Here is a 57671-nt window from a genome sequence, read left to right as displayed (position 1 = left end):
CCAACCGGTTTCCCCGGTGCCTCCGGAGTCCAGCAGCGGTTTCTCCGCGCCCTCTCTTCCCCAGACGGTATCCACCGCTCCCTCCGGCAACTCTGCCGGACCGGGTGATCTGTCGGGGGATGGGCCGGGCAGTTTGGATTGGATTTTGACCCTGTGGGGACAGGTGCTCCACCACTCCACGGTGGACCCAGAACGTTCCTTCTTTGAACAGGGCGGAACCTCCCTGGCCGCTTTGAGTGTCCTCAGCCACTACAATAACAGCGGCTTGGTGCTCTCTCTGGCCCAGTTCTACGACGCCCCCACCGCCCGGGAGCAGGCCGCCCTTTTATCTCCCCAGGAGACGCCCCCTGCCCCTTCCGTCTCCTCTCAGCCCGCTCCAACTCCGGAACACTCCATTTCTCCCTCTGCTTCTTCCGGTCTGGCCCACACCATTTTGTCTGTTTCCGGCCAGGCCGCCTATCCCCGTCAGGTGCCCCCTCTGCCTCAGGCGCCCCTCCGGGATTCCCTGGGCACCCTTCTGCTCACCGGGGCTACCGGCTACTTCGGTGCCCATTTACTCCGTGCCCTCCTGGATGCCGGGGCACGGAAGGTCATCTGCACCATGCGGGATGGCGACCCCAACCGTCTAGCCGGGGTGCTCTCCTGGTACTTCGGCAGCGGATGGACCGCCTGTCTGGGCGGACGGGTAGAGGTGATCCGTGGAGATCTGAGTACAGATCAGCTTGGGATGGCCTCTGGGGATTACCAGGTGCTGTGCGACCGGATTGACGGGATCTGGCACTGCGCCGCCGATGTACGGCACTATGCGGCGGACAGCGAGGCGCTGCTGCGCACCAATTTGGACGGCACAAAGGCCATGATCCGCCTGGCTCAGCAGGCCAAGGTCCCCCTCTACCATGCCTCCACCACCAGCGTGGCAGGAGAGCATTTGGCCGGCGGCCAACGGATTGCCCAATTTACTGAGTTGGATTTTGACATTGGACAGGACTGGCGGCGCAACCTCTACGTGCGCAGCAAGTTCCTGGCAGAGCACGCCATCTACCAGGCTGTGGAAGCAGGTCTCACCGCCCGGGTATTCCGGCTGGGCCGTCTGGTGGGCCGGGCTCAGGACGGCGCCTTCCAGCGCAATCCCAACACCAACGCCTTTTGGCTCACCCTGCGGGGGATTCACGCCGTAGGGGCCATTCCGGCCTCCATGGCCCGCATTCCCATGGAGCTGACTCCGGTGGACTGGTGCGCCCAGGCTGCCGTAGCTCTGCGGCAGTCCCCCATGACCGCCTACCACCTGCAAAGCCCCACTCCCCCCACCATTGAACAGGTGGCCCGGGCTGTGACCCCCCAGCTTCAAATTCTCCCGGACGCCCAGTTCCAAAGCCTGCTGGCCAGGGCTCCGGTTGACCTGCGGGGCGATCTGCTATCCCCCCTTCTGGACCTGTGGAACCACCTGCGTGAGGGGGCTCAGACCGTCACCACCGACTGCCGCAGAACCACCCAGGCACTGGAGCAGGCGGGTTTCCGCCTCCCCATCCCCGGACCAGAACAGCTGCTGCGGGGCTTTCAATTTGACCCAGCGGAGCATATCTAATGAACCATTTTCTGTAAGGTGGGACCCCCTATGATTTCCGATTCCGCTGCCACTATTTTCATTCTCTCCCTAGCCATGATTGCCATGTTTATCCACTGGAGCTTTCACAGTCCCAAGCAGCGCTACCTGCTCAACCGGCTATATGTCTGGATGCTGCTGGCCTATTCCGTGTGGGCACTATGTATGCTTGGCATGTGGATCACCCCCAGTGAAAGGGTAGACATCCTTCAGTTCTTAGACGCCTTGACCTACATTGGCATTACCATCCCCGGATTTTATCTGATGATCGCCCTGGTGTTTGTTAGGGGTCTGGAACGGCTGCCCAAGTGGTACCTTCTATTCCTTACTGTACCCCTATTCTCCGTTTTAGTGTGCCTGACCAATGATTGGCACCGCCTGCAATATCAGCACTTCTCTGTGCTTCGCAAGGACATTGTGTTTGGCCCCTATGTATTTGTCACCGGTCTACACAGCTACATCTGCCTTTGCGTGGCCTGTGTGTTGTTGTTCCGATTTATGCGGGAAAATCCCCACCGTTTGTATATCAAGCAATGCCTGATGCTGATTGCCGGAGGGGTCGTCCCTCTGGCAGTCAGCCTGGCGGCCACCTTTTCCAGTTGGAATGCCCCCATCACCGCCACTCCCCTTGGCTTTTTGGTGTCCATTATCTGTAACGGCATTGCCATTTATCGCTTTAACCTTTTGGACATTACCCCTGTCGCCACTCAACACGTGTTGGACTGGATCTCTGACTGCTACCTGATTCTCAACGAAAAGGGTCTGGTGATTAGCTACAACAAGCCCTTTTCTGCCGTCTTCGCCTCCCGCTACGGAATCACGGAAAACCGCTACCTGCGGGACTGCGTCAAAGAGGAGGATGTCTCCAAAAAAACCGCCATCTACAACATCATCACCGCCGTGGATGCCTGCCGGGATGCCCAGACTACTATCTCCTATGAACAGGCCGCCACCATCAATCGAAATGGAATTATCCAAAAGAATTACTATGTCACCGACGTCTCTCAGCTGGTGGTCAACAAACGCCCGGTTGGCTTTGTGGTCATTTTCAAGGACATTACCCAGCTGAAAAAAAGCATGAAACAGCTTCAGGACAGCCAAACCCGTATGATGGAACAGGAGCGCTTCGCCTTTTTAGGCCAGATGATCAGCGGGCTGGCCCACAACCTGAAAACCCCCATTATGAGCATCTCCGGCTGCGTCTCTGCGGCAGACAATTTGGTGGACGAGTGTCTGGAGAGCTTGGACACCCCTTCCGTTACCCCAGACGACTACCGGGAAATTTTTGGAGAGATGCGGGACTGGTTCCAAAAAATCCAGGAGTCCTCCGCCTACATGTCCGACATCATTACCGCCATCAAGGGCCAGGCCACCAGCGTTGGTACCTTCAATGAGTCCTTTTTCACTTTGGATGAGCTCATTAAACGCACCACCTTGCTTATGCGCCACGAATTGGTGATCGGCGGCTGTACTCTGGTGGCGGAATACAAAAATTCCCAGGCCATTACTCTCCACGGGGACATCAACAACCTGGTTCAAGTGCTGGGCAACCTGGTTTCCAATGCCATTTATGCCCAAAAACAGGTGGGCGGTGGATGCATTACCGTAGGGCTGGAGCAGGAAGAGGAACAGGTAAAGATTTATGTGAAGGATACCGGCCCCGGTATTCCCTCCTCTGTACGCCACCGGCTGTTCCGGGAGATGACCACCAGTAAGGGAGCCCAGGGCAGCGGACTGGGCCTATATATTTCCAATGCCGTTGTCCACGGCAAATTTGGCGGAACCATGTGGTGTGAGGACAACCCCGGGGGCGGCGCTATCTTCGGTATGACCATTCCCCTACATCCCCCCGATCCCGAACTGACTACTCCCACCCGTGTGCAAAAGGAAGGCGGCGCTTTATGAGACTTCACAAACAAACAACCGAAGGGAACGCCTTTTCCATCCTCACCCTGGATGATGACCCCATTATGACCTCCACCATTCAGTCCTATTTCCAGCGCTCCGGCTATCTGGTGGATGTGGAAAATGACCCAAGTCGGGCCATTGATCGGATTCGGCAGGGGAACTACGATATTCTCCTACTGGACTTCCTCATGACCCCCATGTGCGGCGACCAAGTGGTTGAACAGGTCCGGCAATTTAATCAGGACATCTTTATAATCCTCCTCACCGGCCACAAAAGCATGGTTCCCCCCATTAAAACCATTCGGGCTCTGGATATTCAGGGCTACTACGAAAAGAGCGACCGTTTTGATCAGCTGGAGCTGCTGGTGGAATCTTGCGTAAAATCCATTCGTCAGATGCGAACGGTCAAGAGATATAAGGACGGTCTGTCCGCCATTATGGACTCCCTGCCCCAAATTTACGACCTGGAATCTATGGACCATGTTACCGACAGCATTCTGCGCACAGCCTCTTCTCTGCTTCCCTGCACTTCTGTGGTTTTGACCTTGGATGATACCTCTTCTGACGCTCCACAGCGCCATTTTTACTCCCGGGCCACCGGAGAGGGCTTCTCTACCATGGACGCGCAGCAGGTTCAGCTCCTTCTGGACTCCTTGGTTGGTCGCAGTTCCTTGGTTCAGGATAAAGATGTTATCCTGCCGGTTCTGGATAACGACCAATGTCCCACCGGTTTTTTATCCATCCGTTTGCAGGAAGCTCCCAAATACGATCAGATTCAGCTTATGGAGGTCTTTGCCCGCCAAATTTCCTCCGCTCTTAATAACACCCACCTTCACACCCTTCTACAGGAGAAAAACCACCAGCTGGACCAGGCCTACAGTCAGCTAAAAAACAGCTACCTGGAGATGATCAGCACCATGCGCCGAGTAGTAGATGCTAAGGACACTTATACCCGTGGTCACTCTGACCGGGTTTCCTACTACGCTGAGCACATTGCCCTCTCTCTGGGGCACGATCCCCAATTCTGTGAGCGGGTACGTCTGGCCGGGCTGTTCCACGATGTGGGAAAGCTGTCCATCCCCGATGAGGTCCTCCTCAAGCCCGGCAAGCTCACCGAGGAGGAATATGAGCTGATCCGCCGCCATCCCGCCAATGGGGCGGAGCTTCTGTCGGTCATCAGCCAGTTCCGGCCCATCCTTCCCGCCGTGCGCAGCCACCACGAGCGGATAGACGGCCGGGGTTATCCCGATGGGCTGGCCGGAGACAACATCCCCGAGGAAGCCCGCATCATCGCTGTGGCCGACACCTTCGACGCCATGACCTCGGAGCGGCAATACCGGAAAAGCCTGGAGTTTCAGGCAGCCATGGCAGAGCTGGAGCGCTGCAAAGGCACCCAGCTGGACCCCCGCATCGTGGAAGCCTTCCAGGCTATGGTACGGCAGCCCCAGTTCTGGGCCAAGCTGAAGGAGGACCTTCCGGGCTGCACCACTTCTCAACTCAATCCCACACTGGGATAGTTCCAAATAAATTATGCTAGGAGGAACGCTATGAAACAGCTCCCATACCGCAAGGAGGATTATTCCTCCCCCCACTATGAAACCTTTGATGAGATGGTGGCTGGAATCCGAACCACTTACGGCGACCGCCCCGCTCTATCCTGGTTTACCCGGCAGCAGGAGGAAAAGACCCTCACCTACCGCCAGCTGACCCAGCAGGTCCTGGCTTTGCGCCGCAGTCTGCTGCGCAAACAGCTGCCCCACGGCGCCCACATTGCCATCCTCAGCGAAAACAGCGCCAATTGGGTCATTGCTTTCCTGGCCATCGTCTCCTGCGGCTACACCGCCGTGTGCGCCGACACCGAGCAGTCTGACGAGATCATCCGGGACATGCTCCGCCGTTCGGATACCCAAATGCTCTTCCTCTCCCCCACCTATCTGCCCATCTGCATGCCCCTGCTGGAAGAAAACGGCCTGCTACAGCACATGGTTTTGATGGGCGGACTGTCCAGTGACGAGCGGGTGGAGCTATTTGATGTCCTGTGTGAACAGGGTGAGGCCCTCACAGACGGTGACGTTCCTTCCTTCCAAGTCCATCCCAACGACACAGCTGAAATTGTCTTCACTTCTGGAACCACCAGCCAGTCCAAAATGGTCATGCTCAGCCAGCGGGCGGTGATGCACAACATCCGGGAGGAGTGCGAATATATCTGCTTCTACGACCGGCTGTTCTCCTCCCTCCCCTTCTACCACGCCTACGGTCTGAACTGCGCCGTCCTCAACGCCCTGCTCCGAGGCATCCACCTATACATCAACGGAGATTTGAAGACCGCCATGCGCGACCTGCTTCTATCCAAGCCCGACTCCATGCTCACCGTACCCCTGATGCTGGAGGCCATCCACAATCAGCTCTGGCTCAACCTGGAAAAGGGCGGCAAAGCCGACGCCTTCCGCAAGGCCCTGCACATAGCGGGCATATACAAAAAACTCCACCTCCCCTTCCAGTCCAAACTGCTGGACCAGGTGCGCAGCCAGGTGCTGGGCACCCTGCGTATGATTGCCTGCGGCGGCGCTCAGCTCAGCCGTGAGATTGCCGATGAGTTTGAACTGTTGGGCGTACAGATTCTTCAGGGCTATGGGATCACTGAGTGTTCCCCCCTCATTTCCGTCACCCCCAACTACGCCAACAAAATCGGCTCTGTGGGCCCTGTGCTGTCCAGCCTGGAGCTGCGGTTGGAGGATGGAGAGGTGTGCGTCAAGGGCCCCTCGGTCATGCAGGGGTACTACAAGGACCCGGAGCAGACCGCTCAGGCCATTCAGGACGGCTGGTTCCGCACCGGCGACCTGGGCTATACCGACAAGGACGGATACCTCTATCTCAATGGGCGAAAGAAAAACCTGATTGTTTTTAAAAATGGGAAAAAGGTCTCCCCAGAAAAGCTGGAAAACATGATCTCCGCCATTCCCATGGTCAAAGAGGTCATGGTCTATGGCACCGCCAACGGAACCTTTGCCGACGACGTGAAGCTCACCGCCAGCATCTACCCCGATCCCCAGCGCACGGAGGGCCTGTCCTCCTATGAGATCCTGGAGCACCTGCAGCGGGAAATTGACGCCATCAACAACACTCTTCCCACCTATCAGCAGATTCAGCTGGTCAACATCCGGGAGAAGGAATTTAACAAAACTGCCACCAAGAAGATCAAACGCCACGAAAATATAACCTGACGGAAAAAGGGAGCGAACACCATGCTGCAACTGATCCAGGACATTATTTACAACGTTACGGGCAAACGGGGGATCACCTATGAAACCGACTTTGTCCAGGACCTGGCTCTCAACTCCTTTGATGTGATGAACATCATTAGCGCCTTTGAGGACCACTTCGACACCACCATTCCCACCCGGGAGGTATGGGGCCTGCACCAGGTTAAGGACGTCATTGACTACCTGGCCCGCAAGGGCTTCACCCAGCCTTGACCGGGACGGAGCTCTCATCGGGGGACGGCATCACCTTATACCGCCGCCCCTTCACCGAGGGTGCCTCCGGCTCCCGGGCTCTTCTGGTCCGCACCGCCCAGCTCCACACGGGCTGGAAGGAGGAGTTCTTTTCCCATGTGGAGACCAATCCCTGGGGCAAGCCCTTCTTCCCCGACGCTCCTCAGCTCCACTTCTCCATCTCCCACAGCGGAGATTGGTGGATCTGTGCCATGAGCCACCAGCCTGTGGGGCTCGACCTACAGCTCCATCAGACCTACGCCGACCCAGCCAAGCTCGCCCAGCGCTTTTTCCACCCCCGGGAAAACAGCTGGCTGGCTGAAATGGGGTATTCCCACTTCTTCGACCTGTGGAGCGCCAAGGAGAGCTGGGTGAAGTACATGGGAAGAGGGTTCTATCTGGACCCGGGTGACTTTTCCCTGGTCTCCCCGGAGGGCCAGTTTCCCCTCCCACCCCAGGGCCAGTGCAAGCTGCTCCCCTGTCTTCCTGGGTACAGTCTTTGCCTGTGCGCCCAGCAAATTGGCGCCATCCATATGGAACCGTGGATTGAATGACAACAAACGCCCGTGGGACAGTGGTCCCACGGGCGTTTTCTATCAAACCAGCCGCAGCCGGACTTGTCCGTCCTGGGCCGTGACCTGGACGGTATCCCCTTGCTTCATCTGCCCCGCCAGCAGCAGGTCCGCGGCCGGGTCCTCCACCAAAGTGGCAATGGCCCGGCGCAAAGGCCGCGCCCCATATTCCCGGTCTCCCCCCTTCCGGGCAATCAGCGCCACTGCCTCATCCTCCACCTGTACGGACACCCCCAGTTTTTCCAACCGCCCGGTGGTCTCAGTCAGCAGCTGGCGGGTAATGGCACCCAACGTCTCCTCCTCCAGGGGGTGGAACACCAGGGCGGCGTCCAGACGGTTCATAAACTCCGGGGCAAAGGTGGCCCGGGCGTCCGCCAGCACCTCCTGCTCCAGCTGTTCCCGCTGCTCCTCTTTCCCCGGAGCGAAGCCCAGCCGGCCACCCCGGGCAAACCGCTGAGCACCCAGGTTGGAGGTCATGACCAGCACCGTGTTGCGAAAATCCGTCTTTCTCCCCTGGGCATCGGTGAGCACGCCCTCCTCCATCACCTGCAGCAGAATGGACCACACATCCCGATGGGCCTTCTCCAGCTCGTCCAGCAGCACCACAGACCAGGGTGCGCGCCGCACCCGCTCGGTGAGCTGGCCGCCCTCCTCGTGGCCCACATAGCCTGGGGGAGAGCCGATGAGGCGGGAGACGGTATGGGCTTCCTGGTACTCCGACATATCAAAGCGAAGCAGCGCCTCTTGGCTGCCAAACAGGGCTGTAGCCAGGCTCCGGCACAGCTGGGTCTTTCCCACTCCGCTGGGCCCCAACAGCAAAAAGCAGCCCACCGGACGCCGGGGATCATGGAGCCCCAGCCGCCCCCTGCGGATGGCCCGCACCACGGTATCCACCGCCTGGTTCTGCCCCAACAGCCGCTTTCGCAGCGCTCCGTCCAATTCCGCCAGCGCCCTCCGGTCTGCCTCGTCGGGGGCGGTCACCGGCACGCCAGTCCATTGGGTCAGCACCGCCCGGATGTGCTCCTCCTCCACCCTCTTGGGCCCCTGGCCCGCCAGCCACTTTTGCTTGCCCTCCTCCAGCTGGCGCCGGAAATCCCACTCCGCATCCCGCAGCATGGCTGCCTGCTCAAAATTTTGTTCCCGGATGGCCTGGGTCATCTGCTTGCCCGCCTGGGCCGCCCTCCCCTCCAGGTTTTGCAGCTCCTCGGGCAGACTTCTCCGGTCCAGACGGGCTCGGGCCGCCGCCTCATCCACCAGATCAATGGCCTTGTCCGGCAAAAACCGCTGGGGCAGATACCGGATGGACAGGTCCACCGCCGCCTCCAGCGCCTGATCGGTGATGGTCAGATGGTGATGGGCCTCGTACCGGCCCCGCAGCCCCCGCAGGATGGCCAGCGCCTGCTCCCGGTCGGGTTCTCCCACTGTGATGGGCTGGAACCGCCGCTCCAGGGCCGGATCCTTCTCAATATGACGGCGGTACTCGTCAATGGTGGTGGCCCCAATCACCTGGATTTCTCCCCGGGCCAGGGCCGGTTTCAAAATATTGGCCGCGTCAATGGCACCCTCGGCGCTTCCCGCCCCTACTATGGTGTGCAGCTCGTCAATAAACAAAATCACATTTCCAGCCCGGCGCACTTCGGCCAGCACATGTTTGAGCTTTTCCTCAAATTCTCCCCGGTACTTGGTGCCCGCCACCATTGCCGTCAGATCCAGGGCGCACACCCGCCGCCCCAGCAGATGTGCCGGCGCCGTGCCGTCTGCAATGGACAGGGCCAACCCTTCCACCACAGCGGTCTTACCAACGCCAGGCTCTCCAATCAGGGCGGGGTTGTTCTTTGTACGCCGGGACAAAATCTGGATGACCCGCTCCAACTCTTTTTCCCGTCCAATTACGGGGTCCAGCCGCCCCTCGGAGGCCATGGCTGTCAGGTCTCTGGCACACTGGTCCAGCTGCCGGGTATCAGACATCATCCGCGCCTCCCCCTCCCGGGGGCGGCCTCTTTGGGAGGGAATCTGCTCCCCTCCCAAAGAGGCCGACACTCCCTGGTACAACTGTGCGGCATCCACGCCGCAGGCGATGAGCAGCTGATAGGCCGCGCTCTCCTCCTCCCCCAACAGCCCCAGCAACAGGTGCTCGGAGTTGACCGCACGCTGGCCCAGGCGCCGGCTCTCGCCCACCGCCCCGCGAATGGCCTGACAGCAATGGGGCGTCAGCCCCTGGTGGAGCGACCGGGCCGGAACCCCGATTCCTACCCTCTGGGCAATGGCCTTTTGCAGGGTCTGCCGGTCCGCTCCCGCCCGGCGCAGGGCGTTGGCGGCAGGGCTATATTCCTGGCTGGCCAGCCCCAGCAAAAGATGTTCGCTGCCCACATAGCTGTGGCCCAACCGGGCTGCATTTTCCTGAGCCAACCGTATGGCCCCCAACGCCGTCGATGTAAAACGGCTGTCCCCCATATCATCACCTCAATATAAAATCTTTTTTAAGGATGCCCCCTTTTCTAAAATTTAGCATTGCAATTTTAAAAAGTTGTGTTAGAATGAAGGTACATTCTAAGGGAGGTGTACTTATCATGGCTTATGTCATCAGTGATGCCTGCATCAGCTGTGGTTCCTGCGCGGATGCTTGCCCCGTGGGTGCCATTTCTCAGGGCGCTGACCACTACGAGATCAACGCCGGTTCCTGCCTGGACTGCGGTTCCTGCGCGGATACCTGCCCCATGAGCGCTATTTCTCAGGGTTAAGTGCAAAAAAAGCGGCGCCGGACAACCCGGCGCTGTTTTTTATATTCTATAATCTAGTTTTTAATATTATATTTGGTCATTTTTTATATTGATATTTTTTCTAGCTGCGCATATACTGTACACATGATCAATCATGTCGCTTCTTTCGAAAGGAGTGTGTATCATGCGTTCCGATTCTCTTTCCCTTTCAACCCCTATTCCAATTTCCAGACCCCGCCGCCAGCGGGAAACCAGGGACCCTTATGATGGCCTGCGCCCCTGGTCCGCCCTGACTCATGGTGCGGGCGCTGCATTGGCTCTGGTTGGCACGGCCGCCCTGCTTCTGCGCAGTACCGTGCAGGGCAACTGGCTCAACTTTGTTCTTTTTTTGATCTATGGGCTGTCGATGATCTGTCTTTATACGGCCAGCACCCTATACCACTGCCTCAATGTGTCTGTAGCTGGACGCATCGCTCTGCGGAAATATGACCACTGTTCCATCTATCTGCTGATTGCCGGCAGCTACACCCCCATCTGTTTTACCGCCCTGCGGGACTGTGGAGGACCGGCTCTGCTGTCCCTCGTCTGGGCCTTCGGTCTGCTGGGCATCCTTCTGACCCTGGTGAAGCTATCCATCCCCCGCTGGCTGATCAGCCTCATTTACCTGGTCATGGGCTGGCTGGCCCTGTTGGCCATCGAACCCATCCACCGCACGCTACCCAGCATCGGTTTTTTCTGGCTGCTGACCGGCGGCCTTCTGTACACGGTGGGAGGCGTCCTCTATGCAGTAAAATGGCCGGGCCGGAACAATCCCCGGTTTGGATGCCACGAAATTTTCCACGTGTTTATTCTCCTGGGAAGCATTGCCCACTTTATTATGATGTTCCAGGTAATCGCTGCACTGTAAAATAAAAAGACCCGCCGCCGTTTAAAAACGGTGGCGGGTCTTTTTTATTTCTTCATGGTCATGGGAGCAATTTCATGTCGGTAGACCCGGCGCAAAAACAGCGCGCACAGGCCGCCGGAAAACAGCTCCGCAAAGGGGAAGGCAAACCACACAGCCTCCAGGCCATACAGGCGGGAGAGCAGAAAAGCAACCGGCAGCAGCACCACCAGCTGACGAATCACTGAGACGATCAGGCTCAGCACCCCATGGCCCAGGGCCTGGAACACGGAGGAGCACACCACACTGAATCCCGCCAGCAAAAAGCTGACGGATATGATCCGCAGGGCAGGCACTCCAATGGTCAGCATGTCCTGGCTTCCTTCTCCCTCCGCCATGAACATTCCCAAAAAGACGTGCGGAATCAGTTGGAAGGCCAAAAATCCAATGGCCATAATACCCACCGCATAGGCAACGCTCAGCTTAATGGTCTTGCAAATCCGGTCCGGTTTACGGGCTCCGTAGTTGTAGGCCACAATGGGCACCATTCCGTTGTTCAGCCCAAACACAGGCATGAAGATAAAGGACTGCAGCTTAAAATACACACCAAACACCGCAGTAGCAGTGGCAGTAAAGGCAATCAGGATCTGATTCATGCCAAACACCATCACCGAACCAATGGACTGCATGGCGATGGAGGGGATACCAACGCTATAGATACCGGCAATGATCCCCCCATTGGGGCGGAAGCCCTTCAGCGAAAAGTTGACATCGGGATTGTGGGTCAGATTGAAGAACAGGGACAGACAGGCACCGCAGATCTGACCGATTACCGTGGCCAGCGCCGCTCCGGCTACCTCCATCCGGGGCATTCCAAACAGGCCAAAGATCAAAATGGGGTCCAGAATGATGTTGATGATCGCGCCCACCGCCTGGGTGATCATGGTATAGAAGGTACGTCCGGTGGCTTGCAAAATCCGGTCCAGGGTGACACTGGCAAACATGCCTACACTTACGCCGCAGCAGATGGTCAGGTAATCCGTGCCATAGTCTACAATGGGCGCAATGTCGGTCTGAATGGTATAAAATAAACGGGAGGCAGTAAAGCCCAGCACCGTAAATACCAAGCAGCTTACCAAGGCCAGAAACAGGCCGTTGAGCGCCGCTTGGTTGGCCCGCTGCTGCTCTTTTTGCCCCAAACTCCGGGACAGCAGGGCGTTGATACCTACGCCGGTACCCACCGCTACAGAAATCATCAGATTCTGCACCGGAAACGCCAGAGACACGGCGTTCAGAGCATCCTCACTCAGCTGGGCCACAAAGACGCTGTCCACCACATTGTACAGCGCCTGCACCAGCATGGAAATCACCATGGGTACCGCCATATTCAGCAGCAGCTTGTTCACAGGCATAACGCCCATTTTGTTCTCATTGACCGTTTGTTCCACGCAAGTTCCTCCTTTGTACACAACACATGCCCAGTACAATACAGTTGGACAAAGGGTAATTATAGTGGAAACAATTTTTAATGTCAATGTCCCTTTTTCCCTAAAAATAAGTAAAAGTAGTCCATTTTCGTCAGAAAAAAGACCATTCCTGGAGGGTACCTCTCGCCAGTGCCCTCTATTCTCCTTCCCCCACCGTTTCAGACACCAGGGACATCACCGACACCTCAAAGGCCAACCGTTCCTCCAGCTCCTCTCCCACCAGCTTGGTATACTCTCTGCTTTGAAGCCGCCCGTTTAAATGGACACGGTCGCCCACCTGCAGTCCACCGCAGCGGTGTGCCAGGCTCCCCCAGGCAATGCAGGGCAAATAATCCGCCCTTCCGTAGCGCCGGTTTACCGCCAAAATCATATCGCAGATGGTCCGTCCCAGAGGAGTAGCCCGCAGGCTGGGCGGCTTACACAGGGTCCCAGTCAGCTCCAGCCGGTTTCCGTCTAGCCCGGGCCCCAGCTCCAACTGACGGGCAAAGGTGCTAATTACCAGCCGGCTGCCAATTCCGCTGCGGTTATTGAAGGTACGTACCTCCCCCCACACGCTTGCCTCCTGTCCCTCCTCCAGCTCTCCTGCCTGTTCCAGCAGGGAATGGGGAAGAACCACGTTGATCCGGTCCTCTGTACCGGATAGACGCCGGACGTGGAGTGGAAAGCGGTAAAACTCCACCCCGTGGTTGAAATGAGAAAGGGTGGGCGGAGCACCCACCCGGCCGTGGAGTTGAATATGATTGAGGTCAGAGCCCTGTCTCATGGGTTATCACTCTCCCGAAATCGTTTGTTCCTCCCCACTATATGAGACGGGTCCCCCGGGTATTCCTCCTCCCAAGCCGATTGGACCACGAAAAAGGACGGCCGCAGTAGAGCAGCCGTCCTTTTCTCTATTTTAGTTTTAGTTACCGGAAGCCGCCGCCCCGGGAGCCGCCAAAGCCACCGCCCCGGCCGCCGCCGAAGCCGCCCCCACGGGAACCTCCGAATCCGCCGCCCCGGAACCCACCGGAGCCGCCTCGGGAACCACCAAAGCCACCGCTTCCAAACCCGCCGCCCCGGAATCCTCCGGAGCCACCAGGCCGGGAACCGGAACCAAAACCGCCAAACCCGCCCGGGCCGCCAAAGCCACCTGGGCCTCGTGGGCCGCCGGGAGGAGGGGGAGGCGGTCTGCGCCAATGGCGATGATACCAGCCGTAGGCAGGCCCATGCCAGAACAGGATGGGCCGGAACATCACAGGAGGATTGACCACCCCGTAGTAGCGCTGGCGGTAAGAGGCATAGCGCAGACGGTCAATGACGCTGACCATGACAAAGAGGATCACCAGCAGCATGATCATACCGACAATCTGGGACCCCTGGTCCACATAATAACCGTTCTCCTGGGCCGGAACCCCGTAGTTATCCACATAGTATTGATTCAGCCCCGCAAACAGAGCCAGCACACCCTGGCCGCACTGCCCGGCCTGGAGATCGTCGTAAAGATATTGGCTTAAATAGCTGCCAATCTGACTGTTGGAGAGGGGGTAATCCATCCCCACTGCCAGATAAGCCTCCCCAGTGCTGGGAACAATGGCAAGATACCCGTCGTAAGCGGTCAGCTCAAAGGCCTGGGCCTGGCTGATGGCATAGTCCTCCAAGGTAGTGCTGGGGGCGGAGGCCAGGGTCTCCACCACAATCAGGCTGCCATAGCGCTGGTCCCAGTTGGCGTTATAGAGACAGATCTGCTCCTCCTCTTCCTCAGAGAGCACCTGAGCAAAATCTCCCACCCACTGCTGGTAGGCCCCCGTGGACAAAGAGGTGTCTAGGCCGGAAGCAGCTGGGCTGTTGGGTACGGTATCCTCCCGGGTCAAGCCGATCCATACTGCCCCCGCAATCATCACCAGGGTCAGGGCCACCGCGACCCAGGTCTTTTGGAAAAATTTCATGGCCGGTTCCTTTCCTTCTCGTATATCCGGACTGCCGGACCGGTTAGCCCCGCAGCTCCAATAGCTTCTGCTTCAGCTCACCCTCAATCCGGCCCAGCTCCGCTTCCGCCTCCCGGCGCTTCTGGGCCCCTTCGGTCTGAATCTTCATCACCTCATCCAGGGTGGAAATCAGCTGTTGGTTGGTGTGCTGGAGGGTTTGGATATCCACCACGGACCGCTCCGCCTCCCGGGCCGTCTCAATGGTGCCCATCTTCAGCATGTCGGCATTCTTCTTCAGCAGGTCGTTGGTCATATTGGTGACAGCCGTCTGGGCCGCAGTGGCCTGCCGGCTATGCTCCAGCCCCAGGGCCAGCACCATCTGGCTCTTCCACAGGGGGATGGTATTGACCAGAGAGGACTGGATCTTCTCCAGCATCTGGGTGTCGTTGTTCTGCAGCAGACGGGTCTGGGGTCCCATCTGAATGGAGATCATCCGGGTCAGCTCCAGGTCATGGAGCTTCTTCTCAAACCGGGCACACAGGTTGGCAAAGTCGTTGTAAGCCTGGGCGTCCTCCTGCGCCCCCGTTTCCTGGGCCTTCTTGCGCAACTGCTCCAGGTCGTTGGCCCGCAGATATTCTAGGCGCTTCTTTCCGGCGATGATATACATGGTGAGCTCTTTATAATACTTGGTGTTCAGATCGTACATCTGGTCAAACATGGCGATGTCCTTCATCAGCACCACCTGATGGTTCTCCAGCACCTTGACGATCTTGTCCACATTGGCCTCCGCCTTGGAGTAGCTGGCCTTCATGGCTTCCAGCTCGTTGCGCTTTTTCTGGAAAAAGCCGAAGATCCCGCCCTTCTTCTCCTCGTCGTCCCCGAAGTGCTTCAGCTCCACCACCAGGGAGGACAGGGCTTCGCCCACCTCCCCCAGGTCCTTGGTCTTTACGTTGTTCAGCGCGCTCTCAGAAAAGGCCGCAATATTCTTCTGTGCCGCGGCCCCGTACTGGAGCACCAGGTTGGAATCGGTGACGTCGATCTTCTTGGAAAATTCCTCCACCATCTTCCGCTCCGCCTCGGTGAACATGGATTCATCCACCTTCACCGCATTGGCCTCCCGCTCCTTCTGCTCCTCCGCCTGGGCCTGCTGGGCACTGTCCAGGTTGGGCTCCAGGGTCAGGCTGGGGGCGGGAGCGGCTTGCACCGCGGCGGCATCTGGGGTCAGGGTCAGTTCCGGGGTCAGATTCTTTTCATCAGCCATTGTCGTTTCCTCCATTATCCCAGTTTGATGGTGGGATTCATTCTATTTTACCGCGGCTCTTCTGCCGGCTTCAGGATTTCTTGTCTCCCTGCCCCTTGTCCCTCTCCTTTCTTCTGGAGAGCGTATAGCGCAGGCTGAACGCCAGCAGGACCAACCACACCAGGGTCATCAGTATCGTGCCAGTGGGGGAGCCTCCATCGGGCTGCTTTAACTGTCCCGCCAGCTGCACGCCATTGATCACCAGCATGGCCAGGGACAACAGCGGCATCCACAAGTTTTTCCAGTTCATCGTCTCTCCCTCACAGTTCCAGGTGGACAGAACTGTCTCCGCCATCTGTCTTAGTTTCTCTGCCCAGATTCATCCCGCTTAACCCCTCCCGGGCCAGCAGGTTTTCCATCACTGTGATGTCGGTGGAGATGTCCAGCGCCTCTTCCCCAAACAGCGCGTCCAGTTGCCGGTCAAAGGCCTGGGAAATGGTGTCCATCATCTTCTCCACCTTCTGTTTGGTGGTATCGATGTTCTGCCCCGAAATACCCACCGCATCCATGCGGTCATAAGCGTTGAGGATTTTCAGGGTAGTGGGCAGGTAATAGTCCAAAAAGCGGCGGATCTGGGGCAGCTTCTTGGGCTGCTCCACCACCTGATCGATGATCTTCCGGGTGACCTCCTCCAGATGGTCGATCTGGTCGGAAATTTTTTCATCGGGAATATTGTCGTTGAGCCGGCGCATCTCGCTCACGGCCCGGTCCCGTTCCTGAATCAGCCGGTCGATCTCTGGATTTCCTGTGGATTTGGGCTTCTCCTTCTTGGGCTCTTCCTTCGTTTTCTCTTCCTTTGGCGCCTGTTTTTTCTCCGGTTCCCCGGGCATTTCAAACACCTTGTCCGGGAAAATGGCTTTCCCCACCACGAAGGCCAGCAGAGAGACTCCTCCACACAGAACATATTGACTCACTGTGCGCAGGGGAAACAGCAGGGCATAGCCCAGCCACACCACGCCAATGAGATAAATCGGGACAACCGACCGTTTGATATGCTTTGCCATAGGTACTCCTCCACGGCCTTTCAGGCCAGCCTGTGTTTTGATCTTATTCCTTATCATACCCTGCTGCCCATTTGGTGTCAAGGACCAGACTCGTAAGGGAAGCGGTTGCAATCTTTGTGCAAAGGTTGTAAAATTTAGGTAAAATTTGTCTTACTCTGACCCTAGCCCTCTTTTATATTCTCTGTGAAATGGAAAGGAGCCTTCCTCCATGCGCCCTTCTGCCCCCGCACCTGTACGCATCCTGGCCGGGCTGGTTGCACTGCTGTTCCCTCTGCCCTGTCTGCTCTTAATGGAATACATGAACTATGGCGGACAGTTGGAACAGCTACACTCCTTTTTCGAAAAGCATCCAGGCTCCGCTCTGTTTGCCTGCCTGACGATATACCTCTTATACAGTATTCTGGTTCTGCTGTTCGGCCGGGTATGGCCGTCCGCCCTTCTTTTGGGGCTTGGGAGTGTTATCTGTGCCTATGTCAACTACACCAAAGCAGCCCTCAACGGGGACAACTTCTATCCCCAGGATCTGGGGATGCTCTCCCAGACCGGAGACCTGACCTCCTTTCTCAGCGGAGGACAGCCCCTCTGGTTCTGGCCGGGAGCTGCTTTGCTCCTGATCCTGGTTTTACTTCTGTTTGCTGCCGGAACCCGGCTTTCCCTGTCTCCCTTTCCCCGCTGGTCCGCCGCTGCTTTGCTAGTGTTAGCCGTCAACCTGTCCGTCTCCACCCCCCAACGGGTCCAGGACCTGTTGGGGCGGTTCGGCATGTCCGCCTTCGATTCCGCCCTTCAAAGCTCCAATTACTCCGCCAACGGCTTTGTGGGCGCCTTTATGCTGAATCTGCTCAATATGGACGTCCATCCACCCGCTGGATACAGCGAGCAGGCTATCCAGGCACTGCTGGAGGAGTTTCCTGCCGTCCCTGCCGATCCGGACGTCCCCCTCTACGATGTGGTGGTGGTGCTCAGCGAGAGCTTCTTTGACCCCCGTAGTTTGCCCGGCGTGACCTTTTCTCAAAACCCACTCTCCAATTATGACCGGCTGTTGGAGGACTCCAACTGTCAAAGCGGCATGCTCTACACCACCGCTGTGGGCGGCGGCACGGTACGCCCGGAATTTGCCATTTTGACCGGCCTTACCACCGACTACCTGCCCAATGTGACCACTCCCTATTGGTACGTGCAGCAGGAGGTTTCTTCCTACGTCTCCCACTACAAGCAGGCCGGCTACACCACCCTGGCCCTGCACCCCTACGACAAGAAGTTCTACTCCCGGGAAGGAGCATATCCCCTGCTGGGCTTTGACGCCTTCTACGGACAGGAGGAGATCGGTTCCCTGGCAGAGATCACCTGGAAACGAAATTATATCTCCGACCACACCACCGCCCAGGCCATCCAGGCCCTAGCAGACAACGCCCAGCAGCCGGTCTTTCTCTTTGCCATCACCATGGAGAACCACCAGCCCTATGGGGCGCTGGACCCCAGCAACATTTCCATTCAGGTGGATGCCCCCGCCCTCTCTCAGGAGTCTCTCACCGCCCTGACCACCTACACCCAGGGGCTCTATGACGCCGACCAGATGCTGGGGGAGCTGGCAAGCTGGGTGGACAGCCGGGAACGGCCCACTGTCCTTGTGTTCTTTGGCGACCACCTGCCCACCTTAAGGGCTAACCACCTGGCCTACAACGAAAGTGGGTTTGTAAACACTTTGGACGGCTTCAGCCAGGAGGAGCTGGACAAGCTCTACTCCACCCCTTTCCTCATCTACTCCAACCGGGATCTGGCCCCCGGTCTACTCACCAGCCAGTCCGGCAATCAGATCTCCGACTACAATCTTTTAAATACCGTGGTCCGCTCCACCGGCATGGGACGCACCTGCTACATGGAGCTGCTATTCCAATTTTTCCAGACGGCCCCCTACTACAACATCCGGCTGCAGCTGCCGGAGACTCAGGAAATCGCCCGGTTTACCCAGGCCATGGGGCTGATCACCTACGACCGGCTTTTGGGTAAAAACTGGAGCGGAAACTACTGAGGTTTCCCGGCAGTCCCGCTGTTTTTTGGATTGACTTGGAGAAAAAGATTGAGTATGATGAAAAGTGATTCATTCTTACTTATGTGCAAAGGAGATGTTCCCCATGCTGACTCTTGAACAGTTTAAAAACGCCCGGAGCGTGCTCCAGGGCGTACTGCGGCCCACCCCTCTGATCCACTCCCCCTACCTGTCCAAAAGCTGCGGCAACAACGTCTATTTGAAGCCGGAAAATATGCAGGTCACCGGGGCGTACAAGATTCGTGGAGCCTATTTCAAGATCAGCACTCTGACACAGGAAGAAAAGGAGCGGGGACTGGTGACCGCTTCGGCAGGAAACCACGCCCAGGGCGTGGCCTATGCCGCCCAAGCTGCCGGGGTGCCCGCCACTATCGTCATGCCCACCACCACCCCCCTGGTGAAGGTGAACAACACCAAGGACTACGGAGCCAACGTCATCCTCCACGGCGAGGTCTTTGACGACGCCGCCGAGCTGGCCGCCAAGCTCTCGGAGGAGGAGGGCTTGACCTATGTCCACCCCTTCAACGACCTGACTCTGGCCACCGGACAGGGCACCATCGCCTATGAAATCTTCCAGGATCTTCCCGACGTGGATATCATCCTAGTCCCCATCGGCGGAGGCGGCCTGGCCGCGGGCGTAGCCACCCTGGCTAAGCTCCTCAACCCCAATGTGGAGGTCATCGGTGTGGAGCCCACCGGCGCCGCCTCCATGAAGGCCAGCCTGGAGGCCGGTCATGTGGTGACTCTGCCCACCGCCACCACCATTGCCGACGGTGTGGCAGTAAAAACCCCCGGCGATCTGGTCTTCCCCTATGTACAGCAGCATGTGGATCGTGTTCTGGCCCTGGAGGATGGAGAACTGGTGGAGGCTTTCTTAGACGTCATGGAACGGCACAAGATGGTGGTGGAAAACGCCGGCCTGCTCACAGTGGCCGCTCTGCGTCACCTGGACTGTAAGGGGAAGAACATCGTATCCGTGCTCTCCGGGGGCAACATGGACGTGATCACCATGGCCTCTCTGGTTCAGCACGGCCTCATCGGCCGGGGGCGGATCTTCACCTTCGCCGTTCAGCTCCCCGACCGCCCCGGCGAACTGATGCGGGTAGCCGGCGTCCTGGCCAAAAACAACGGCAACATCATCAAGCTGGAGCACAACCAGTTTATCAACATCAACCGCCAGTCCGGCGTGGAGCTGCGGGTCACTCTGGAGGCTTTTGGCCACGACCACAAGGAGCAGATCCTCTCTGCCCTGCGCCAGGAGGGCTATCAGGTCTCCCTGACGGACACCGGAGATTTTTATACCTGATCATCCTTTGTTCCCTGCCATCCACCGGCGGCTGCACCGCCGGTGGATGGCTATCTGAAAAGCGGCAGACCTGCCGAAGGGAAACAGGCGGGCTGGGGCCGTGGGCCCGGCCTGGAGCAGCCTGCTCCCCTCGGGGCGCACCGGAGGACGCCCCGCGTCCCCCTCTCCGCTGAAGCATCCTATGCGCCAAGGCCCGCCCCTGCCCCTGCCTGGAAAACCGCTATGAAAGTGAGGTAGCTACTATGGTCAAAATCGCCCCCTCCATCCTCTCCGCCGACTTTGCTAACCTGGAACGGGATATTCACAAGGTTTCCTCCGCCGACTACCTCCATGTGGACGTAATGGACGGCGCCTTCGTACCCAATATCACCATCGGCATCCCTGTGGTCAAATCCATCCGCAAGTGCACGGACATGTTTTTGGACGTCCACCTGATGGTAGACAAGCCCCTGCGGTACATTGAGGACTTCGCCAAGGCGGGGGCCGACCTCCTATCTGTCCATCTGGAGGCCGATCACCCCACCCGCATTGCCCAGGCCTTGAAGGTCATGGGTGAGTGCGGAGTGAAGAAGGCGGTTGCCCTGCGGCCCATTACCTCTGCTAACGCTATTCTCCCTTATCTGGAGGAGCTGGACCTGGTACTGGTCATGACGGTGGAGCCCGGCTTCGGCGGCCAGGCCTTTATGGAGTCCCAGCTGGACACCATCCGGCAGGTCCGCGCCCTCATTGAGAAGTATAACCCCTCCTGCGAACTGGAGGTGGACGGCGGCATCTCCCCCAAAACTGCCCCCCTGGTGGTGGAGGCTGGAGCCAACGTGCTGGTGGCCGGCTCCGCTGTCTACGGCAAGGAGGATATCCCCGCTGCCATCGCCGCTTTGCGGGTGTGACTATAAATAAAATTTGTCATCACCCTGGAGCGGGAGCTCTGAGCTCCCGCCTACAATTTTTCCTTTGTTCGGAGGTTCTTCCCCATGGAGTATTTTCCCCCCGCTCTGGAGCACCTGGTAGAACAGTTTGCCAAGCTGCCCGGCATCGGGATGAAGTCCGCCCAGCGCCTGGCTTTTTATGTGCTCTCCCTCTCCCCTGAGGAGGCTGGCACCTTTGCCCAGGCCATTGTGGACGCCAAATCTGCCATTCACTGCTGTCCCGTCTGCGAGAATCTCACTGACGGGGATGGCCCCTGTCCCATCTGCCGCAGTCCCAAACGGGACCGGTCCCTCATCTGCGTAGTGGCCGACCCCAAGGATGTGGTAGCCATGGAGCGCTCCCGGGAGTATCAGGGGCTGTACCATGTGCTCCACGGGGTCATTTCCCCTATGAATCACGTGGGCCCTGATGATCTGCACATCAAATCCCTGGTGGAGCGGGTATCCGCCGGAGGAGTGTCCGAGGTTATCATGGCAACCAACCCGGATACGGAGGGGGAGGCCACCGCCATGTATCTCTCCCGCCTGCTGAAGCCCTTCCAAGTGAAGGTTACCCGTCTGGCCTACGGCATCCCCGTGGGCAGCCATTTGGAATACGCTGACGACGCCACCCTCATGCGGGCCCTGGAGGGACGCAGAGAGATGTGAGCAGTTCGCACACAAAAAGGAAAGGAGGTCCCCTATGACAGCTTCCCTCACCCCTGTGACCCGGCGCTATCTGCGGGACTTTGCCTTCCGTCTGATGGTATTTTTGTGCATCGGAGCGCTCTATCTCACCGCCCCCTCCCTCCTGGACTTTACCCGCGCCGGCCGCCCCAGCCTCCCCTTACTGCTGCTCTGGGCTGTGGTCCTGCTGTCCATGGTGGCCCAGCTCAGCCCCAAAAGCGGCCTGACCACCGGCTGTCTGAAACAATACCCCACCCGGTACGCCCCCGCCCCCTCCTATTCTCCCCAACAGCTGCGCCAGGCAGTGCACCAGCAAAACCGGGGTGCCCGTAGGGTAGCGGCGGTGTGGCTGGTCATTAACCTTTGCTTTGGCGCTCTGTACCACCGGGGTATTCTCCGCATTCCTCACCTGGTGCTGCTGTGTGCCCTGTGCTATTTGTGCGATCTGGTGTGTGTACTCTTCTTTTGCCCCTTCCAGACTTTCCTGATGGGCAACCGCTGCTGTGTCAACTGCCGGATTTTTGCCTGGGGGTCCTGGATGATGGCCGCCCCCCTGATGTGTGTGCCCCACTGGTACGCCCAGAGCCTCTTTTGGACGGGAGTCGTGGTCCTCGTGTGCTGGGAGGTGCGTTACCGCCGTCATCCGGAGCGGTTCTGGTCCGGCTCCAACCGCAATCTCCAGTGTGCCCACTGCAAAGAACAGCTGTGCCGGTACAAATTCCCCCGCACCCACTAAAAAATATCCGCCGCCCGACCAAATGGCCGGGCGGCGCTCCCTGTTGCAATCCGATTCTTATAATTTCACGGGAATGGGACGGGCCACGGTCAGGCTGTCCGGTGTCACCCGGCACTCCATAGCCAGCACCTCCACTCCTGCCCGGGCGGCCCGGCGCACAGCCGCACCAAATTCCGGATGGGTGAGGTCATTGGGTTCCAGATACCGCATCCCTTCCATCTGGACGATGAAGCAGAGTGCCGTTTCATACCCCGCCTCGTGGGCGACCACCAATTCCTCCAGGTGTTTGACACCCCGCAGCGTGGGGGCATCCGGGAAGCGGACGATCCCCTTCTCCTCCAGGGTGACCCCCTTTACCTCTACAAACCCCCGTATGGGCTCCTTTTCCGATTGCTCCCAGTAATAATCAAAACGGGAGTTACCATATGTAGTCTCCGGCCGCAGCAGGGACAGCGCTCTGCGGAAGCCTCCGGCCGCCGCCCACTCCCCAAAGACCCGGTTGGGGGCCTGGGAGTCCATGTTGATGAGCAGAGGGCCCTCCTCCGTCTCCTTCTCCACCGCCACCAGATCGTACAGGGTCTTTCGGGCGGGGTTGTCGCTTTTGGTCAGATAGACCCGGCAGCCAGGCACCAACAGTTCCCGACACCGGCCGGTATTTTTCACATGGCAGACCTGGACCGCTCCCTCCACCTCCACGTGGGCAATGAAGCGGTTGGGCCGGGCCACAAAAACTCCGGGGGTAATATTTGGATAGCGCATGGAATCGTCTCTCCCCAGTTTCACTTCTGATTTCTTTGGCCCACACACTGTGGACCGGACTTTCAGTATAACCAACTTTTTGAATCGAGGCAAGGGCTATGGAACAAACCGCCTACCGTAACATCATTCTCGCCGCCTCCCTGTGGGGATGCATCGGCGTATTTCTCAAGCTGCTCACCGCTGCCGGCCTGTCCTCCATGGAGGGGGTGGCCGTCCGCGGGACGGTGGCCGCAGTGGTCTACGGCCTCTTCCTGGCCCGCACCGCCCCCTCCGCCCTGCGCATCCAGCCCCGGCACTGGTACTACTTTTTCGGCACCGGGGTGTGCTCCCTCCTCTTCTTCAACTGGTGCTACTTTAACGCCATCTCCTCCAGCTCCATGTCGGTGGCGGCGGTGCTCCTTTACACCTCCCCTATCTTTGTCACCTTCCTCTCTGCCTTCCTGTTCCGGGAGGCGGTTACCCCCATAAAGCTGGCCGCCCTGGCCCTCACCTTTGCCGGCTGTGCCCTGGTCACCGGACTGTTTCCCCTGGGGCAGCAGCATGTATCCTTTGTGACAATACTATTCGGATTGGGCTCCGGGTTCGGCTACGCTCTGTATTCAATTTTTGGCAAGTTTGCCCTGCGGAAGTACCCCTCCTCCACCGTCACCTTCTACACATTTCTGTTTTCCGCCGTGTTTGCCCTGCCCCTGTCCGGCCTCCACCGGGACCTGGCCCTCCTCACCGACTGGAGAGCCATTGTGGGCGCGCTGGGCATCGGGGTGCTGTGCTGCATCCTGCCCTATCTTCTCTACACTGAGGGACTCCGCTACGCCGAGGCGGGAAAGGCCGCCATTTTAGCTACCATCGAGCCCTTTGTGGCCGCCCTGCTGGGCATCTGCGTATTCCGGGAGGCAATCACCCTTTACAAGCTGCTGGGCATGGCCGCCATCTTTTTTGCCATCCTTCTGCTCAACCGCCCGGCTAAGAAAAAAACTCCAACCGCTTAAATTTTTTCTTGACAACACATCCCGGGGCCGCTATAATGACCCCAAAGTTCAAAGCAGAAACCGATGAGGAAGAGGAGTAGCTCCGAGTCAGAACCTCACAGAGAGCCGCGGGTGGTGGGATCGCGGCAGGGGATGCCGGTGTGAATGGACTTCCGAGGGCTAAGCGAACGGGGTTTTTCCCTCAGTAGCGCGACGGGGACTCCACCCGTTATCCGGGGAGCATGGGCTGTTGGGCCTGTGAAAGTGAGTGGGCGTATGCATATACGTCAATCCGGGTGGCACCGCAGAGGCTGATGTTCAGTCCTTTGTCCCAGAAAAACATTTTTCGGGGACGAGGGGCTTTTTTCTTTGCCCTTTTCCCCAGACGAAAAGGAGACGATTGTATGAAAACCATTCCTCACCGCCTGTATTTGACCGAAGAGCAGATGCCCAAGCAGTGGTTCAATCTCCGCTCCGCCATGCCCCAGCAGCCCGACCCTCTCATCCACCCCGGCACTCTGCAGCCTCTGGGGGTAGACGACCTGGCCCCCATCTTCTGCACCGAGCTGGCCCGCCAGGAGCTGGACGGCTCCACCCCCTATGTGGACATTCCCTCTGAGGTGCTGGAGGTCTACAAAATGTACCGTCCCTCCCCCCTCATCCGGGCCTACGCCCTGGAAAAGGCCCTGGGCACCCCGGCGAAGATCTACTACAAGTTTGAGGGCAACAACACCTCCGGCTCCCACAAGCTAAACTCCGCCGTGGCCCAGGCCTACTATGCCAAGCAGCAGGGCCTGTCCGGGGTCACCACCGAGACCGGGGCCGGCCAGTGGGGCACCGCCCTCAGCGAGGCCTGCTCCTACTTCGGCCTGACCTGCGATGTGTACATGGTCAAGTGCTCCTACGAGCAAAAGCCATTCCGCAAAGCGGTGATGGGAGTCTTTGACGCCGCCGTCACCCCCTCCCCCTCCAACACCACCCAGGCCGGACGAAAGATTCTGGCTGAAAATCCGGACACCACCGGCTCCCTGGGCTGCGCCATCTCCGAGGCGGTGGAGGCTGCCGTCCAGAGCGGCGGCACCAAGCGGTACGTGTTGGGGTCCGTCCTCAACCAGGTGCTCCTCCACCAGTCCATCATCGGCCTGGAGAGCAAGCTGGCCATGGAGGAGCTGGGGGAGTACCCCGACGTAGTGGTGGGCTGCGCCGGCGGCGGCTCCAACCTGGGCGGTCTCATCGCACCCTTCATGGCCGACAAGCTCACCGGCAAGAAGGACGTGCGCATTGTGGCGGTGGAGCCCGCCTCCTGTCCCTCCTTCACCCGGGGCAAATACGCCTACGACTTCTGCGACACCGGCAAGGTGACTCCCCTGGCCCGGATGTATACCCTGGGCTCCGGCTTCATCCCCTCCGCCAACCACGCCGGAGGCCTGCGCTACCACGGCATGAGCCCCATTCTCTCCAAGCTCTACCACGACGGACACATGGAGGCGGTATCCTACAAGCAGACCCAGGTCTTTGAGGCCGCCATCCTCTTTGCCAAGCGGGAGACCATCCTTCCCGCTCCCGAGTCCGCCCACGCCATCAAGGGCGCCATTGACGAGGCCCTGAAGTGCAAGGAGACCGGAGAGGCCAAGACCATTCTCTTTGGCCTGACGGGCACCGGCTACTTCGACATGACCGCCTATGAGTCCTACCTCTCCGGCCGTATGTCGGATTACGTCCCCACAGACGCCGACCTGCAGAAGGGCTTTGACTCCCTGCCCAACATTCCTCAGAACCAGGGGATTTGAGAACTCGGGCTTTTCTTTGTTCCGTTCCGTCGTTTTCCCGACCGGGGGAGCTGTGTTGAAACAGCTCCCCCGGTTTTTTGGCTTTTCTTTCTCTTTGGGCTCCATTTTACCGCAACTTTTTTCTCTGTTCGTCGTCTAACCTGACAAATGGGGTTTTTCCATTGCCCATTTGTGCAGAAAGGAGCGTTTTGTATGATTCGTCTGGTCGCCTCCCTGTTAGCCGCCGCCCTGGCCCTGCCTATGACAGGCTGCGGCTCTCCCGCCTCCTCTCCCTCCTCCAGCACCTCTTCCCAGCTCACCGTAATTTCCGCCTCTCCCACCGCCCTCAACCAGCCGGTGATCCCCGACTTCCCCCAGATGCCGCTCCCTCCCGAAGGAGCGGACGCCGACTGGGACGCTTACAACGCCGCTGACGACGCCTATCGCCAGGCGCTGGGCCAATTCCGAAAAACAGGAATTTCTCAACAGACTGTTCAGGCCTTGAATGACTTTTCCCTCCGCACTACCCCTCTGGTCCTGGCCGGTCAGGAGGGGGAGAACGCCATCTACTCTCCTCTGTCTCTGTGGAGCGCGCTTGCCATGCTGACCCAGTGCGCTGACCATACTAGCCGGGAACAGGTTCTCTCTGCCCTGGGAACCGATGGGCTGGACTCCTTGACGGAGCAGGTAAACCAGGTATGGCAGGGTCTGTACACCGATGACGGACAGCGCTCCCTGCTGCTGGGTAATTCCATCTGGCTCAACAGCGCTGTGGAGGGCTCCTATGTCCCCGAAACCCTGGACACCCTGGCCCAGGCCCACCATACCGGTGTCTTTTCCGTCCCCATGGGCACCGGGGAGGCCGACCAGGCCATCACCGACTGGGTGAGCCAACAGACCGAGGGGCTTATCGGTTCCGATGAGCCGGTGCTGGAGACCACAGCCGACACCCTGGCTGTGCTGGCCTCCTCCCTCTACTACAAGGCGGCCTGGATGGACGAGTTCTCCCCGGGAAACACGTATCCCGACACCTTCACCGACGTCCAGGGAAAAGAAAACCAGGTTGACTTTATGCACCAGAACGACTCCGGCGACTATCTGGTGGGAGACAATTACCGCGCGGCACGGCTATCCACCACCCTGGGCGAGATGGTCTTTGTCCTCCCCGATGAGGGCACCTCTCCAGAAGCCCTGCTACAGCAGGATGGATTCCTCTCCCAGCTGGATTTTTCTTCCGACCAGGTGAACCATGGGCAGATTCAGTGGTCGGTGCCCAAATTCGACGTGAACAGCCAGTTGGATCTGATGTCCGCTCTGGAGCAGATGGGAATTGCCGATCTGCTGGACCCCGATCGGGCCGACCTGTCTGCTCTGACCTCCATCCCGGCTTACCTGTCCAAAGCCCAGCAGCTGTGCCGGGTCAAGGCCGATGAGGAGGGGGTGGAGGCCGCCGCCGTCACTCTGCTGGTCATGGATGCCACCGCCGCCCCGGTGGACGACGAGCCCTTTGTGATGGATCTGGACCGGCCCTTCCTCTTCCTCATCCGCAGCGAAGGAGTCCCTCTGTTTATTGGGGTGGTCAATTCCGTTACTCCATAAAAAACAAACAAATCCCCCCACTCGGATATATTCCGGGTAGGGGGGATTTTTGCGTATATGGGATTATCCGTCGATGACTTCTCCGGTGAGAACCTGGCGGCTGTCCACCACCAGTTCCCCGTCCCGGACATCCACCGTCAGCTTGGCACCGGACTCCACCTCGTCGGCAATGATCTTCCGGCCAATGAGGGTCTCCACGGTGTGCTGTAGGTAGCGGCGTAGGGGACGGGCGCCGTAGATGGGATCGTAAGCGGCCTGGATGATCTCCTCCTTGGCGGCGGGGGTGAGCTCCACGGTGAGCTGCTTATCCTCCAAACGCCGGTTCAGATCGGCCACCATCAGGTCGATGATATGGGTCACGTTGTCCCGGGTGAGGGGCTTATAGAAGACGATCTCGTCCAGCCGGTTCAAGAACTCCGGGCGGAAGGAGCGCTTCAACAGCTCACTGACCTGGTCCCTGGCCTGCTGGCTGATCTCGCCATTGGCGTCAATGCCGTCCAGCAGGAACTGGGACCCCAGGTTGGAGGTGAGGATGATGATGGTGTTCTTAAAGTCCACCGTCCGGCCCTGGCTGTCGGTGACACGGCCGTCGTCCAGCACCTGGAGCAGCACGTTGAACACGTCGGGGTGGGCCTTCTCCACCTCATCAAAGAGGATGACGGAGTAGGGCTTTCTCCGCACCGCCTCGGTGAGCTGGCCGCCCTCCTCATAGCCCACATATCCGGGAGGCGCTCCGATGAGTCGGGAGACGGAGAACTTCTCCATATATTCGGACATGTCGATGCGCACCAGGTTCTTCTCGCTGTCGAACAGGGCCTCAGCCAGGGTCTTAGCCAGCTCCGTCTTGCCCACGCCGGTGGGGCCCAGGAACAGGAAGGAGCCGATGGGCTTCTTGGGGTCGGCAATGCCGGCCCGGCTGCGCAGGATGGCCTCGGACACCAGGCGCACCGCCTCGTCCTGACCCACCACGCGCTTGTGGAGGATGTCCTCCAGGTGCAGCAGCTTTTCCCGCTCCCCTTCCATCAGACGGGCCACGGGGATGCCGGTCCAGCGCTCGATGATCCGGGCGATCTCCTCCTCGGTGACCTTGTCCCGCAGCAGGGAGCGCTGCTTGCTCTCATTGGCGATCTGCTCCTCCGCCTCCAGGGCCTTTTTCAGCTCTGGGATACGGCCGTACTGCAGCTCGGCGGCCTTCTCCAGGTCATACTCCCGCTGGGCCTTCTCCAGCTGGGCGTTGGCCTCCTCCAGGTCAGAGCGCAGCTTCTGCACCTTGCCGATGGCACCCTTCTCATTGTCCCACTGGGCCTTCTTGGCTTTGAACTCCTCCCGCATGTCGGAGAGCTCCTTCTGGATTTCCGCCAGATGCTCCTGGGAGAGCTTGTCGGTCTCCTTCTTCAGGGCGGCCTCCTCGATCTCATGCTGGATGATCTTCCGCTGGATCACGTCCAGTTCGGTGGGCATGGAGTCCATCTCAGTGCGGATCATGGCGCAGGCCTCGTCCACCAGGTCGATGGCCTTGTCCGGGAGGAAACGGTCGGTGATATAGCGGTTACTCAGGGTAGCAGCGGCGATGATGGCCCCGTCGGTGATTTTCACGCCGTGGTAGACCTCATAGCGCTCCTTCAGGCCACGGAGGATGGCAATGGCGTCCTCCACCGTGGGCTCGTTCACCATGACCGGCTGGAACCGCCGCTCCAGGGCGGCGTCCTTTTCAATGTACTGCCGGTACTCGTTGAGGGTGGTGGCACCGATGCAGTGCAGTTCACCCCGGGCCAGCATGGGCTTTAAGAGGTTGCCCGCATCCATAGCGCCCTCGGTCTTGCCCGCACCCACAATGGTATGCAGCTCGTCGATGAAGAGGATGATCTTGCCCTCGGACTTCTTTACCTCGTTGAGAACGGCCTTCAACCGCTCCTCAAACTCGCCACGGTACTTGGCCCCGGCGATGAGGGAGCCCATATCCAGGGCAAAGATGGTCTTGTCCTTCAAAGAGGCGGGCACATCCCCCTTGACAATCCGCTGGGCCAAGCCCTCGGCGATGGCCGTTTTACCAACGCCCGGTTCGCCGATGAGGACGGGGTTATTTTTGCTCTTACGGGACAGGATGCGGATGACATTACGGATCTCGTCGTCCCGGCCGATCACCGGATCCAGCTTGTTCTGCCGGGCCCGCTCCACCAGGTCGGAGCCATATTTCTTCAAGGCATCGTAGGTCTCCTCCGGGTTGTCGCTGGTCACCCGCTGGTTGCCCCGGACAGAGGCCAGCGCCTGCATGATCTTTTCCCGGGTGACGTTATAGGTACGGAACAGCTCCTTCAAGGCGCTGTTGGCCTGGTTCAACAGGCCCAGGAACAGGTGCTCCACGGAGATATACTCGTCCTTCATGGACTGGGCCACCTGTTCGGCCTCCTTCAGGGCCCGGTCCACATCCTGGGCCACATAGACCTTGTCGGCCTCCCGGCCGCTGCCGGACACCTTGGGCAGCTTTTCCACCTCCGCCTTCACCGCAGCCTGGAAGCTGGGCAGCGTCAAGCCAGCGGCGGTGAGCAGCTGGGGAATGAAGCCCTCTCCGTCGGATACCAGGGCCAACAGCAGGTGCTGCTGCTCGATCTGCTGCTGACCGTACTCCTGGGCCAGGCTCTGGGCCCCCTGGATGGCGGCCAGGGATTTTTGCGTCAATTGGTTCATATTCATGTCAGAAACCTCCTTTAGTTGGTTTCACAAATTCAGCTTTGTTTTAGCACTCTTATTTCTTAAGTGCTAAATTCATCATATACCATATAGAGAAAATTTGCAAGGGGAAATTTTATTTTTTCCTGAAAAAAGGAGCAGGCCGAAGGCCTGCTCCCCCTCGCCTTCCTTACTGGATGGCGATCTTACGGCTCTGAGGCTGAGCCTCGGACTGCTTGGGCAAGGTCAGCTTCAGGATGCCGTCCTCATAAGCGGCTCCAATGGCATCCTCCTGGATACCGCTGACATCAAAGGAACGGGAGAAGCTGCCCGTCCGGCGCTCCCGGCAGACGTACTTGCCGTCCTCACCCTTGTTCTCCACCTTCTCGTCATGCTTGGCGGAGATGGTGAGCACACCGTCCTTCAGGTCCAGATCAATGTCCTCTTTCTTAAAGCCAGGCAACTCGGCCTCCAGCAGGTAGTGGTCGCCTTCGTCCTTAATATCGGTACGGAAGGCGGGGAACTGGCCCCTATGAGTGGGGAAGAAGTTGCGCTCAAAATCATCAAACAGGCTGTTCAAACTATTGTTGCGATCAAAGGGAATCATGCTATACATAAATCAAAACTCCTTTCGGACCCTCCCGGTGAAGTCCTTTGCTCCACCTCCCAGGTCCTTCTTAACTTTGGCTTTAGTATACGTCTTAATTATGAACATTTCTCGCAAACAATATGTCTAAATTGTAAATTCTAGCACTCTTAATATGTGAGTGCTAATTTGTGGGAGCGTTTCCTCCCGGTGCATTCTCTTGCCCCAAGCTTTGAAACCTGTTATAATTTTACCGTATTACGACAGAAGTTAGGAGGCACTCTATGAAAATCCTGGTTTTTGGCCCAAAAGCACGCTACGACGCCTATCTCCCCGATTTTGCTCCCCAGTTGGGCGCAGAATTGGTTTTTTGTCCTCAGGACAGCGCCCCCCGTCAAGCCGCGGCGGAGAACTCCGACGCTCAGGTCCTTTTCACCGACCCTATTGTTGATACAGGCCGGGATATCATAGAGCTGCTGCCCAATTTGAAGCTGATCCAGTCGGAGGGAGTCGCCTTCAACCGTATCGACCTGGAGGCCGCCCGGGAACGGGGGATCTACGTGTGCAACAACAAGGGCTGCAACGCCGCCTCCGTAGCAGAGCACACCGTTATGCTTATGCTCATGGCTCTGCGCCACGGCATCACCGGCCACAACGCCGTCCGGGCAGGCCGACAGTTTGAGATGAAAGAGGCTGTGATGGCCTCCGGAGCCCCCGAACTGGGGCTGTGCTCCGTTGGTCTCATTGGCTTTGGAGATATTGCCCAGGCCACCGCCCGCCGTCTGGCACCCTTCGGCTGCCAGCTCTACTACTATAGTCTCCACCGCCGCTCCCCCCAGGTAGAAGAGGATTTTGGGGTCACTTATCTCCCCCTGGAAGAGTTGGCTGCCCGGTGCGATATTCTCTCCCTCCACTGCGCGGTCAACGACCAGACCCGGAACATGGTAAACGCTGACCTCATCGCCAAAATGAAGCCCACTGCCATTCTGGTCAACACCGCCCGGGGCGATCTGGTGGACAATATGGCCCTGCGTCAGGCTCTCATCGAGGGGCGGATTGGGGGCATCGCCATGGATACTCTGGCTCCAGAGCCCACCCCCGCCGACCATCCCCTGGTGGACCTCCCCCCTGAAGTGGCCGACCGCGCCATCTACTCCCCTCATCTGGGCGGCAATACCGGCGGCTCCTTCCACCGGGCCCACCGAAACATGTGGAACAACGCCCGACTCATCCAACAGGGCAAGCGTCCCAACTTTATTGTCAACGGCCTATAAAACGAAAAAAGCCGGCTCACTTGGTATCCCTGATACGGGCGACTTTGCCGGCATTTAATACCCCGGCAGATATTGCTTCAGCAATATCTGCCGGGGTATTTTTTAACTCACGCATCTTCCACAGTGGAACGTCCTACTCTTTTGTAAAGAGATAGATGGACGGCGAACGCATCGAGAGGTCTTGAATCAGTTCCTCTTTTGGAACTTCCAGCGTGTGGTCTTGCATACAAATTACCCGAGCCGCCCGGTCCGGATGCAGATATTTTTCCCGGGTATAGGAAGGATCCGCAATCTGTATACGGTCACCATTCTTTGCAAACGCTAATACATAATGGCCATGTTGTGAAAAGGTTCCTACTCTCCCCTGCGTATCTCCTCCAACATTTAAAATTGCCGCTCCCTTTTTCGATAAACTACACAGCAAATCGGACAGGGTATCACTCCAAGAGAATTGAAGCTGGTACTTTTTTGCTAAAGCTGCCCCCAGCTTTTTCATATCCGTTCCGTTACGATTGGCACCCGCCTCAATAGAGAGAGCAATTCCCTCTTCTACCGTAAGGATTTCTTCTGTCAACCGTTCCATCAGCATGCATGCGCAACAAATTCCACAGCCCGCTTGAGCTACAGTCGGATAGGGCGGACAGAATGGAGCATCCGGTGTAAGTGTGGTAGGGTAGACGAGATTGACATACTCTAACTGGTTAATTATTTTCATGTTTCCTCCCTCTATTCTGCTTGCTTTTATGTTGATTTTATGGCAAAATTATTATAAAGATTTAAGAAAATGCATGGTGTTTTAAATTGGAGTGAACTTGCGGCATGATTCAAGATTATAATGCAATACCAGTAGACACACTCTTTAATCAGTTGAACGAAAAGGCAAATGAAGTCTACAAATTTGTCATGCTGTACAGTCAATATATGTCAGAACAGCACTATTATGGTGTCGGAATCCCCATCAACATGGTAGAGATACATACTTTGACTGCCATTGAAGAAAACCCTGGTATTACCATCTCCCAGCTGGCCAGCATGTGGCAGCGCACAAACAGCGCTCTTTCCCAAACAGCCACCAAACTCGAGCAGAAGGGCTATATAATTCGCCGAAAAGACCCCAATAACGCTCGCAATGTCCAACTCTACGCCACCGAATCAGGACAGGAATTAAGTGTGGCTCACAAAGCTTACGATACTATGAACGTGACACAAACTCTCCAAGAGTTGTCCCGCAGCTGTACCCCTCAGCAAATTGACAACTTTTTCTATGTTCTTCATGCCTATATCCAGCTTTTGGAACAAGATCAAGAATGAGCGTCTCCGTCTATGACTTAACATAAAGGATAACATTTTCTTCTCCTGTTTTCTTTATAGAAATTAAAAAGCGGCCGGTAACGGCCGCTTTTTAATTTCTAGTATCATCTCTACGAGGATCTCCGCACCTTCCAGGGCAAATCCGCAGTCTATACCTCTTGTGCTTTTACCTTGCCCTCCTCAATTTCACGCCAGTAATGGCAAGCCACAAAATGCCCAGGCTGGGCCTGCTCCAACTGGGGCTCACTTTGGAAGCATTTCTCCTGCGCATAGACACAGCGGGTACAGAATCGGCAGCGATCCTCCGGATCAATGGGCGAGGATATCTCACCACGCAGCAAGATCCGTCGTGTCTTATCATGGATGTTGGGCCGAGGAATAGCTGACAGCAACGCCTTAGTATAGGGATGGAGCTGGGTATGGAACAGCTCCTTGGCATCGCACTTTTCCACCATCTCTCCCAGGTACATCACGGCTATATCATTGGAGATATGCTTAACTACCGACATATCATGGGTAATAAAAATATAGGTGAGCTTGCGTTCCTCTTGGAGATCCTGCATCAGGTTCAGAATTTGGGCCTGGATGGACACATCCAGAGCGGACACTGGCTCGTCACAAACTACAAACTTGGGATTCAGAGCTAGCGCCCGTGCAATGCCAATACGTTGACGCCGCCCCCCGTCCAGCTCGTGGGGATAGGCGTTATAGAGCCGTCTAGCCAGGCCTACGGTGTCCATCAACTTGGCCACCTCTTCGTCGCAGCTGACCCCTTTCTTGTGCATCTCATAGATCTTCAGCGGCTCCCCAATAATCTCACTGACGGTCATACGAGGATTAATGGAGGAATAGGGGTCCTGAAAAATCATCTGCATCTGCTGGCGCAGCTTCTTTTTCTGGTCCTTGGTGGGATTGGTAATGTCCTCCCCCTCAAAATAAATCTTTCCCCCTGTATTGTCCAAGAGATGAAGGATTACACGGCCCAGCGTGGATTTTCCGCAGCCGGACTCTCCCACCACGCCCAGCGTCTTGCCTCGTTCCAACGTGAAGTTAATCCCATCCACGGCGTGTAGGATACCTTTGGGGGTAGAAAAGTATTTTTTCAGATCCTTTACTTCCAAAATTGTATCCATATCATCACTCCTCCTGGTTTTGGAACATGAGACACTTCACAGTATGGCCCGGAGATATCTCACGCAGCTCCGGATCCTGGGTCTTGCAGGCCTCAGTACAGTGGGGACACCGCGGGCTAAAGGAACAGCCCTTGGGCAGGTTAGTGGGGTCAGGCATTAAGCCGGCAATGGGGTTAAGCCGGTCTGTGTCCTTATCCAGATCAGGAATGGAGCCAAACAGGCCCTGAGTATAGGGATGAGAGGCATGCTCATAGATATCGCTGAGATCACCGTACTCCACAATCTCTCCCGCATACATGATGGCCACCTTATCACACACCTGGGCTACTACGCCCAGATCGTGGGTGATGAGGATCATAGCGGTATTGAGTTTATGTTTTAGATCGGCAATCATTTCCAACACCTGTGCCTGAATGGTCACATCTAGAGCGGTGGTTGGTTCATCGGCGATCAGCAATCTTGGATTACAGGCCAAGGCAATGGCTATGACCACACGCTGCTTCATACCGCCGGAGAACTGGTGGGGATAGTCCCCATACCGTTCCCCGGAGATACCCACCATCTCCAACATCTCCTGTGCCTTGATAGACGCCTCCGCCCGAGACACCTGGCTGTGCAGACGAATCACCTCGGCAATCTGATCGCCCACCGTGAGCACTGGGTTCAGTGAGGTCATCGGGTCCTGAAAGATCATGGAGATATCATGGCCCCGCATTTTTCGCAGTTCCCGTTTGGATTTTTTCAGCACATCCTCTCCGTCAAACATGATCTTGCCGCCCACAATTTTTCCTGGTGGATTGGGAATCAGGTTCATGATGCTCATGGCAGTGGTGGTTTTGCCCGCACCAGTCTCTCCTACCAGTCCAAGGGTCTCACCCACACCCAGCTGAAGGTTTAAGTGGTTCACGGCCTGTACCACACTCTTATCCTTAAAAAAATGCACCGATAAATCCTGAATGGATAAAATTGGTTCGCCCATAACACTTCTCCTTTAGCTCTTCAGTTTGGGATCCAAAGCATCCCGCAGGCCATCACCAAATAGGTTCAAGCCGAAAATAATCATCATGATAGCCAACCCCGGGAATGTCATAACCCACCAATAGCTCCGGAAGTAGGGCCGGGCCGCTGACAGCATGGCACCCCACTCAGCGGAGGGCGGCTGAACTCCCAGACCGATAAAGCTCAGGGCAGACGCCTCCAGAATGGCCTTTGCTACGCTCATGGTAATCTGAACAATGATGGGGGCCAGGCAATTGGGCAAAATGTGGCGCATGATGATCCGCAAGTCGGATGCGCCAATGGAACGAGCAGCTTCGATGTACTCCTGCTCTTTTACCGACAGGATGGAAGCCCGAACGATTCGAGCATAGGCTGGTACTGCACCGATGGCCACGGCAATGATCACGTTGCGGATCCCGTTGCCCAGCGCAGCCACAATGGAAATGCCCAGCAACGTACTGGGGATAGCCAACATGATGTCGATCAGACGCATTAGGATATTATCCGCCTTGCCGCCATAAAAGCCTGCCACAGAGCCTATTATCATACCCACTGCCGCGGAGAGAATGGCAGCACAGGCACCAATGGCCAGAGAGTAGCGGCTGCCGTAGATAACTCGACTGAACACGTCCCGTCCGAAGTCATCGGTACCAAAAATATGTTCCATGCTGGGGGGCTGGAACTTCTGAGTCAAGTCCTGGTCATCTACCCCGTAGGGTGCAATCACGTCAGCGAACACCGCCATAATGATCAGCAAAATAATGAGAACCAGGCCCACCATGGCCAATTTGTTTTTCTTCAGCCCTTTCCAGGTCTGGCGCAGCATACCTTCCTTCTTCACTGCGCCAAACTCCAGACTCGGAGAAATCCGTACATTTGCAGTTCCCATACACTTATGCCTCCTTTTGACTGTCCCCGCGTTTTGCTCCAACTAGGGCGGCTGGGGCTTTTTTCTTGCGACTATTCTTGTACTGGGACTTGATACGGGGATCTACAAAGGCATAGAGAATGTCCACCAGCAGATTCACCACAGAGAATGCAAAGGCAATGAACAGCACGCCGCCTTGCACCATGGGATAATTCTTCACATTGATAGCGTCCACCATTAGCTTTCCAATGCCTGGGATGGAGAAAATGGACTCCGCCAAAATTGCGCCGCCCAACATGGTGCCAAAGGAGATGCCCACAACTGTGATAATGGGGATTAGAGCATTTCGCAGGGCATGGCGGAACACGATCACGATCTCTTTTTGCCCCTTAGCTCTGGCGGTGGTAATGTAATCCTGGCGAATTACCTCCAACATAGCCGAACGGGTCTGACGCATGATGGTGGCACTAGAGGCCATGCCTACGGTAAGCGTGGGCAAAATCCAATGCAGAGGAGTGTCAAAACCTGAAGGGGGCAGTACCTTTAGATTGACTGCAAAAATGATAATCAGCATCAGGCCTGTCCAGAAGTTAGGCATAGATACACCCGTCAATGCAATTACGGTGGCCAGCTTATCAAATATAGAGTACTGCTTCACTGCCGCAATTACGCCAGCCACCACACCTACAATGGTTGCAAATGCCACACTTAGTACCGCCAGCGTCAGAGTGGCTGGGATACGGTCCATGATCTCAATGGTCACCGACTGCTTTGTCGTATAGGATTTTCCAAAGTCAAATTTGGTGACGATGTCCTTAATGTAGTTGAAATACCGCACTAGGAAGGGATCATTTAACCCTAATTCCTCCTCCAACGCCTGGATGTTTTCCTCCGTTGCATCCATGCCCAACATATACTCCGCCGGATTACCGGGGGTAAAATATAATAGGCTGAAAATAATGAAAGAAACCCCCAACAAGACTGGAATCAGTGCAACAATTCTTTTTAAGATGTATCTTATCATAGCTTGCTCCCCATCCGAAAAATCTTATCCACCGTTGATTCAGGGTCTGGCAATGATTTCGTCCACCAATTTTTCCATGTAATCCAAGGAATCCTCGGTCATCTTCTTTCCGATCTCATAAGTGGCCTTTCTGGCATCACCCAAAGCGCCATTCAGAGAGGCATCGTTTTTCCAGCTCCAGGCCGCTCCACCTTTTACAAAAGAGTCGTGCGTAAGCATGCTGTCCTGCATGATCCCGGGCACCCGGTTTTCCCGCACCAGTTCGGGGCACAGGTAGAGGCAGGAGGAAGTTTCCACTTCGCAGGCATGGCCGATGAGCTTCGGCAGCCCAGTCAGTCCGCCTAGAGAGATTTCAGAGCCAACCGCAGACCAGTAGGCATCCACCCCGTGGAGCTGCTTGAGATTGATAATCGCTCCCTCCAAAGCAGGGAAGTTGCCCCCATGAGCATTGAGGAAGAGGATCTTGCGGATGCCGTGCTTGGCAATGGAAACGCCAATGTCCTCCAGCAGATGCATCATTGTCTCCACCCGCAAAGTTACAGTGCCAGGGAAATCCATATGGTGCAGGGATAGTCCGTAGGTAACACAGGGGAACACCACAACCTTATTGCCGCAGCGCTCCGCCAACTTCTCCGCATAGGAGGCAGCCCGGGCTGCATCGGTGGCAAAGGTGGTGTTGGGTCCGTGCTGCTCACAAGACCCTACAGGGACCAGAGCCAGCTTGATGTTCTTCATTTGCTCGTCGAGTTCAGGCCAAGTCATCTTTCCAATTACAAGTTTTTCCATGGTTATACATCCTCTCTCTTCCGTATTATAATTCGTCCGCACTTTTCAAGGTCTCGTTAAGAAGGAGCTGCTGCCCTTCTCCCAAATCGTGTTCAAAAATCAGTTTCTGTTCTTTGGGATGATAAAATATGCGGAGTGGGACAGCCCACTCCGCATATTGTTTGTGTCGTTACTCCGTCACGACTACTCCGGCAAAGGAGGGGATATCGCCGGGATCGCAATAGAAGTTCTGCACCTTATCCGTAATGACGTAGTTGACCATTTTGTTCGCCACACCGATCATATAGCACTGGTCGTAGATGTACTGCTGAAGCTCAGCGTACACAGCGGCGCGCTCTGTCTCATCATAGGTGGCGTTGCCCTTATCCAAGAGCTCGTCAATATGGGTGTCATTGGGCCGCAGGAAGCCGTCACTTCTGGTGTCAAAGTCAGCCAGGGCATGGCCAGGATCGCCGGTAGAGTAAGTAGCAGCCATGATAACAATCTGGTTATCGCCCCGGCGGCCGCTGGCAATGACTTCGGAGGTAGAGGCGGTAACGATCTCAGCGGTAACGCCGATCTCTTTCCACATGTTCTGGGCAATAACTCCGATGTTCTGTTGCTCAGAGCTGTTGGGCAGGTTCAAAGTCAGGGTCAGTCCATCGGGATAACCTGCCTCGGCCAGCAGCTGCTTGGCCTGCTCAACGTTATATTCATGGGCTCCCTGAGACGTATAGGCAAAAATGGTGCTGGGCATGACACTCTCCGCAGGAGAAGCATATTCGCCGTACACAGAGGGGACCAAGGACTCCAGGTCCAGGGCTAAGGATAGGGCCTGACGCACTTTGACGTTACTCAGGATCTCGTCGTCCATGCTGAATCCAATGTAGGACATGCCATAGCTGTCGCCGCTGACCACTTGCAGACCGTCAGTGGCAGCCAGCCGCTCCAGGTCGCTGGTATCGGGATCCAGGACGATATCGGCATTACCAGACTCAATCTCCAGAGCACGGTTGGCGGTCTCGGTGATAAACTTCAGAGTCAGGGTGCTGTAAGCGGGCTTCTCACCCCAATAGTTGTCGTTGCGCTTGAGGGTTATACTGGTACCGGTAGTCCAGTTGTCAAACACAAAAGGACCAGTACCCACAGGGGAACGGCCAAACTGGTCGTCACCCATCTCCTCTACCGCCTTCTTAGAGACAATCTCTCCGCGGGTGGAAGCTAAGTAATTGAATACTGCAGCAAAGGGATTGTAAGTAGCCACATCCACCTCCAACTCGCTGACCACTTTGGTATTCTCTGGATCGAAAGCGGCAAAGATGGCAGCGCTAGAGGGCTTCTCAGTCGCCCGCTGGATGGAAAATACTACGTCCTCAGCAGTCAGTTTCTCGCCGTTGTGGAAGTAGACATCATCCCGGAGCTTGAAGCGGATGGTGGTATCATCGATCTGCTCCCAGCTCTCAGCCAGACAGGGAACAATGTTGCCTTCCTGGTCCTTCGTCACTAGGGTCTCAAAAATCTGAACCTGTGTAGTCATGGCTACCAGCTCGGTATTCCCATGAGGATCGATGTTGGAGGGCTCGGCCTTCAATACAGCCACAACCTCATCCTTTACACCGCCGGTACCACCACTACTGGAGGAGCCAGAGGCGCTGCTCTCGCTTCCGGAGGAGCTGCCGCAGCCGGAGAACAGCGTGATGGAAAGAGCGGCCGTCAGGCACAATGCAAGAATCCTTGTTTTACCAGTTCGCTTTTTCATTTTCATTCTCCTTTTCTCTGTTTAATGTTGTAATGATCTATTTACAGCCAGTGAGCCTGATCCCAGAGCTTCAGTTCCTGGCCAAGACCCTGTTTGAGTGCCTCCTCATAGAGAGTATAGCCCCAGGAAACATCCTCCACCGGCAGTCCGCCAGAGATAAAGAGGATCTTTTCCTCGTCGGAAACACGGGGAGCAACCTTACCCACAGCCACATCGCTCAGGCTGATCATATCCTCTTCCTTCACTGCGCCGGCCTGGAGCAGCTTGAAAATCTGGTAGCTGGGTGCCCAATCCCGGGTACTCTCAATTCCATCGGGATGCATTCTGCCCTCTTCGTACCAAACGCTGTGCATGGGCCAGTAGTCAAAGACCACCCGGTTGTTCTGCCAGCACTGGTCAGAGATCTCCGCGTGTCCTGTGGCGGTGAATAGACAGCCGGGCTTCAGCCACGCCTCGTCTATAACCACGGGTACGGGACCAGCGGCGGCCACGCTGATCACATCGGAGTCCACTACCGACTCCTTCAGATCCGAACAGATGACCATCTCCAGTCCGGGGAACTCCGGAGCAAGCTCCTCGGCAAACGCCTTTGCGCTCTCCTCCCGAATATCATAGAGGTACAGGCGCTTGGCCTGGGGCATATTTACCAGAATACCTCTGGCGCAGGCCCGGCTGATCACGCCGCAGCCAATCACGCCCAAAGACTGGGCATCTTTCCGGGCCAGATACTTGGTAGCCACACCGGGGACGCTTCCGGTACGCATGGCGCTGAGGAGGTTAGCGGACATGATGGCCAAAGGCTCTCCCGTGACCGGATCATTCAAACCCACCAGCAGGATGGAACGCGGCAATCCCCGTTCCTTGGGGTTGGAGACGTTGGAGCCGTACCACTTCACGCCGCAGCAATTATATCGCCCGCCGATATAGGCCGGCATGGCCATGTATCGACGGTCAGGACCTGCCAGAGGCATGTTGGGGAAAGGAGACTGCTTCGGATACCAAAGCATACAGCCATGGCTGCTCTGATTATAGCCGCCCATGACAAAATCGCCTGTGCCGAGAAGCTTAAAGGTATCATCCATCACTTCTACACAATGTGCCACATCCAGCACACCGGCCTTCATCATGTCGGCTTCAGATAAAAATCTGAACTCCACTTTTTTTCTTTCCATTACTAGTACGCCTCCTATTTCACACTTATTTAAATGCGTCTACAATGTGCTTAAGCCCTTCCTCTAAGTAAAAGCGAGGAACCCCAATGTTTAAGCGCATAAACTGCCCGTACCCTTGTCCGTACTCCACGCCAGGGTTCAACGCTACCTGAGCGACATTGATCATCCGGGACTCTAGTTCCTGATCAGAAAGACCAAATGCGGAAAAATCCAGCCACATCAAATATGTACCTTCCGGAATATAGGCTCCTATCTGAGGCAGATACTCCCGCAGGTACTCCACGGTGAAGCGGGCACTTTCCTCCAGATAAGCGTTAAGCTCATTTAGCCACTCCGCCCCATGCCGATAAGCAGCCTTTGTAGCCTCATAAGCAAATAAATTAGGGTAGAGATGAAGACAATCAATTGCTTCTTGGACTTTCTTTTTGATATTAGGTTCCTTCACCAGAATCGTGGAGGATTTCAAGCCTGCAATATTAAACGTTTTGCTCGGAGCGGAGATCGCGATTGCTTCGGGGCAAACATTCAAAATTGGAATATGAGTATGGCCTGAAAATACAATATCCCCATGGATCTCATCAGACACCAACAAAACATTATACTTTCGACAAAGTTGAGTTACTTGTTCCAATTCCTCTTTCGTCCAGACGCGACCCACAGGATTATGGGGACTACACATAAGATATAGGCTAGCGCCATGACGAAATTTTTCTTCCAGGTCTGCAAAGTCAATGATGTATTTCCCATCTTTCTGAATCAAAGGAGAAAGAACCAATTGCCGGTTCATATCCTTGATAACTTGAAAAAAGGGCGTGTACACCGGGGGATTAATAACTACTTTATCCTCTTCCTTGGTAACTTTTAGCAATAAAGCTGCAATCGCAGTCACAACTCCAGGTACAGGGATGATTTCATCTTTCTCCAGGTCCAAGCCGTGACGGGTTTTGTTCCAGGCGATCACACTATTAAAATAGTCTTGACCGGCAAAAGTATATCCAAATGTCTGCCCTTCGGTGCTGCGCTTAGACAGCGCTTCCACAATTTCCGGAAGAACAGGAAAATCCATATCCGCTACCCAGAACGGCATTAAATCATCACGACCAAAATCTCGCTTTAATGCGTCCCATTTTGTGGAATCACTTCCTCTACGCTGGAGCAAGCTATCGAAATTATACAAACGTGTCCCTCCTATTTTCTCCTTAAATGTTAGCAGCTAAAATATCTTTACTATTATCTATCACATTTTCTCTAATATGTCAATGCATTAAAGTGCAAATATTAAGATTATTACATATATTGCGTTTATTTTTTGTTTGTTTTGCCTATTCAATTTCTTAATGACTAATAAATAAATTTTTTAGATATTTACCTTTAATGGAAAGGCTTACCTGCTTTATCTTATAACTGCTGAAACATCACACCACAGGAATTTAACCTTTTAGAAAAAAATGGAGGCATCTGCAAACGTTGCAGATGCCTCCATTCCGGTATATAAAATTGGTTTTCTTATTCTCCCTATGCCAAGCTGACTTTTTATTCTGGTTATCCCTCTCCGTAACGGGCCAGGAACTGACGGGTACGCTCCTGGGTGGGATATTCAATGACCTGCCGGGCATTTCCCTGTTCCACGATGATTCCCCGGTCCATAAAAATCACCTCGTCGGCCACATCCCGGGCAAAGGCCATCTCATGGGTGACGATGATCATCGTGGTCTTCTGCTCCGCTAGAGATCGAATTACCTTGAGCACCTCTCCCGTCAACTCCGGGTCCAGGGCAGAGGTAGGTTCATCAAAGCACAGGATATCCGGATGGAGCGCCAGAGCCCGGGCGATGGCCACCCGTTGCTGCTGACCGCCGGAGAGCTGCTTGGGATAGTGATGAGCTCGCTGGGAAAGCCCCATCTTGTTCAGCAGTTCCAATCCCTCAGCCTCAATTCCCTCCAGAATCTGTTTTTTATTTTGTTTAAAATCCGGCCGTTCCTGGCTGAGAAGTTCCTTGGCCAGAGTGACGTTCTTCAAAGCGGTGTACTGCGGGAAGAGGTTGAAGGACTGAAACACCAGTCCGAAGTGAAGTCTCTTCTTCCGCACCTCGCTCTCCCGCTGGGTAGAGGGATCGGCAGCGTCAAAGATCACATTGCCGTTCACGGCAATGGTGCCGCTGTCCGGCGTCTCCAAAAAATTCAGGCACCGCAGAAGAGTGGTCTTACCGGAACCGGAGGAGCCGATAATGGCCAGCGCCTGCCCCTGTTCCAAATTAAAACTGATATCCTCCAGCACCCGGGTCTCGCCAAAGTGCTTTTCGATGTGATTTACCTCTAAAATGGGCATGTCCATTCCCCCTTACACCTGGAAGTAATCCAGCTTCTTTTCCAGCCGTCCCAGCACCATGGTCACAATAGCGCTGAAGGCCAGATAATATACCGCCGTAAACATCAGCGGCCACCACAGGCCGGAAATCCCCTGATTTCCCTTCATGAAGGACTCTGCCGCCCAAATGACCTCCTGAAGGGCAATTGCCCGGGCCAGAGAGGTATCCTTCACCAGAGTGATAATTTCATTGGACATAGGGGGAACGATACGTTTGACCATTTGAAGCAGAGTGACTTTGAAAAAGATCTGTCCCTTGGTCATGCCCAGCACCAACCCAGCCTCACTCTGACCCGCCGGGACCCCTTGAATCCCGCCCCGGTAAATTTCGGAGAAATAAAAGGCGTAGTTAATGATAAAGGCCACGCACACCGCTGCCATCCGTCCCACCTCGCCCCGGGGCCAGGGGTTGCCGCCCTCCAGCACCAGGCCGGGGACATAGAACAGGGCAATGATCTGCAAAATCAGAGGGGTACCCCGAACGATCCAAACCAGGAAACGGGTGACCAGGCTGATGGGCCGGAAGGCGATGAGCATGCGGGCCATCCGGCCAGGCTCCTGCCCCCGCCGAAACAGCACCCACCGGGTCAACCGGGCCAGAGGTGCCCAGCGGTTCATGGAGCCAAACGCGATTACCAGCCCTAAAGGCAGCGCTCCAATCAGGGTAACAAAAAACAGTTCCAGGGTCACTACAAACCCCTTGTTCAGCGCCGTCAGCACCGTCTGGGTCACCGACGATTGAAAAAACTCGATCATAGGGAGTCGTCCTCTCTGTCCGTGTTAATCAGAACATACCGTTCAAAAGCAGAGGGCGTACCCGCCCTCTGCTTTTTGTTGATTGGGTCCACGCGTCTTAGTCCAGGACAACGGCGTCCTGCAGGCCGTAAGTGGTGGCCACCTCCAGCACGGTGCCGTCAGCTACCTTCTCTGCCCAGAACTGGTTGAAGGCATCCACCAGATCAGAGCCCTTGCGGAAGCCCACACCGTAGAACTCGGACTCCTCCGCTCTCAAATCATTCAGGTTGAGGCTGTAGGCCAGATTGGCATAGCTGGTGCCCTCCCCCGTCATCTCAGCAGCCATGAGCACATCGATGACAGCGGCGTCAGAGGTGCCGGAGGCCACCTCCATCAGGGTGTTGGCCTGGGACTGCACCGGCACAGTAGTGGCCCCCAACTCCTGGGCAGCCTTCTCGCCGGCAGAACCGGACTCCACGGCGATATTCAGGCCCTCCAGAGAGGTCAGCCCCTCAAAGTCAGCCGCTTTGTCAGCCGGGAAGACCAGAGTTTGGTAGTTGGTGCAGTAGGGCTCCGAAGTTCCCATGGCAGCCAGCACTTCGTCCGTGAGGGTCATGCCGTTCCACACACAGTCGATCGTCTTGGACTCCAACTCCTGTACTTTATAGTCCCAGGTGATCTCCTGGAACTCCACCGCCACACCCAGGCTTTCCGCAAACAGCTTGGCCATGTCGGCATCAAATCCAATCCATTCGTCGCTGCCCTCTTCCTTATAATCCAAGGGAGCAAAATTGGTAATGCCCACATACAGAGTGCCCTGGTCCTTCACCGCTTGGACATCCGCAATGGTATCCTCCTGCTCCCCCTGAGAAGAGGCGCTTCCAGCACTCTGGCTGCCTCCACTCTGGGAGGCGGAGCTGGAACCGGCTGCTGAACTGCTTCCGCTCTGGCTTCCGCTTCCGCAGGCCGCCAGCGACAGACACATGGCAAGAGCCAGTGCCATTGACAACATCTTCTTCATGCTATGTATCCTCCAAACATTCATTCCGGGGACTGTATTTTGCCCCGTTGCACTTTCGCATTTTAGCACGCTAATGTAATATTGTAAAGGGGATTTCTCCATTTTCTCCTCTTTTGCCGTTTTCACCAAGTTACCCCCTCTATTTCTGTTCATACCACACGAAATTTAGTGAAATGCAGGCGGGCCGGGTGCCCGCAGTCTACCGAAGATGTCCTGCCAGCGAATCAGCTCATATGGGCTGATTTCCCCATTGACAGCGCGTCTCCGGAGCTTCACAAGCACCCGGCCCTATTGCCGTCCCACATCAATCAGAAGTGGGTGACTTTGCCCCCGGACGGGACACTTACTTCATGCCGTTCTCGTAGGCCTCGATCATCTTCTTGACCATCTGGCCACCCACAGAACCGGCCTGGCGGCTGGTCAGGTCGCCGTTATAGCCCTGCTTCAGGTTGACGCCAACCTCGCTGGCGGCCTCCATCTTGAACTTATTCATAGCCTCACGGGCGTTGGGAACCACGATCTTATTGCTGCCATTGCTGTTAGACATGATGTGTCTCTCCTTTAATCAACTGTTTTTGTCTTTGGATTTTGTTTGGATGGAACATCCGCTTCTATCTTTGCCCGGATTCAATCTTCTATGCGTTTCGACCCTTTCCTATTTTTTCTAATGAAACCTCCCTTTCAAAATGATAAGCTTAAAATTTTTGTGAGGCTATTGACAAACAAAATCCTGTTGCATATACTAGTCACATCAAAAGTTTTTGATGTGAGGTGGGCAGATGAGCAGCTTCCAGGAGGATGCCAAAGTGTTCAAAGCGCTGTGCGATCCAAAACGCCTGGCCATTTTAGAGCAATTGCGCAGCGGTGAGAAATGTGCCTGCGTCCTGCAGGAACCAATGGATCTGACCCAGTCCGGGCTGTCCTACCACATGAAGATCCTGTGTGACTCTGGTATTGTAACCAGTCGGCAAGAAGGCAAATGGACCCATTACCGTTTGAATGCGTCCGGCGGTGCTTGGGCTCTGGAACGGTTACGGGCTATTCTTACACCGAATACCAACCAAGATGATTCCTGTCCTTCCTGCAGCAAATAAACGCCATCCCATTGTTGATGGCGTTTCTCTTCGATAAAAAGATCAAAAATTTTTGATCTATTCTCCACTTCAGGCAAAGTGAGGTTTCTTTCATGGGCATCTGGCAATTCTTTCAAGACGAAATCTTAGGAATGAAATGGCTAAACGAGTTAATTGGAACCGTTCTATCTATGTTAGGACTGGACATCAGCGGACGGCTTGGCGGCAGCGTTCAGTTTTTTCTCTATGATGTGATCAAGATCACAGTCCTTCTGTGCTTTCTGATTTTTGTCATTTCCTATATCCAAAGCTACTTCCCACCTGAGCGCAGCAAGAAGATTTTAGGCCGCTTCCATGGGATCGGTGTAAATATCATCTCGGCCCTGTTGGGGACAGTGACGCCGTTTTGTTCCTGCTCTTCGATTCCGTTATTCATTGGCTTTACCAGCGCAGGGCTGCCTTTGGGGGTCACGTTCTCATTTCTGATTTCCTCTCCCATGGTTGATTTGGGCAGTCTGGTACTGCTGATGAGCATTTTTGGCGCGAAGGTCGCAGTGATCTATGTATTGGTCGGATTGGCAATTGCCGTTGTAGGCGGCACAATCATCGAAAAGCTGCACATGGAAAAGCACGTGGAAGGTTTTATCCTTTCCGCCACAAGCGTTGATATTGAATCACCCACGTTGACCAAAGCGGAGCGGGTGAAGTATGCCAAGGAGCAGGTTTCTTCCACATTCAAAAAAGTGTTCCCATACATTCTGGTAGGTGTGGGCATCGGTGCAGTGATTCATAATTGGATCCCAGCCCATTGGGTGGAAGCTGTTTTGGGCAGCAATAACCCCTTTGGCGTGATTTTGGCCACGCTGGTGGGCATCCCTATGTATGCGGATATTTTCGGCACAATCCCGGTGGCTGAGGCCCTTCTTGCAAAAGGCGCACAGCTTGGCACCATTTTGGCCTTTATGATGGCAGTTACTACGCTGAGCTTGCCATCCATGATCATGCTGCGGAAAGCCGTCAAGCCGAAGCTGCTGACGTTGTTTATTGGTATCTGCACGGTTGGGATTATCCTAGTCGGCTATTTATTTAATATCTTCCAATTTGCTTTTATTTAAATTCAGGAGGTATGAATCATGGGATTTTTTAGCAAGCACAAAAAAGAAGAAAAACCTTCCTGCTGCTGCGGCAGCTGCACACCGGAAACTATGGCACAGGCAGAAGCCGGCAAAGCCTCCAACGGCGTGAAAGTGCTGGGCTCCGGCTGCGCCAAATGCAATTCCTTGGAGCAGGCCACCCAGGCGGCACTGGCGGAGCTGGGCATGGAGACCGCAATTGACCATGTGACCGATTTTGCACAGATTGCCGCTTATGGAGTGATGACTACTCCGGCGCTGGTGGTGGACGGGAAGGTCGTGTCCTATGGCAAGGTTTTGAGCAAGGACGAGGCCAAGGCACTGATCCAGAAGGTACGGGGGTAACCGATGTCACAAAAGCCAAAGGTAGCCTTCGTCTGTGTCCACAATTCTTGCCGCAGTCAGATTGCAGAAGCCCTGGGCAAGCTGTTGGCCGGAGATTCCTTCGACAGCTATTCCGCAGGAACGGAGACCAAACCACAAATCAACCAGGATGCCGTGCGACTGATGAAGCAGCTTTACCATGTGGATATGGAGCAGAAACAACACAGTAAACTGTTGACTGCCATTCCTCCGGTTGACATCGTGATCACCATGGGTTGCAATGTCCCCTGTCCGTCGTTGCCCTGCCGATACCGGGAGGACTGGGGGCTGGATGATCCAACCGGCAAGGAAGACGAATGTTTTTTAGAGGTAATCCGCAGAATTGAGAATAAAATTCTCGATTTGAAATACCGAGTGGATAACGGGCATTTTCAGTCATTGAAATGAACGAAAAAATGACCTGCACCCGCATTTTTCCGCGCAACCATGCACTTTAGCGATGAAAGCAGGCAAGTACCAAAGGTACTTGCCTGCTTTCTTTTCAGAACATATGATCATTCCAGACGCTTGGGGGGAGAAATTACTTCTTGGCGTCGGGATAGGTGTACCAGCCCTTGCCGGTCTTGCGGCCCAGTTCGCCCTTCTTTACCTTCTCAATGACCAGGGGGCTGGGCTTATCGTTCTCGTCGCCGCTCTCAGCATAGCGGTCCCGGCGGACATAGTAGTTCACATCCAGGCCGGTCATATCCATCAGGCGGAAGGGACCCATGGGATAACCCAGACCCTTCTCGCAGGCGGTGTCGATATCTTCCACGGAAGCAATGCCCTTCTCCAGCAGCAGGCAGGCCTCGCGGGTGACAGCGGCGTTGATCCGGTTGGCCACGAAACCAGCGATCTCCTTGTTGATGATGATGGGGCACTTGCCGGTCTTCTCAGCAAAGGCCTTGGCCACTTCCACCGCCTCAGCGCTGGTGTGAGGACCGCGCACCACTTCCACCAGCTGCATCACCAGGGCGGGGTTAAAATAGTGCAGGTTCATCAGCCGCTCAGGATTCACGGTCACATCAGCCAGCTTGGAGCTGACCAGATTGGAGCTATTGGTGGCCAGAATGGTATCAGGCTTGCACACCTTGCTGACCTTTTCAAACAGCTCACGCTTGACCTTCAGGTCCTCGATCACGGCCTCGATAATGAAGTCAGCGTTCTCCGCACTCTTCTCTACGTCGCCGGAGAAGGTGAGGTTAGCCGCCACCTGGTCGGCCTCCTCCTGAGTCAGGCGCCCCTTCTTCACACGGCCGGCCAGATAGTCCGCCGCCCAAGCCTTCGCGCTCTCCACCGCCTGGGGGAAGGAGTCGGCCACCGTTACCTTGTAGCCCTCTTTCCGGCCGTTCATGGCGGTATTCATGGCGATCTGACGGCCCATGGCGCCAGCGCCCAGTACAGTTACATTCTTGACGTCTTCGATTTTCATAGCAATTGCCTTCCTTTTCTTATTTATCGTTGATGCGCTCAATGACAGTGGCCATGGACTGACCGCCGCCAATGCACAGGGTAGCCAGACCATAACGGCCGCCAGTGCGCTGCAGGTTGTGCAGCAGGGTCACAATCAGGCGGGTGCCGGTGCAGCCCAGAGGATGGCCCAGGGCGATGGCGCCGCCATTGATATTCACCTTCGCGGGATCCAGATTCAGGTCCCGGATGCAGGCAACGGACTGGGAGGCAAAGGCCTCGTTGAGCTCCACCAGATCGATTTGGTTCAGATCCATACCCAGCTTATCCATCAGCTTCCGGGTGGCAATCACCGGTCCGTAGCCCATGATGGCCGGCTCCAGAGCCGCACGGGTGATGCCCACAATGCGGGCCCAGGGCTTCAGGCCAGTCTTCTGGACCATCTTCTCGGACATCAGCACCAGAGCAGAGGCGCCGTCGTTCAGGCCGCAGGAGTTGCCGGCGGTAACTGTACCGTCGGGCTTGACGATGGGCTTGAGCTTGGAGAGCACCTCCACCGTGGTCTCCGGACGGGGGAACTCATCGGTATCAAACACGAAGCTTTTTTTCTTCTCCTTTACCTCAACGGGGAGGATCTCCGCCTTAAAGTATCCGGCAGCAATGGCAGCAGCCGCCCGGCGCTGGCTCTCCACCGCAAACTCATTCTGCTGCTGAGCGGTGATGTTGAAGCGCTCGGCCACATTCTCAGCGGTGCGGGGCATGCTCATGGTGGGACCATACAGGCTGTAAGGCTGGGCAGTGGTTCCGGCCTCGATATTGGAGTCCACTAAGGTGTTCTTATTGCCACCCCAACGGCTGCCCCGCAGATAGATGGGAGCCCGGCTCATATTCTCGGTGCCGCCGGCCACAATCACATTGGCCTCGTCCAGCCACATCTCGTGGCAGGCACTCATAACTGCCTGCATGGAGGAGGCGCACAGCCGGTTGACCGTGTAGCCAGGCACGCTCTCGGGAAGTCCAGCTTCCAGCAGAGCGCAGCGGGCGATATTAGAGGCCTCCGTGCTCTGCCGCACTTCACCCAGAATCACCTCATCCACCATGTCATCCGACACTCCGGAGCGCTTGAGCGCTTCCCGAATCACCAGAGCCCCCAAGGTATGAGCGGGCACACTTTTCAGAGAACCTCCGTACTTGCCAATGGCGGTGCGCACACCGCTCATAATGTATACATTTTCCATGCTTGGAAACTCCTTTCAACCCTTATACTCTTTACTCATTCCGGTAGCCCAAACTGGGCTTACCAGGAAATTATAAAGCAATTTTCATGCCATCTTTTTATTCCCTTGATTTTCCGTGCTTTTTCCCCTCTCTCATCCTACTCTCCCCCCTGTCTAACCCGTTTTTTCTCCCTCACTCCCCTGTTGCTCCCCTTTTTCCCCATTTCCTCCGATTCACCCCCATGTAGTGCGCAACTGTGCACCTGGCCGTTCTGTGCAAAGTGTGCACATTTGCGCAGTTTTTTCCGCTTCTTCGGTTCATACCTCTCCGTCCGTTTTCTGTTTTCCCCCCGGAACCGACACGGAAACGGCACATCCTCCCTCCTGGCCCCCTTCTTTCCCCATTTACAGGTTTCCCGCTCTTTTGGAATGCTTTTTTAAAAGTTGGTACGTCTCTTGCTTGTATATTATGGTCAGGTACAGCAGCCGCCCCCTGGAGAGGCGGCCGGTACGTTATGGAGAGGAGTGTCCATACACCATGAAATTTGAAAACATTCTCTATGAGGTAAAGGACGGTATCCTGTACCTCACCCTCAACCGCCCCGACGTGCGCAACGCCCTCAGCCCCGAAATGTGGAGGGACATCCAGACTGCTGTGCAGCAGGCCAAAACGGATGACGACGTGCGGGTGATCATCGTCTCCGGCAACGGCGGCAAGGCTTTGGCCAGCGGCGCCGACATCCGTGAGATCCACGACCGTGACTACCTGAAGATGCTGGAGGCCACCGCTTCCGTCTCTCTGAAGGCTCTGGAAGATCTCTACAAGCCCGTGATCTGCGCGGTCAACGGCTACGCCCTGGGCGGCGGCTGTGAGCTGGCTATGGCCTGCGACATCCGCATTGCCACCAAGCGTTCCAAGTTCGGTCAGCCCGAAGTGGGCCTGGGCATCATGCCCGGCGCCGGCGGCACCCAGCGTCTGGCCCGCCTGGTCGGCCCCGGCAAGGCCAAGGAGCTTATCTTCACCGGCCGCATCATCTCTGCGGAAGAGGCTGCCTCCATTGGTCTGGTCAACCAGGTCACCGAGGACGACCCCGAGGCCCTGATGAAGGCCGCCGAGGATATGGCCCGTCAGATCATGTCCAAGGGCCCCATGGCCGTGAACCTGGCCAAGATCTCCATCAACCTGGGTCTGGAGACGGACATCAACACCGGGTTAATGATCGAGCGTCTGGCCCAGACCATCGCCTTCAGCACCCAGGACCGCAAAGAGGGCACCGCCGCCTTCCTGGAGAAGCGGCCTGCAAACTTCAAGGGCTGCTAACGTTCCTGTGAACTCCCTTCCCCGTTGGAAGGTCTAAAATTTTGTACTGTTTTATTTTTAGGAGGAATTGATTATGAAGCCATTGGACGGTATCCGCGTTGTCGATATGTCCACCATGCTGGCCGGCCCCATGACTGGCCGTATCCTGGCTGAGTGGGGCGCTGACGTGATCAAGGTTGAGACCATGAACGGCGACGCCTGGCGTAAGCAGGCCGGCACCACCATGTCCCCCTGCACCAAGGACGCCAACCCCAACTTCGATATGCAGAACCTGAACAAGCGCTTTGTCGCCCTGAATATGCGCACCCCCGAGGGCCACGAGGCCATTTTGAAGCTCATCGCCCAGGCCGACGTGCTGGTCACCAACTACCGCGTCCAGGCTCTGGAAGGCATGGGCCTGTCTTACGAGCAGCTCAAGGACAAGTTCCCCCGCCTGATTCACGCCTCCGTCCTGGGCTATGGTTCTGAGGGCCCCGACAAGGATCGCCCCGGCTATGACTACACCGCCTTCTTCTCCCGCAGCGGCCTGATGGCTGACCTGTCTCCTGCCGGCGCCGGTCCTCTGGTTCCCATCGGCGGCGTAGGCGATCACAGCGTGGCCGTGGCCCTGGCCGGCGGTATTGCTGCCGCTCTGTTCCGCCGTGAGCGTACCGGTCTGGGTGACAAGGTCGACGTCTCCCTGCTCCAGTCCGCCACCTTCATCGGCTGCACCGGCGTTCTGAACGGCTTCAACGGCCGCAAGCTCCCCCGCGACCGTTACGACTGCGGCCACGCCGGCAGCAACACCTATCAGGGCTCCGACGGCGAGTGGTTCTACCTGGCCGTTATCGATTACCGCCGCTTCCCCGAGTTCTGTGAGGTCATCGGCATGCCCGAGATCGCCACGGATCCCCGCTTCTGCACTGCCGACGTCTACTACAAGAACAAGGCCGAGCTGACCCGGATCTTTGACGCCAAGTTCGCCGAGCACCCCGTCTCCTACTGGCATGAGCTGCTGGAGAAGCACGACCTGCCCCACGAGATCCTCCGTCACTTCAAGGACGTGCCCAACGATCCTCAGGTGCTGGAGAACCACTACATCTATCACTACGAGTACAGCGACGGCACCAAGACCATCTTCTCCAACGGCCCCGTCCACTTTGGTTCCATCGACCCCAATACTATCCCCTGCAAGATCTCCGGACCCATCGGCCGGGATACTGCCGAGGTTCTGGAGGAGCTGGGCTACACCAAGGAGCAGATCCAGTCTATGTACGACAATCAGCAGATCCGCTGATCGTTCCACATTTTCGCCGAAACCATCTATTCTATCAATAAAAAAAGGAGAGCGATTCACATGAGCGAACCCATTACGGCTCCCGCCGCTGGGACTCCCGCCGACGCCGCGGCCGCTCCGGCCCCCAAGCCCAAGCGTCCCAAGCCCAAGTCCATGATCATGCTCAATGAGCAAACTGCCACCCTGTTTGAGAATGCCCGTCTGGCCAAGGAGAGGGGCGAGAAGGTGGGCTGGTCCGCCTCCATCTTCCCCCAGGAAATCGCAGAGACCCTAGGCTTGAACATTCTGTACCCCGAAAACCACTCTGCCGGTATCGCTGCCCGTCACCAGGCCGATCCCTTCCTGCAGGAATGCGAGGGCCCTCTGGGCTATTCCAACGACCTGTGCGCTTACGCCAAGGTCAACCTGGCCTATGCCTCCGTCCTGAACGGTGAGAGCTCCGTGGAGCTGCCCGACGGCGGCAAGATGGTGGCCCCCGATTTCCTGCTGCTGACCAACAACATCTGCAACCAGCTGACCAAGTGGTATGAGAACCTGGCCCGCCAGCTGAACATTCCCATCTTCTTCATCGACACCTGCTACAATCCCTGGGATCACGTGACTGAGAGCCGCGTGCGCTATGTCCGTGCCCAGATCGACCAACTCATCAAGGACCTGTGCGAGTTTACCGGCAAGACCTGGGATGAGGAGCGGTTCAAGGAAGTTATGGAAATCTCCCAGCGCAACAGTCACCTGTGGGAGCGCGCCAACGATCTGATGTACCACAAGCCCGCACCTCTGGGCGGCTTCGACTTCTTCAACTACATGTCCGCCATGGTGTGCAACCGCGGCAAGACCTCCTCCACTGCTATTCTGGAGCAGCTCAACGCCGAGATCGAGGAGCACATCAAGAATGGCACCTCCACCTTCCCCACCGAGGAGCAGTATCGTGTCTCCTGGGACGGCATTGCCTGCTGGCCCTATCTGACTCACAACCTGCGCACCCTGAAGAAGTATGGCGTCAACATGGTCGCTTCCAGCTACGGCCGTGCCTGGGCTATTGAGTACGAAGATCTGGATGGCATGGCCCGCGCCTACTGCTTCGCTTCTACCAATGGCGACAACGCCACCACCATGCTCTCCCGCCGTATGGAGGCTCTCACCGCCATGGGCTGCGAGGGAACCATCTACCACGTCAACCGCAGCTGCAAGGTTATGGACTGCCAGATGATGGAGGTCCAGCGCCAGCTCTCCGAGCGGGCCGGTGTCCCCTTCACCTCCTTCGACGGCGACCAGGCTGACTACCGTAACTACAGTGAGGCTCAGTTCGAGACCCGAATCCAGGGCCTGGTGGAAGTCATGAAGCAAAACAAGGAGGCGAAATCCAATGGCTGATCTGAAGGAAAACCTGGCCCTGCTGAAGGCCGCTTGTGATAATCCCCGTGCCCGTCTGGATCACTATCTCAGCCAGGGGAAAAAGGTAGTGGGCTGCTTTGCCCCCTATGCCCCCGAAGAGCTGATCCACGCCTGCGGCATGATCCCCATGGGACTGTGGGGCGGCCGCACCGAGCTGAAGCTGGTTAAGAGCTATCTGCCCGCTTTCGCCTGCCCCATCATGCAGTCGGATATGGAGCTGGGTCTCCGGGGCGCTTATGAGGGCCTGTCCGCCGTCATCATCCCCGCTATCTGCGACACCCTGCGCTGCATGACTCAGAACTGGCGCTTTGGCGTCACTTCTATCCCCATGATCCCCATCGTCTATCCCCAGAACCGCACCTCCCCCGCCAGCGTGGACTATCTCATCAGCGAGTATGAGACCGTTCTGACCATGCTCTACACCATCACTGGCAACATGATGACCGAGAAGGCCCTGTGCGCCGCCATCGACATCTACAATGAGCACAACAAGGCCATGCGGGAGTTCGATCAGGTGGCCAACAACCACCTGGACATCGTCACCCCCAAGGTCCGCCACTGTGTCCATAAGAGCGCCTTCTTCTATGAGAAGAGCGAGCACACCGCCATTCTGAAGGAGATCATCGAGGAGCTGAAGAAGCTGCCCGCTCACAACTTCACCGGCAAGAAGGTGGTGCTGGCCGGCATCACCTGCGAGCCCGATGACCTGCTGGATATCTTCGAGGAGTATAACATGGCTGTTGTCGCTGACGACCTGGCTCAGGAGTCCCGTCAGTACCGCACCGACACCCCTGAAAAGGGCGGCGGCGGCCTGAAGCGCCTGGCCCTGCAGTGGAACAACCGCTACGGCTGCAGCCTGATCCACGAGCTGGGCAAGCCCAGAGGCGCCATGCTCACCAAAATGTGCCAGGAGAACGGCGCCCAGGGCGTGGTCTCCTGCATGATGAAGTTCTGCGACCCCGAGGAGTACGATCAGCCCTATTATGAGGCGGACCTGCGCAAGGCCGGTATCCCCTACGTGACCATCGATATCGACCAGCAGAATACCAGCTATGAGCAGATTCGTACCCGTCTGCAGACCTTCTGCGAGATGATTTGATTTTTGGCCCGTTCCGGGGTCGTTTCATCCGCAATCCGTTACCTTTTCCCGCCGCACTGCCCCTTTTGGGGCAGTGCGGCGAATTATTTCTGGACAGAACCCCTTTCTTTGATATATACTGAGAGTGATGATAAAATAGCATATCAGGAAGGAAGTGCTGTTGCGTATGCTCTATGTTTTTTTACCCATCATAGCGGCTGTATCCGGTGTCCTGCAGTCCGTGACCGGATTCGGTTCTGCGATTCTTCTGATGGTTTTTCTTCCCAATTTTTTTGATATGCTCCAGGCCCCTGCCATTGCCTCCTCCATCACCTTCGGCCTTTCCTCCACAATGGCATGGAAATTTCGGAAAGAACTGAACTGGAAACTGGTTCTTCTCCCCGCGGTCTGCTATGAAATCGGCAGCATTATCGTGTTAAACATTGCCGCCGGCTTGGACCTTCACCTGTTGGGTCTCGCCTTTGGCATTTTCCTGATCCTTCTCGCCCTCTATTTTCTGTTGTTTTCCTCCCGGGTGACCGTCTCGGCCACCCCCGTCAGCGCCTCGCTCTGCTCCTTTTTTTCCGGCATCTGCAGCGGGCTGTTCGGAATCGGCGGGCCTCTATTGGCGATGTATTTTCTTGCCGCGACCCAAAGAAAGCAACAGTACGCCGCCAATCTCCAGTTTGTCTTCGCTCTGACAACCTCCATCAATCTGATCATACGGATACAAAAGGGGTTTTATACCTTGTCCTTTCTCCCCGTCACCATCATAGGGTTCTTGGGCATCACCGTGGGAAAACAGATTGGTCTGCGAATCCTGGACAAGATCAACATCTCTCTGCTGCGGCGACTGGTATACGCTCTGGTGGGGATTTCCGGAATCCTCACCGTGTGGGAACACCTGTAACCCCTTAAATTAAAAATTGGAACGGGCCTGACTGAATCCAGTCAGGCCCGTTCCATTAGGAAGGTATTCTTTAAAAGGAGGGCATCCAAATGTGGAAGGCAACATCGGAGAGACTCCTTTTAAATATGGAACTACATCATGAATACAGCCGCTATCGTTGCAATAATCAAGCCGCTCATGACCGGTACAAAGTTTTTCCGCACCAGCTCCGCCGAAGATACTCCGGCCACGCCAGCGCTGGCCACTGCACCAAAGGCCCACGCGCTCAAACATCCTCCGCCTACCCAGATGGCGGATACCTGACCCAAGGCAGCCAAGGTGGCTACATCGTAGCCCAGAGGGCCACCCAGAGCAGCTGCTAGCCCGGCTACCAGGGGAACACCCGAGAAACCAGATCCGTCAAGACCCGTAATTCCACCGATGATCGCAATGCCCAGAGCCAGAGCTACTGCATTCATGGGAAGCACTTCACCCATGGCGCTGCCTAGATCAAACAGGAAGCCAGGCGCTCCCTCGCCCAAAATAGAGGGGCTGCTCTCCGGGTTACCCAGGAAGAAGAAGGCCGCAATGGGACTAACTGCTGCAAAAATCTTAATGGAGAACAGCATACCTGCCTTTAAATATTCCACAATTTTCTCCAAGAAGTCTTTTTTACAGTCCACAATACAGGCCAATACCAAAACCATGGTTGCCGCACCGCCCAGAAGATCTGTACCCCCTCACTTTTTCTCTATAACGGGTAAAGATTACACCAGCTTCTGAGCAAAGACGCCGGTCAGACCGTCCTTCTCCACTTTAGCCTTGATAGCGGGAATATCGGTGGAGTACAGGCCCAGCTCCTTCATACGGGTGAAGTAGACCGAACCGGAGAAGGTATACTTCTTGCGCATGCCCTCGTCAGTCTCCATCTGCTCGTTGACATAGGCGATAGCGTCACCGATGGCCAGATCGGTGGGCAGCTCCAGCAGCTCCTTGCCCAGAGCCCAGCGCACCGCGTTGTGGCCAGCCAGAGTACCGGTGACAATGGCCTCGGTGTGACCAACCAGCAGGCCGGCCTTCTCACCGCCGCAGAACACGTTGTTCAGGCCCTTGACCTTCAGAGCGTTGTCGCGGGGGGCCAGAGCCATGTACCGCATGGAGTTGCCGATGGAGCCGGAATA

Annotated in this window: 54 protein-coding genes (1 of these 54 running past the window's edge); 27 read left to right on the top strand and 27 right to left on the bottom strand. The window is 56.3% G+C overall.

The features are described 5' to 3' along the window. The 6 genes from B5E43_RS10940 to B5E43_RS10915 form a co-directional block, all read left to right on the top strand. On the top strand, window positions 1–1585 hold part of the coding region annotated (locus B5E43_RS10940) for an SDR family oxidoreductase (RefSeq protein WP_143383002.1) (this coding region is incomplete at its 5' end). Its footprint begins 56 nt before the window's first position; 1585 of 1641 annotated nt are visible. A gap of 30 nt (window positions 1586–1615) precedes the next feature. After that, a complete protein-coding gene (locus B5E43_RS10935) occupies window positions 1616–3508 on the top strand; it encodes a histidine kinase N-terminal 7TM domain-containing protein (protein WP_087396660.1) in 1893 nt (630 codons plus the stop codon). Further along, window positions 3505–5028, top strand: a complete 1524-nt coding sequence (locus B5E43_RS10930) for an HD domain-containing response regulator (protein WP_087396659.1) — start codon at window positions 3505–3507, stop codon at window positions 5026–5028. The genes B5E43_RS10935 and B5E43_RS10930 overlap by 4 nt, the downstream gene beginning before the upstream one ends. A gap of 30 nt (window positions 5029–5058) precedes the next feature. Continuing rightward, window positions 5059–6735 carry an AMP-binding protein gene (locus B5E43_RS10925; RefSeq protein ID WP_087396657.1) on the top strand — a complete coding sequence of 559 codons (1677 nt, stop codon included), beginning with the start codon at window positions 5059–5061 and terminating at the stop codon, window positions 6733–6735. A 21-nt stretch (window positions 6736–6756) separates the two neighbouring features. After that, a complete protein-coding gene (locus tag B5E43_RS10920) occupies window positions 6757–6987 on the top strand; it encodes a phosphopantetheine-binding protein (RefSeq protein WP_087396656.1) in 231 nt (76 codons plus the stop codon). Beyond that, window positions 6984–7559 carry a 4'-phosphopantetheinyl transferase superfamily protein gene (locus tag B5E43_RS10915; protein WP_087396654.1) on the top strand — a complete coding sequence of 192 codons (576 nt, stop codon included), beginning with the start codon at window positions 6984–6986 and terminating at the stop codon, window positions 7557–7559. Before B5E43_RS10920 ends, B5E43_RS10915 begins: the two co-directional genes overlap by 4 nt. 42 nt (window positions 7560–7601) lie before the next feature. Here the strand turns inward: B5E43_RS10915 and B5E43_RS10910 are convergent, their stop codons facing one another. Then, window positions 7602–10031 (bottom strand): ATP-dependent Clp protease ATP-binding subunit, encoded by a 2430-nt coding sequence (locus B5E43_RS10910; protein ID WP_087396653.1) that lies wholly within the window; start codon window positions 10029–10031, stop codon window positions 7602–7604. Between the two features lie 116 nt (window positions 10032–10147). On the opposite strand from B5E43_RS10910, the gene B5E43_RS10905 reads away from it, so the two are divergent. Continuing rightward, window positions 10148–10318: a 4Fe-4S binding protein gene (locus B5E43_RS10905; protein WP_087396651.1), complete on the top strand. Its 171-nt coding sequence runs from the start codon at window positions 10148–10150 to the stop codon at window positions 10316–10318. Window positions 10319–10481: 163 nt separating this feature from the next. Continuing rightward, entirely contained in the window at window positions 10482–11204 is a 723-nt protein-coding gene (locus B5E43_RS10900) for a hemolysin III family protein (RefSeq protein WP_087396650.1), read from the top strand. 44 nt (window positions 11205–11248) lie between these two features. On the opposite strand, the gene B5E43_RS10895 is transcribed toward B5E43_RS10900, so the two are convergent. From B5E43_RS10895 to B5E43_RS10870, 6 genes are all read right to left on the bottom strand, one after another. Beyond that, on the bottom strand, window positions 11249–12601 hold the full coding sequence (locus tag B5E43_RS10895) for an MATE family efflux transporter (RefSeq protein ID WP_087396665.1): 1353 nt from the start codon (window positions 12599–12601) through the stop codon (window positions 11249–11251). Window positions 12602–12803: 202 nt separating this feature from the next. Next, on the bottom strand, window positions 12804–13430 hold the full coding sequence (locus B5E43_RS10890; RefSeq protein ID WP_087396648.1) for a single-stranded DNA-binding protein: 627 nt from the start codon (window positions 13428–13430) through the stop codon (window positions 12804–12806). 142 nt (window positions 13431–13572) lie between these two features. Next, window positions 13573–14592, bottom strand: coding sequence for a TPM domain-containing protein (locus tag B5E43_RS10885; RefSeq protein ID WP_087396647.1), 1020 nt, complete (start codon window positions 14590–14592; stop codon window positions 13573–13575). Window positions 14593–14635: 43 nt separating this feature from the next. Next, window positions 14636–15832, bottom strand: a complete 1197-nt coding sequence (locus B5E43_RS10880) for a toxic anion resistance protein (RefSeq protein WP_087396645.1) — start codon at window positions 15830–15832, stop codon at window positions 14636–14638. Window positions 15833–15902: 70 nt separating this feature from the next. Further along, window positions 15903–16121 carry a hypothetical protein gene (locus B5E43_RS10875; protein WP_087396644.1) on the bottom strand — a complete coding sequence of 73 codons (219 nt, stop codon included), beginning with the start codon at window positions 16119–16121 and terminating at the stop codon, window positions 15903–15905. Window positions 16122–16131: 10 nt separating this feature from the next. After that, window positions 16132–16875 (bottom strand): 5-bromo-4-chloroindolyl phosphate hydrolysis family protein, encoded by a 744-nt coding sequence (locus B5E43_RS10870; RefSeq protein ID WP_087396642.1) that lies wholly within the window; start codon window positions 16873–16875, stop codon window positions 16132–16134. A 208-nt stretch (window positions 16876–17083) separates the two neighbouring features. On the opposite strand from B5E43_RS10870, the gene B5E43_RS10865 reads away from it, so the two are divergent. From B5E43_RS10865 to B5E43_RS10845, 5 genes are all read left to right on the top strand, one after another. Then, entirely contained in the window at window positions 17084–18904 is a 1821-nt protein-coding gene (locus tag B5E43_RS10865; protein WP_087396640.1) for an LTA synthase family protein, read from the top strand. Window positions 18905–19007: 103 nt separating this feature from the next. Next, the gene (ilvA, locus tag B5E43_RS10860; RefSeq protein ID WP_087396638.1) at window positions 19008–20228 is read left to right on the top strand and encodes a threonine ammonia-lyase; all 1221 of its coding nucleotides are present in this window, start codon (window positions 19008–19010) and stop codon (window positions 20226–20228) included. A 242-nt stretch (window positions 20229–20470) separates the two neighbouring features. After that, on the top strand, window positions 20471–21115 hold the full coding sequence (rpe, locus tag B5E43_RS10855; protein ID WP_087396636.1) for a ribulose-phosphate 3-epimerase: 645 nt from the start codon (window positions 20471–20473) through the stop codon (window positions 21113–21115). Between the two features lie 84 nt (window positions 21116–21199). Further along, on the top strand, window positions 21200–21802 hold the full coding sequence (gene recR, locus B5E43_RS10850) for a recombination mediator RecR (RefSeq protein WP_087396635.1): 603 nt from the start codon (window positions 21200–21202) through the stop codon (window positions 21800–21802). A gap of 34 nt (window positions 21803–21836) precedes the next feature. After that, window positions 21837–22556 carry a hypothetical protein gene (locus B5E43_RS10845; RefSeq protein ID WP_087396633.1) on the top strand — a complete coding sequence of 240 codons (720 nt, stop codon included), beginning with the start codon at window positions 21837–21839 and terminating at the stop codon, window positions 22554–22556. 57 nt (window positions 22557–22613) lie between these two features. Here the strand turns inward: B5E43_RS10845 and sfsA are convergent, their stop codons facing one another. Further along, window positions 22614–23315, bottom strand: a complete 702-nt coding sequence (gene sfsA, locus B5E43_RS10840) for a DNA/RNA nuclease SfsA (protein ID WP_087396630.1) — start codon at window positions 23313–23315, stop codon at window positions 22614–22616. Window positions 23316–23413: 98 nt separating this feature from the next. Here sfsA and B5E43_RS10835 point away from each other — a divergent pair, with 98 nt between their 5' ends. From B5E43_RS10835 to B5E43_RS10825, 3 genes are all read left to right on the top strand, one after another. Then, on the top strand, window positions 23414–24304 hold the full coding sequence (locus B5E43_RS10835; RefSeq protein ID WP_087396628.1) for an EamA family transporter: 891 nt from the start codon (window positions 23414–23416) through the stop codon (window positions 24302–24304). A 383-nt stretch (window positions 24305–24687) separates the two neighbouring features. Then, complete coding sequence (locus B5E43_RS10830; protein ID WP_087396626.1) at window positions 24688–26073, top strand: TrpB-like pyridoxal phosphate-dependent enzyme; 1386 nt, start codon at window positions 24688–24690, stop codon at window positions 26071–26073. Window positions 26074–26265: 192 nt separating this feature from the next. Beyond that, on the top strand, window positions 26266–27651 hold the full coding sequence (locus B5E43_RS10825) for a serpin family protein (protein WP_158099034.1): 1386 nt from the start codon (window positions 26266–26268) through the stop codon (window positions 27649–27651). A 63-nt stretch (window positions 27652–27714) separates the two neighbouring features. Here B5E43_RS10825 and clpB read toward each other — a convergent pair whose 3' ends face one another. Then, the gene (gene clpB, locus B5E43_RS10820) at window positions 27715–30345 is read right to left on the bottom strand and encodes an ATP-dependent chaperone ClpB (RefSeq protein ID WP_087396623.1); all 2631 of its coding nucleotides are present in this window, start codon (window positions 30343–30345) and stop codon (window positions 27715–27717) included. A gap of 166 nt (window positions 30346–30511) precedes the next feature. Continuing rightward, a complete protein-coding gene (locus B5E43_RS10815) occupies window positions 30512–30937 on the bottom strand; it encodes an Hsp20/alpha crystallin family protein (protein WP_087396621.1) in 426 nt (141 codons plus the stop codon). A 254-nt stretch (window positions 30938–31191) separates the two neighbouring features. Here B5E43_RS10815 and B5E43_RS10810 point away from each other — a divergent pair, with 254 nt between their 5' ends. Beyond that, entirely contained in the window at window positions 31192–32181 is a 990-nt protein-coding gene (locus tag B5E43_RS10810) for an NAD(P)-dependent oxidoreductase (RefSeq protein WP_087396619.1), read from the top strand. 133 nt (window positions 32182–32314) lie between these two features. Here the strand turns inward: B5E43_RS10810 and B5E43_RS10805 are convergent, their stop codons facing one another. Continuing rightward, window positions 32315–32896, bottom strand: a complete 582-nt coding sequence (locus tag B5E43_RS10805; RefSeq protein ID WP_158099033.1) for a hypothetical protein — start codon at window positions 32894–32896, stop codon at window positions 32315–32317. A gap of 104 nt (window positions 32897–33000) precedes the next feature. Here B5E43_RS10805 and B5E43_RS10800 point away from each other — a divergent pair, with 104 nt between their 5' ends. After that, window positions 33001–33492 carry a MarR family transcriptional regulator gene (locus B5E43_RS10800; RefSeq protein WP_087396614.1) on the top strand — a complete coding sequence of 164 codons (492 nt, stop codon included), beginning with the start codon at window positions 33001–33003 and terminating at the stop codon, window positions 33490–33492. A gap of 149 nt (window positions 33493–33641) precedes the next feature. Here the strand turns inward: B5E43_RS10800 and B5E43_RS10795 are convergent, their stop codons facing one another. The 12 genes from B5E43_RS10795 to B5E43_RS10740 all read right to left on the bottom strand — a co-directional run bounded on the left by B5E43_RS10795 (window position 33642) and on the right by B5E43_RS10740 (window position 45882). Continuing rightward, a complete protein-coding gene (locus tag B5E43_RS10795; protein ID WP_087396613.1) occupies window positions 33642–34625 on the bottom strand; it encodes an oligopeptide/dipeptide ABC transporter ATP-binding protein in 984 nt (327 codons plus the stop codon). Between the two features lie 4 nt (window positions 34626–34629). Next, a complete protein-coding gene (locus tag B5E43_RS10790) occupies window positions 34630–35604 on the bottom strand; it encodes an ABC transporter ATP-binding protein (protein WP_087396611.1) in 975 nt (324 codons plus the stop codon). A 12-nt stretch (window positions 35605–35616) separates the two neighbouring features. After that, window positions 35617–36513 carry an ABC transporter permease gene (locus B5E43_RS10785; protein WP_206406988.1) on the bottom strand — a complete coding sequence of 299 codons (897 nt, stop codon included), beginning with the start codon at window positions 36511–36513 and terminating at the stop codon, window positions 35617–35619. A gap of 4 nt (window positions 36514–36517) precedes the next feature. After that, entirely contained in the window at window positions 36518–37516 is a 999-nt protein-coding gene (gene nikB / locus B5E43_RS10780; RefSeq protein WP_087396609.1) for a nickel ABC transporter permease, read from the bottom strand. Window positions 37517–37555: 39 nt separating this feature from the next. Beyond that, complete coding sequence (locus B5E43_RS10775) at window positions 37556–38302, bottom strand: creatininase family protein (protein WP_087396608.1); 747 nt, start codon at window positions 38300–38302, stop codon at window positions 37556–37558. Window positions 38303–38471: 169 nt separating this feature from the next. Next, complete coding sequence (locus tag B5E43_RS10770) at window positions 38472–40040, bottom strand: ABC transporter substrate-binding protein (RefSeq protein ID WP_158099032.1); 1569 nt, start codon at window positions 40038–40040, stop codon at window positions 38472–38474. 41 nt (window positions 40041–40081) lie between these two features. Next, entirely contained in the window at window positions 40082–41212 is a 1131-nt protein-coding gene (locus B5E43_RS10765) for a tyramine oxidase subunit B (RefSeq protein ID WP_087396604.1), read from the bottom strand. 25 nt (window positions 41213–41237) lie between these two features. Continuing rightward, window positions 41238–42389, bottom strand: coding sequence for a MalY/PatB family protein (locus B5E43_RS10760; protein WP_158099031.1), 1152 nt, complete (start codon window positions 42387–42389; stop codon window positions 41238–41240). 365 nt (window positions 42390–42754) lie between these two features. Continuing rightward, entirely contained in the window at window positions 42755–43540 is a 786-nt protein-coding gene (locus B5E43_RS10755; RefSeq protein WP_087396600.1) for an amino acid ABC transporter ATP-binding protein, read from the bottom strand. Between the two features lie 12 nt (window positions 43541–43552). Continuing rightward, window positions 43553–44335: an amino acid ABC transporter permease gene (locus B5E43_RS10750; RefSeq protein ID WP_087396598.1), complete on the bottom strand. Its 783-nt coding sequence runs from the start codon at window positions 44333–44335 to the stop codon at window positions 43553–43555. A 97-nt stretch (window positions 44336–44432) separates the two neighbouring features. Next, window positions 44433–45335 (bottom strand): transporter substrate-binding domain-containing protein, encoded by a 903-nt coding sequence (locus B5E43_RS10745; RefSeq protein ID WP_087396596.1) that lies wholly within the window; start codon window positions 45333–45335, stop codon window positions 44433–44435. A 343-nt stretch (window positions 45336–45678) separates the two neighbouring features. Beyond that, complete coding sequence (locus tag B5E43_RS10740; protein WP_087396595.1) at window positions 45679–45882, bottom strand: alpha/beta-type small acid-soluble spore protein; 204 nt, start codon at window positions 45880–45882, stop codon at window positions 45679–45681. Between the two features lie 232 nt (window positions 45883–46114). Between B5E43_RS10740 and B5E43_RS10735 the strand changes: the two genes are divergently transcribed. From B5E43_RS10735 to B5E43_RS10720, 4 genes are all read left to right on the top strand, one after another. After that, the gene (locus tag B5E43_RS10735) at window positions 46115–46429 is read left to right on the top strand and encodes a metalloregulator ArsR/SmtB family transcription factor (RefSeq protein WP_087396592.1); all 315 of its coding nucleotides are present in this window, start codon (window positions 46115–46117) and stop codon (window positions 46427–46429) included. A 92-nt stretch (window positions 46430–46521) separates the two neighbouring features. After that, window positions 46522–47523 (top strand): permease, encoded by a 1002-nt coding sequence (locus B5E43_RS10730; protein ID WP_087396591.1) that lies wholly within the window; start codon window positions 46522–46524, stop codon window positions 47521–47523. A gap of 18 nt (window positions 47524–47541) precedes the next feature. After that, the gene (locus B5E43_RS10725; protein WP_087396589.1) at window positions 47542–47886 is read left to right on the top strand and encodes a thioredoxin family protein; all 345 of its coding nucleotides are present in this window, start codon (window positions 47542–47544) and stop codon (window positions 47884–47886) included. A 3-nt stretch (window positions 47887–47889) separates the two neighbouring features. Then, a complete protein-coding gene (locus B5E43_RS10720) occupies window positions 47890–48312 on the top strand; it encodes an arsenate reductase ArsC (RefSeq protein ID WP_087396587.1) in 423 nt (140 codons plus the stop codon). Window positions 48313–48445: 133 nt separating this feature from the next. Here B5E43_RS10720 and B5E43_RS10715 read toward each other — a convergent pair whose 3' ends face one another. Together B5E43_RS10715 and B5E43_RS10710 are read right to left on the bottom strand one after the other, a co-directional pair. Then, complete coding sequence (locus B5E43_RS10715) at window positions 48446–49336, bottom strand: 3-hydroxyacyl-CoA dehydrogenase family protein (RefSeq protein WP_087396585.1); 891 nt, start codon at window positions 49334–49336, stop codon at window positions 48446–48448. Window positions 49337–49355: 19 nt separating this feature from the next. Next, the gene (locus B5E43_RS10710) at window positions 49356–50552 is read right to left on the bottom strand and encodes a thiolase family protein (protein ID WP_087396584.1); all 1197 of its coding nucleotides are present in this window, start codon (window positions 50550–50552) and stop codon (window positions 49356–49358) included. A 517-nt stretch (window positions 50553–51069) separates the two neighbouring features. Here B5E43_RS10710 and B5E43_RS10700 point away from each other — a divergent pair. The 5 genes from B5E43_RS10700 (at window position 51070) to B5E43_RS10680 (ending at window position 56511) form a co-directional block, all read left to right on the top strand. Next, the gene (locus B5E43_RS10700; protein ID WP_087396581.1) at window positions 51070–51852 is read left to right on the top strand and encodes an enoyl-CoA hydratase-related protein; all 783 of its coding nucleotides are present in this window, start codon (window positions 51070–51072) and stop codon (window positions 51850–51852) included. 73 nt (window positions 51853–51925) lie between these two features. Continuing rightward, a complete protein-coding gene (locus B5E43_RS10695; RefSeq protein WP_087396579.1) occupies window positions 51926–53128 on the top strand; it encodes a CaiB/BaiF CoA-transferase family protein in 1203 nt (400 codons plus the stop codon). A 60-nt stretch (window positions 53129–53188) separates the two neighbouring features. Further along, window positions 53189–54502 carry a 2-hydroxyacyl-CoA dehydratase family protein gene (locus B5E43_RS10690; protein ID WP_242964808.1) on the top strand — a complete coding sequence of 438 codons (1314 nt, stop codon included), beginning with the start codon at window positions 53189–53191 and terminating at the stop codon, window positions 54500–54502. Next, window positions 54495–55622, top strand: coding sequence for a 2-hydroxyacyl-CoA dehydratase family protein (locus tag B5E43_RS10685; RefSeq protein WP_087396576.1), 1128 nt, complete (start codon window positions 54495–54497; stop codon window positions 55620–55622). The genes B5E43_RS10690 and B5E43_RS10685 overlap by 8 nt, the downstream gene beginning before the upstream one ends. Window positions 55623–55788: 166 nt before the next feature. Next, on the top strand, window positions 55789–56511 hold the full coding sequence (locus B5E43_RS10680; RefSeq protein ID WP_087396574.1) for a sulfite exporter TauE/SafE family protein: 723 nt from the start codon (window positions 55789–55791) through the stop codon (window positions 56509–56511). A 131-nt stretch (window positions 56512–56642) separates the two neighbouring features. Here the strand turns inward: B5E43_RS10680 and B5E43_RS10675 are convergent, their stop codons facing one another. Beyond that, entirely contained in the window at window positions 56643–57173 is a 531-nt protein-coding gene (locus B5E43_RS10675; protein WP_143383000.1) for a hypothetical protein, read from the bottom strand. Window positions 57174–57257: 84 nt separating this feature from the next. Then, window positions 57258–57671 (bottom strand): FAD-dependent oxidoreductase (locus B5E43_RS10670; RefSeq protein WP_206406987.1); only part of this gene is annotated, 414 nt, incomplete at its 5' end.

It is taken from the genome of Flavonifractor sp. An100 (assembly GCF_002161175.1).
Lineage (GTDB): Bacteria > Bacillota > Clostridia > Oscillospirales > Oscillospiraceae > Lawsonibacter.
The sequence above is the reverse complement of the archived record's forward strand: the minus strand, read 5'-3'. Positions and strand labels throughout refer to the sequence as shown.

Excerpts from the sequence above, each read along its gene's own strand:
- B5E43_RS10935 (WP_087396660.1), top strand. The coding sequence starts at position 1,616 with ATGATTTCCGATTCCGCTGCCACTATTTTCATTCTCTCCCTAGCCATG.
- B5E43_RS10930 (WP_087396659.1), top strand. The coding sequence starts at position 3,505 with ATGAGACTTCACAAACAAACAACCGAAGGGAACGCCTTTTCCATCCTC.
- B5E43_RS10925 (WP_087396657.1), top strand. The coding sequence starts at position 5,059 with ATGAAACAGCTCCCATACCGCAAGGAGGATTATTCCTCCCCCCACTAT.
- B5E43_RS10920 (WP_087396656.1), top strand. The coding sequence starts at position 6,757 with ATGCTGCAACTGATCCAGGACATTATTTACAACGTTACGGGCAAACGG.
- B5E43_RS10910 (WP_087396653.1), bottom strand. The coding sequence starts at position 10,031 with ATGGGGGACAGCCGTTTTACATCGACGGCGTTGGGGGCCATACGGTTG.
- B5E43_RS10905 (WP_087396651.1), top strand. The coding sequence starts at position 10,148 with ATGGCTTATGTCATCAGTGATGCCTGCATCAGCTGTGGTTCCTGCGCG.
- B5E43_RS10900 (WP_087396650.1), top strand. The coding sequence starts at position 10,482 with ATGCGTTCCGATTCTCTTTCCCTTTCAACCCCTATTCCAATTTCCAGA.
- B5E43_RS10895 (WP_087396665.1), bottom strand. The coding sequence starts at position 12,601 with ATGGGCGTTATGCCTGTGAACAAGCTGCTGCTGAATATGGCGGTACCC.
- B5E43_RS10890 (WP_087396648.1), bottom strand. The coding sequence starts at position 13,430 with ATGAGACAGGGCTCTGACCTCAATCATATTCAACTCCACGGCCGGGTG.
- B5E43_RS10885 (WP_087396647.1), bottom strand. The coding sequence starts at position 14,592 with ATGAAATTTTTCCAAAAGACCTGGGTCGCGGTGGCCCTGACCCTGGTG.
- B5E43_RS10880 (WP_087396645.1), bottom strand. The coding sequence starts at position 15,832 with ATGGCTGATGAAAAGAATCTGACCCCGGAACTGACCCTGACCCCAGAT.
- B5E43_RS10875 (WP_087396644.1), bottom strand. The coding sequence starts at position 16,121 with ATGAACTGGAAAAACTTGTGGATGCCGCTGTTGTCCCTGGCCATGCTG.
- B5E43_RS10870 (WP_087396642.1), bottom strand. The coding sequence starts at position 16,875 with ATGGCAAAGCATATCAAACGGTCGGTTGTCCCGATTTATCTCATTGGC.
- B5E43_RS10865 (WP_087396640.1), top strand. The coding sequence starts at position 17,084 with ATGCGCCCTTCTGCCCCCGCACCTGTACGCATCCTGGCCGGGCTGGTT.
- ilvA (WP_087396638.1), top strand. The coding sequence starts at position 19,008 with ATGCTGACTCTTGAACAGTTTAAAAACGCCCGGAGCGTGCTCCAGGGC.
- rpe (WP_087396636.1), top strand. The coding sequence starts at position 20,471 with ATGGTCAAAATCGCCCCCTCCATCCTCTCCGCCGACTTTGCTAACCTG.
- recR (WP_087396635.1), top strand. The coding sequence starts at position 21,200 with ATGGAGTATTTTCCCCCCGCTCTGGAGCACCTGGTAGAACAGTTTGCC.
- B5E43_RS10845 (WP_087396633.1), top strand. The coding sequence starts at position 21,837 with ATGACAGCTTCCCTCACCCCTGTGACCCGGCGCTATCTGCGGGACTTT.
- sfsA (WP_087396630.1), bottom strand. The coding sequence starts at position 23,315 with ATGCGCTATCCAAATATTACCCCCGGAGTTTTTGTGGCCCGGCCCAAC.
- B5E43_RS10835 (WP_087396628.1), top strand. The coding sequence starts at position 23,414 with ATGGAACAAACCGCCTACCGTAACATCATTCTCGCCGCCTCCCTGTGG.
- B5E43_RS10830 (WP_087396626.1), top strand. The coding sequence starts at position 24,688 with ATGAAAACCATTCCTCACCGCCTGTATTTGACCGAAGAGCAGATGCCC.
- B5E43_RS10825 (WP_158099034.1), top strand. The coding sequence starts at position 26,266 with ATGATTCGTCTGGTCGCCTCCCTGTTAGCCGCCGCCCTGGCCCTGCCT.
- clpB (WP_087396623.1), bottom strand. The coding sequence starts at position 30,345 with ATGAATATGAACCAATTGACGCAAAAATCCCTGGCCGCCATCCAGGGG.
- B5E43_RS10815 (WP_087396621.1), bottom strand. The coding sequence starts at position 30,937 with ATGTATAGCATGATTCCCTTTGATCGCAACAATAGTTTGAACAGCCTG.
- B5E43_RS10810 (WP_087396619.1), top strand. The coding sequence starts at position 31,192 with ATGAAAATCCTGGTTTTTGGCCCAAAAGCACGCTACGACGCCTATCTC.
- B5E43_RS10805 (WP_158099033.1), bottom strand. The coding sequence starts at position 32,896 with ATGAAAATAATTAACCAGTTAGAGTATGTCAATCTCGTCTACCCTACC.
- B5E43_RS10800 (WP_087396614.1), top strand. The coding sequence starts at position 33,001 with ATGATTCAAGATTATAATGCAATACCAGTAGACACACTCTTTAATCAG.
- B5E43_RS10795 (WP_087396613.1), bottom strand. The coding sequence starts at position 34,625 with ATGGATACAATTTTGGAAGTAAAGGATCTGAAAAAATACTTTTCTACC.
- B5E43_RS10790 (WP_087396611.1), bottom strand. The coding sequence starts at position 35,604 with ATGGGCGAACCAATTTTATCCATTCAGGATTTATCGGTGCATTTTTTT.
- B5E43_RS10785 (WP_206406988.1), bottom strand. The coding sequence starts at position 36,513 with ATGGGAACTGCAAATGTACGGATTTCTCCGAGTCTGGAGTTTGGCGCA.
- nikB (WP_087396609.1), bottom strand. The coding sequence starts at position 37,516 with ATGATAAGATACATCTTAAAAAGAATTGTTGCACTGATTCCAGTCTTG.
- B5E43_RS10775 (WP_087396608.1), bottom strand. The coding sequence starts at position 38,302 with ATGGAAAAACTTGTAATTGGAAAGATGACTTGGCCTGAACTCGACGAG.
- B5E43_RS10770 (WP_158099032.1), bottom strand. The coding sequence starts at position 40,040 with ATGAAAAAGCGAACTGGTAAAACAAGGATTCTTGCATTGTGCCTGACG.
- B5E43_RS10765 (WP_087396604.1), bottom strand. The coding sequence starts at position 41,212 with ATGGAAAGAAAAAAAGTGGAGTTCAGATTTTTATCTGAAGCCGACATG.
- B5E43_RS10755 (WP_087396600.1), bottom strand. The coding sequence starts at position 43,540 with ATGCCCATTTTAGAGGTAAATCACATCGAAAAGCACTTTGGCGAGACC.
- B5E43_RS10750 (WP_087396598.1), bottom strand. The coding sequence starts at position 44,335 with ATGATCGAGTTTTTTCAATCGTCGGTGACCCAGACGGTGCTGACGGCG.
- B5E43_RS10745 (WP_087396596.1), bottom strand. The coding sequence starts at position 45,335 with ATGAAGAAGATGTTGTCAATGGCACTGGCTCTTGCCATGTGTCTGTCG.
- B5E43_RS10740 (WP_087396595.1), bottom strand. The coding sequence starts at position 45,882 with ATGTCTAACAGCAATGGCAGCAATAAGATCGTGGTTCCCAACGCCCGT.
- B5E43_RS10735 (WP_087396592.1), top strand. The coding sequence starts at position 46,115 with ATGAGCAGCTTCCAGGAGGATGCCAAAGTGTTCAAAGCGCTGTGCGAT.
- B5E43_RS10730 (WP_087396591.1), top strand. The coding sequence starts at position 46,522 with ATGGGCATCTGGCAATTCTTTCAAGACGAAATCTTAGGAATGAAATGG.
- B5E43_RS10725 (WP_087396589.1), top strand. The coding sequence starts at position 47,542 with ATGGGATTTTTTAGCAAGCACAAAAAAGAAGAAAAACCTTCCTGCTGC.
- B5E43_RS10720 (WP_087396587.1), top strand. The coding sequence starts at position 47,890 with ATGTCACAAAAGCCAAAGGTAGCCTTCGTCTGTGTCCACAATTCTTGC.
- B5E43_RS10715 (WP_087396585.1), bottom strand. The coding sequence starts at position 49,336 with ATGAAAATCGAAGACGTCAAGAATGTAACTGTACTGGGCGCTGGCGCC.
- B5E43_RS10710 (WP_087396584.1), bottom strand. The coding sequence starts at position 50,552 with ATGGAAAATGTATACATTATGAGCGGTGTGCGCACCGCCATTGGCAAG.
- B5E43_RS10700 (WP_087396581.1), top strand. The coding sequence starts at position 51,070 with ATGAAATTTGAAAACATTCTCTATGAGGTAAAGGACGGTATCCTGTAC.
- B5E43_RS10695 (WP_087396579.1), top strand. The coding sequence starts at position 51,926 with ATGAAGCCATTGGACGGTATCCGCGTTGTCGATATGTCCACCATGCTG.
- B5E43_RS10690 (WP_242964808.1), top strand. The coding sequence starts at position 53,189 with ATGAGCGAACCCATTACGGCTCCCGCCGCTGGGACTCCCGCCGACGCC.
- B5E43_RS10685 (WP_087396576.1), top strand. The coding sequence starts at position 54,495 with ATGGCTGATCTGAAGGAAAACCTGGCCCTGCTGAAGGCCGCTTGTGAT.
- B5E43_RS10680 (WP_087396574.1), top strand. The coding sequence starts at position 55,789 with ATGCTCTATGTTTTTTTACCCATCATAGCGGCTGTATCCGGTGTCCTG.